The organism is Prevotella sp. HMSC077E09, from assembly GCF_001814685.1.
Taxonomy (GTDB): Bacteria; Bacteroidota; Bacteroidia; order Bacteroidales; family Bacteroidaceae; genus Prevotella; species Prevotella oris.
The window spans coordinates 64,345-106,309 of sequence record NZ_KV817576.1 but is presented as its reverse complement, the minus strand read 5'-3'; the positions used below and the strand labels follow the sequence as shown (position 1 = coordinate 106,309).

Annotated in this window: 28 protein-coding genes; 7 read left to right on the top strand and 21 right to left on the bottom strand. The window is 43.8% G+C overall.

Translation table 11 applies throughout. From position 1 onward, the window contains the following. Nucleotides 1–583: 583 nt before the first annotated feature. The 3 genes from rnc to HMPREF2983_RS09570 all read right to left on the bottom strand — a co-directional run bounded on the left by rnc (nucleotide 584) and on the right by HMPREF2983_RS09570 (nucleotide 3,282). A complete protein-coding gene (rnc, locus tag HMPREF2983_RS09580; protein ID WP_018921126.1) occupies nucleotides 584–1,675 on the bottom strand; it encodes a ribonuclease III in 1,092 nt (363 codons plus the stop codon). Continuing rightward, nucleotides 1,665–2,927, bottom strand: a complete 1,263-nt coding sequence (gene fabF, locus HMPREF2983_RS09575) for a beta-ketoacyl-ACP synthase II (protein ID WP_070667910.1) — start codon at nucleotides 2,925–2,927, stop codon at nucleotides 1,665–1,667. The genes rnc and fabF overlap by 11 nt, the downstream gene beginning before the upstream one ends. A 118-nt stretch (nucleotides 2,928–3,045) precedes the next feature. After that, the gene (locus HMPREF2983_RS09570) at nucleotides 3,046–3,282 is read right to left on the bottom strand and encodes an acyl carrier protein (RefSeq protein ID WP_004373076.1); all 237 of its coding nucleotides are present in this window, start codon (nucleotides 3,280–3,282) and stop codon (nucleotides 3,046–3,048) included. 367 nt (nucleotides 3,283–3,649) lie between these two features. Here HMPREF2983_RS09570 and HMPREF2983_RS09565 point away from each other — a divergent pair, with 367 nt between their 5' ends. Continuing rightward, nucleotides 3,650–4,246 (top strand): hypothetical protein, encoded by a 597-nt coding sequence (locus tag HMPREF2983_RS09565; RefSeq protein WP_070667908.1) that lies wholly within the window; start codon nucleotides 3,650–3,652, stop codon nucleotides 4,244–4,246. A gap of 6 nt (nucleotides 4,247–4,252) precedes the next feature. Here HMPREF2983_RS09565 and HMPREF2983_RS09560 read toward each other — a convergent pair whose 3' ends face one another. Further along, the gene (locus HMPREF2983_RS09560; protein WP_070667907.1) at nucleotides 4,253–5,293 is read right to left on the bottom strand and encodes a glycosyltransferase family 9 protein; all 1,041 of its coding nucleotides are present in this window, start codon (nucleotides 5,291–5,293) and stop codon (nucleotides 4,253–4,255) included. Between the two features lie 80 nt (nucleotides 5,294–5,373). Beyond that, complete coding sequence (locus HMPREF2983_RS09555; RefSeq protein WP_004377945.1) at nucleotides 5,374–5,976, bottom strand: DUF4254 domain-containing protein; 603 nt, start codon at nucleotides 5,974–5,976, stop codon at nucleotides 5,374–5,376. Between the two features lie 1,116 nt (nucleotides 5,977–7,092). On the opposite strand from HMPREF2983_RS09555, the gene HMPREF2983_RS09550 reads away from it, so the two are divergent. Next, entirely contained in the window at nucleotides 7,093–8,583 is a 1,491-nt protein-coding gene (locus HMPREF2983_RS09550) for a butyryl-CoA:acetate CoA transferase (protein ID WP_070667906.1), read from the top strand. A 64-nt stretch (nucleotides 8,584–8,647) separates the two neighbouring features. Here HMPREF2983_RS09550 and HMPREF2983_RS09545 read toward each other — a convergent pair whose 3' ends face one another. Together HMPREF2983_RS09545 and HMPREF2983_RS09540 are read right to left on the bottom strand one after the other, a co-directional pair. After that, on the bottom strand, nucleotides 8,648–9,964 hold the full coding sequence (locus tag HMPREF2983_RS09545; protein ID WP_070667904.1) for a Gfo/Idh/MocA family oxidoreductase: 1,317 nt from the start codon (nucleotides 9,962–9,964) through the stop codon (nucleotides 8,648–8,650). A 9-nt stretch (nucleotides 9,965–9,973) separates the two neighbouring features. Beyond that, entirely contained in the window at nucleotides 9,974–11,068 is a 1,095-nt protein-coding gene (locus tag HMPREF2983_RS09540) for a pyridoxal-phosphate-dependent aminotransferase family protein (RefSeq protein ID WP_070667902.1), read from the bottom strand. Between the two features lie 110 nt (nucleotides 11,069–11,178). Between HMPREF2983_RS09540 and HMPREF2983_RS09535 the strand changes: the two genes are divergently transcribed. After that, nucleotides 11,179–12,234 carry a CDP-glycerol glycerophosphotransferase family protein gene (locus tag HMPREF2983_RS09535; protein ID WP_070667900.1) on the top strand — a complete coding sequence of 352 codons (1,056 nt, stop codon included), beginning with the start codon at nucleotides 11,179–11,181 and terminating at the stop codon, nucleotides 12,232–12,234. Between the two features lie 657 nt (nucleotides 12,235–12,891). Here the strand turns inward: HMPREF2983_RS09535 and HMPREF2983_RS09530 are convergent. From HMPREF2983_RS09530 to HMPREF2983_RS09490, 9 genes are all read right to left on the bottom strand, one after another. Next, nucleotides 12,892–13,755: a LicD family protein gene (locus HMPREF2983_RS09530; protein ID WP_070667898.1), complete on the bottom strand. Its 864-nt coding sequence runs from the start codon at nucleotides 13,753–13,755 to the stop codon at nucleotides 12,892–12,894. Nucleotides 13,756–13,844: 89 nt separating this feature from the next. Further along, the gene (locus HMPREF2983_RS09525; RefSeq protein ID WP_070667896.1) at nucleotides 13,845–14,837 is read right to left on the bottom strand and encodes a glycosyl transferase family 90; all 993 of its coding nucleotides are present in this window, start codon (nucleotides 14,835–14,837) and stop codon (nucleotides 13,845–13,847) included. Nucleotides 14,838–14,924: 87 nt separating this feature from the next. Continuing rightward, entirely contained in the window at nucleotides 14,925–15,869 is a 945-nt protein-coding gene (locus HMPREF2983_RS09520) for a lysophospholipid acyltransferase family protein (RefSeq protein WP_070667895.1), read from the bottom strand. Nucleotides 15,870–15,886: 17 nt separating this feature from the next. Beyond that, a complete protein-coding gene (locus tag HMPREF2983_RS09515) occupies nucleotides 15,887–17,842 on the bottom strand; it encodes an LTA synthase family protein (protein WP_070667893.1) in 1,956 nt (651 codons plus the stop codon). Nucleotides 17,843–17,864: 22 nt separating this feature from the next. Then, nucleotides 17,865–19,706: an ABC transporter ATP-binding protein gene (locus HMPREF2983_RS09510; RefSeq protein WP_070667891.1), complete on the bottom strand. Its 1,842-nt coding sequence runs from the start codon at nucleotides 19,704–19,706 to the stop codon at nucleotides 17,865–17,867. A 17-nt stretch (nucleotides 19,707–19,723) separates the two neighbouring features. Next, a complete protein-coding gene (miaB, locus tag HMPREF2983_RS09505) occupies nucleotides 19,724–21,058 on the bottom strand; it encodes a tRNA (N6-isopentenyl adenosine(37)-C2)-methylthiotransferase MiaB (RefSeq protein WP_018921141.1) in 1,335 nt (444 codons plus the stop codon). Between the two features lie 249 nt (nucleotides 21,059–21,307). Then, on the bottom strand, nucleotides 21,308–22,321 hold the full coding sequence (locus HMPREF2983_RS09500) for a phosphatase PAP2 family protein (RefSeq protein ID WP_070667888.1): 1,014 nt from the start codon (nucleotides 22,319–22,321) through the stop codon (nucleotides 21,308–21,310). Next, on the bottom strand, nucleotides 22,322–23,317 hold the full coding sequence (locus HMPREF2983_RS09495) for an NAD-dependent epimerase/dehydratase family protein (protein ID WP_070667887.1): 996 nt from the start codon (nucleotides 23,315–23,317) through the stop codon (nucleotides 22,322–22,324). A 641-nt stretch (nucleotides 23,318–23,958) separates the two neighbouring features. Then, on the bottom strand, nucleotides 23,959–24,234 hold the full coding sequence (locus HMPREF2983_RS09490) for an HU family DNA-binding protein (protein WP_004373131.1): 276 nt from the start codon (nucleotides 24,232–24,234) through the stop codon (nucleotides 23,959–23,961). A gap of 216 nt (nucleotides 24,235–24,450) precedes the next feature. Here HMPREF2983_RS09490 and HMPREF2983_RS09485 point away from each other — a divergent pair, with 216 nt between their 5' ends. From HMPREF2983_RS09485 to secDF, 3 genes are all read left to right on the top strand, one after another. Next, a complete protein-coding gene (locus HMPREF2983_RS09485; RefSeq protein ID WP_070667885.1) occupies nucleotides 24,451–25,410 on the top strand; it encodes a rhomboid family intramembrane serine protease in 960 nt (319 codons plus the stop codon). 11 nt (nucleotides 25,411–25,421) lie between these two features. After that, nucleotides 25,422–26,513: an endonuclease/exonuclease/phosphatase family protein gene (locus tag HMPREF2983_RS09480; RefSeq protein ID WP_070667883.1), complete on the top strand. Its 1,092-nt coding sequence runs from the start codon at nucleotides 25,422–25,424 to the stop codon at nucleotides 26,511–26,513. 129 nt (nucleotides 26,514–26,642) lie between these two features. Next, nucleotides 26,643–29,633 (top strand): protein translocase subunit SecDF, encoded by a 2,991-nt coding sequence (secDF, locus tag HMPREF2983_RS09475; protein WP_070667881.1) that lies wholly within the window; start codon nucleotides 26,643–26,645, stop codon nucleotides 29,631–29,633. Nucleotides 29,634–30,857: 1,224 nt separating this feature from the next. Here the strand turns inward: secDF and HMPREF2983_RS09470 are convergent. The 5 genes from HMPREF2983_RS09470 to HMPREF2983_RS09450 all read right to left on the bottom strand — a co-directional run bounded on the left by HMPREF2983_RS09470 (nucleotide 30,858) and on the right by HMPREF2983_RS09450 (nucleotide 39,897). Further along, entirely contained in the window at nucleotides 30,858–31,739 is an 882-nt protein-coding gene (locus HMPREF2983_RS09470) for a carbohydrate kinase family protein (protein ID WP_070667879.1), read from the bottom strand. Nucleotides 31,740–31,948: 209 nt separating this feature from the next. Continuing rightward, nucleotides 31,949–33,127, bottom strand: coding sequence for an MFS transporter (locus tag HMPREF2983_RS09465; protein WP_070667878.1), 1,179 nt, complete (start codon nucleotides 33,125–33,127; stop codon nucleotides 31,949–31,951). Between the two features lie 145 nt (nucleotides 33,128–33,272). Beyond that, on the bottom strand, nucleotides 33,273–34,982 hold the full coding sequence (locus HMPREF2983_RS09460) for a glycoside hydrolase family 32 protein (RefSeq protein WP_070667877.1): 1,710 nt from the start codon (nucleotides 34,980–34,982) through the stop codon (nucleotides 33,273–33,275). Between the two features lie 46 nt (nucleotides 34,983–35,028). Next, the gene (locus HMPREF2983_RS09455) at nucleotides 35,029–36,765 is read right to left on the bottom strand and encodes a RagB/SusD family nutrient uptake outer membrane protein (protein ID WP_070667876.1); all 1,737 of its coding nucleotides are present in this window, start codon (nucleotides 36,763–36,765) and stop codon (nucleotides 35,029–35,031) included. Between the two features lie 21 nt (nucleotides 36,766–36,786). Then, a complete protein-coding gene (locus tag HMPREF2983_RS09450; RefSeq protein WP_070667875.1) occupies nucleotides 36,787–39,897 on the bottom strand; it encodes a SusC/RagA family TonB-linked outer membrane protein in 3,111 nt (1,036 codons plus the stop codon). 383 nt (nucleotides 39,898–40,280) lie between these two features. On the opposite strand from HMPREF2983_RS09450, the gene HMPREF2983_RS09445 reads away from it, so the two are divergent. After that, nucleotides 40,281–41,849: an AraC family transcriptional regulator gene (locus HMPREF2983_RS09445; RefSeq protein WP_070667874.1), complete on the top strand. Its 1,569-nt coding sequence runs from the start codon at nucleotides 40,281–40,283 to the stop codon at nucleotides 41,847–41,849. The last annotated feature ends 116 nt before the right edge of the window (nucleotides 41,850–41,965 follow it).

Here is a 41,965-nt window from a genome sequence, read left to right as displayed (position 1 = left end):
CATTGAAGAATATCGGAGAATATATCAGAATATATCAGGTTATTGCTTAGTAAACAATATTTATTTTTACAGATATTCTCCTATATTCTAAGATATACTGCGAAGCAGGTAGAACGCAAGTTGCAGGCTCATCTCTCGCCTGCTATTTTACCACATAGTCATTATGATGAAACAATAAGGTGGAAATTACCACGTAACTTGACGCTAATCACACTGTAACTTGAGTCACTTCAGCACGTAACTTGACGCAAATCACAATACGTTTTGACGCAAGTTACAAATCAGCGATACATGTAGTTAATAACTATTTGATTATCAGTTTATTATAAACTATCATGAAGATACTCAGATTACTGACTAAAGGATAATGACTACCCAATTCTTCAGCCCTAAGAAAGGAATGATAAAGAGAAGTCAAACACTAAGAAACTATAATAAGAACAGGATTGAGTTAAGAGAAGAAAGATAATATTTTGGAATTTCAGCTATAATAAAAAATGCAGTGAAACAAGAGTTGTTTCACTGCATTTTCTTTGGTATAGCTTTATCACTAAGTTTTTCAAGCTAAAGAAAAGCAAGGATATCAGTCTGTCTTCTCCTCGAAAGCGGCTGCTTCGGCAGCTGCAATGATTTCCTCATCGGTCTGCCTACGCGCACTGATATCGCTCAAATCAAATTCGTCTTCATGTGTTTCGGTTTTCTTTTCGCCCACTTCCTTGTCAGTGTTATACATCGGAGAACAGCGGCGTTTCTTAGCCGGTCGGTCTTCATAGACCTTTTCCCGGAACACGTTTTCATGCTTTTCTTCTTCCCTGACAACAGGCTGTTCGCCCTGTGGAATAATGAAATTATCGGCAAGTTCAGTGCTCGGCACGTTCTCAACAGGCTCTTCTTCCATCTTCGTGCGGTTGGCCTTGGCAGCAAACACAGCATCAATGAACTGGGGTTTCTTGCGCAGTTGCTCCAACGTTAGCTTGCAGGCAAGCTGCTGACTCTCCTTTTTGCTGTAGCCAACACCGTCACAACCGTCAATACCTTCAATGACAACCTTGTAGTTGAAAATAGGACTTCCATTCTTATCTTTTCCCTGTTCAAGGATTTCAAAGTCGAGTTTAACGCGGTTTTTCTGACTCCATTCAATGAGTTTACTCTTGAAATTCACCTCTTTATAAGCCACCTTGTCGATGTTGATCATCTGGGTCAAGATGCGATGCTGCATGAAGTTCATGCATGCATCATAGCCTCTGTCGAGATAAACAGCACCGACAAGTGCCTCGAAAGCATTTCCTCCCATGTAGCTGTTGTGAGAAGAACTGCGCCCGTTACTAAGTATCAGTTTGCTGATACCCAACTCATTGGCTAACTTGTTGAGTGTGTCACGCTGCACAAGTTTAGAGCGTGTGTTCGTCAAAAAGCCCTCACGCTTGCCCGGAAAGTGCTGATAAACGATGTCACCCACGATAGCATCGAGAATAGCATCGCCCAGAAATTCGAGCCGTTCGTTGTTGACAGGCTTTCCCTTTGCATTGCGTCGCATGATGCTTTTATGCATCAGAGCCAGTTTGTAGTAGCTGATATTGCGCGGATAAAAACCGAGAATAGCGTATAAAGACGAATAAAGCTCCTTCTCCTTACGGAAAGGAAGCTTTATTCTATCAATGATATTATTCAGCATATTTCTTGAAAACAACGCAGCAGTTGTGGCCTCCAAAACCGAAAGTGTTGCTCAATGCCGCACGAACTTCGCGCTTCTGTGCTTTGTTGAAAGTGAAGTTCATCTTGTAATCCAATACTTCATCATCGTCACCCTCAACGTGGTTGATGGTTGGAGGAATGATATCGTTCTTCACACTCAATACACAAACCATTGCTTCTACAGCACCCGCAGCACCCAAAAGGTGTCCGGTCATACTCTTTGTAGAACTGATATTGAGCTTATAAGCATGCTCACCGAAGACATCCTTGATAGCTTTAGCCTCAGAAATATCACCTACCGGAGTAGAGGTTCCATGTACGTTGATATAGTCAATGTCCTCTGTTTTCAGGCCAGCATCCTTGAGTGCATTCATCATGACGAGCTTTGCGCCCAAGCCTTCCGGGTGAGAAGCAGTGATATGATAAGCGTCGGCACTTGCTCCCTCGCCTACCATTTCAGCGTAAATCTTTGCACCACGTGCCTTAGCATGCTCCAACTCTTCGAGGATTAAGCATCCGGATCCCTCGCCCATCACAAAGCCATCGCGACTCGCACTAAAGGGACGACTTGCATGTTCGGGGTCATCATTGCGGGTTGAAAGGGCATGCATGGCGTTGAAACCGCCCACACCACACTCGCAGATGGCTGCTTCAGCACCACCACTGACAATGATGTTCGCCTTACCTAAACGGATAAGATTGAATGCATCGGCCAAAGCGTTGCTTGAAGATGCGCATGCACTCGTCGTCGTATAGTTTGGACCATGGAAGCCATACTGTATACTTATCTGACCGGATGCTATATCTGCAATCATCTTTGGTATGAAGAAAGGATTGAACTTAGGTCCATCAGCACTATGTTGACCATAGTATGTCACCTCATCTTGAAAGGTTTTGATACCGCCAATGCCTACACCGTAGACAACACCAATGCGATTCAAGTCTTCTTTTTCAAGGTCGAGACCTGCATCTTTGATGCCTTGTGCAGCACTGATCATTGCCAGTTGGCAATAACGGTCCATTTTTCGTGCCTCTTTCCGGTCGATATAATCGTTCACATTCAAGCCTTTTACCTCACAGGCAAACTTAGTCTTGAAATTCGTTGTATCGAAATTAGTGATTGGGGCAGCACCACTCTTGCCTTCGAGCAAGTTCTTCCAGGTTTCTTCGGGAGTGTTACCAACGGGTGTAACAGCACCAAGACCTGTTACTACTACTCTCTTTAATTCCATAATATATAAAAAAATGATTAGGGATTAGGGATTAGTGATTGGGCACAACAGGCTGTAACCCAATCCTTAATCACTAATCCCTAATCTTATAATTTGCAAAATAACTTAAACTAAGCTATTACTTTGCGTTCTCTTCGATGTACTTAATAGCGTCACCTACAGTCTGAATAGTCTCTGCCTTATCATCTGGAATAGAGATACCGAACTCTTTTTCGAATTCCATAATCAACTCTACAGTATCCAATGAATCAGCACCAAGATCGTTTGTGAAGCTTGCTTCTGGCTTAACTTCAGCCTCGTCTACACCGAGTTTGTCTACGATAATAGCCTTTACCTTGCTTTCAATTTCTGACATAATAGTTACTTTTTAAAATGTTTATAATTAATTTCTAAATGAAAAACTGGTTGCAAAGGAACTAATTTATTTTCAATTTCCCAAATATTTTACACAAAAAAGCGCCTAACACTGCACAAACACCCCCTAAGTGTGTAATAAATTACTTCAAAAAACCTCTTTTCTTACCTTTTCATTCTCATTTTATTTATCTTTATGAAGAAGCAAAAAATGAGTTTTCTCACTCTTTTTCATATCCTTTTCTTGCTGTTTTCACTATTTTATTCTACCTTTGCAACAATGTATTTTTATGCAATATGCTGCTTGAAAAAATAGATAACGGCAACGAACAGAACATATATCAGAAATTAAACAAAAAGAAAATCAAATGAAGAAATTTGCTATTGTCATCCTTTCTCTTGCTTTTTCAATCATGAATGTGTCTGCACAGACAACCACAGACTCCATAGATAAACCCGTAAGAAACATTTCTGCAGAACTTCTCGGCCCTTCAAACATGCTTGGTGTTCACTATGATTCGCGTTTCAAAGGCAACAAAGGCTGGGGCTATTCGGTGGGATTGGCCTGGGCTTATCTGTCGACCGACAACTTCATTAATGATATCAATCGTTTCAACATCATTTCTTTCGTACCGCGATTGAACTATCTTATCGGGCGTAAAAATAAAAAACTTGAACTCGGTTTAGGTACAAATCTCGGCGTGGTTTTCGGCAGAAACGAGTATGATGCGTATAAGATTGAGCAGCAACCTGACCATTCCTACCAGTTAGTTTTCGACAAACATGTGAAAGAAAACCGTAGTTTTGCCTTCTACTATCTGTTCACCAACATCGGTTATCGCCGTCAGGCACCTCACGGTTTCATGTTCCGCGTGGGCATTTCTACAATGTTCGGATTTGGCGGAGACCACTCCATCAAGAACATTTATCTTAGTCCTTACCTCGGTTTCGGCAAGTCGTTCTGAGCTATTTCAATTGAAAAGCTTAGCTATTTTCTCAATAATCATCTCGGGACTGATATTGTTCATGCAGGCATAATCACCACGCAAGCAGGGCTTGTTGCCATAGACGGAGCATGGACGGCACGGCATATCCAACTGAACAGCATTCTCTTCGCTTTGTTTCCACCCCATGAAACCCGCGTAAGGATGCGTGGCTCCCCAGATGCTTACTACCTTTGTACCCACCAATGAGGCCATATGCATGTTGCCACTGTCCATACTCACCATGACATCCAAATGGCTCATGAGTATCAATTCGTCGCCCATTCCACCGAGAACTGCCGACGCATTCGTGCAATTGGCATAGCGCTTGGCCCATGTGTCAAGCACTTCGCGCTCTTTTCCACCACCTCCAAAGAAGAAAACACGGGATGAAGGATAGGTCTTGATGAGTTTTTCAACCACCTTTTCCATTTTTTCCAAAGGATAAATCTTCCCCTTATGGGCAGCAAACGGGGCTATACCTATCCACTTCTGAAACTTTTTTTTCTCACCAATCACATTTGAAATCCGGCGCAGATTACCGCCGTCAGCGGGGAATATCGACTGAAAATCGAGCTTCACAGGATAGCCCAACCTCGCCAACACAGCTGTATAATTATCGAAAGACGTGGGCTGTTGCACTTTCACCTTATTCTCCTTCCTGCACAGAAGCCGTTTTCCCTTGCGGTTCTTATTGATATGTGCCACCCTGAAACGAGCCATATTGAAACGCAAACGCAGGTATTCCGACCGTAAAACGTTGTGCATGTCGGCCACTTCCGTAAAGTTCTTGGCCAACAATCTGCGATAGAGTGCATTCAAACCCCTGATGCCCCGATATTCATTCTTGATGTCAGCAGACATAAAACTCACGTTGGGTGCCAGATTTTCAAAGAACGAATGAGCAAACGGTCTGCTCAAAACGGTGACATGAACATCAGGATACTGTCGTGCCAACGAAGCCACAACAGGAACCAACATAGCCACATCGCCCATGGCAGAAAAGCGGATAATGAGAATATGTTTCATGGAAACAGGCGGCCACCTACGGCATATCATCGAATAAGCGATCGCATCCTATAAGCAGTTATAATTTAGTTTAAAATATATTATTTCTTATAAAGCACCGGATTTGTATCGACATCGTTATACATCTTCATCTGCCGATACACCTTCATATACTTTCTTCCGGCCGCTATGTCTTCAAGCAATTGGTCGATAGCTGTGCTTAGATCCTTCTGTTGTTCAAGCAACACAGACAGCTTTGCCTTGCATTTGGCCACATGTTCCGGCGTGGCATCCGTGCGCTCTGCCTGCTCTTTCATGTGATAAATCTTCAGTGCAAGAATGCTCAAACGGTCCACAGCCCATGCCGGACTCTCGGTGTTGATGCGTGCATCAGCATCAACTTTCACCTCTTTATATAGTTCGCGGAAATAAGAGTCAATCTGTTCCACGAGGTCAGTGCGGTCTTGATTGCTCTTGTCGATACGTCGTTTGAGCGCCAAAGCCTCAACAGGATCAATCTCCGGATCACGGATAATGTCTTCGAAATGCCATTGCACGGTGTCAATCCAACATTTCAGATAGAGTCTGTTTTCTATTGTTCCCTCATCAAAAGGATTACAGATAGGCGTGTCGATGTTATCTTTAACATGGTAATCATGGATTGCCTGATTGAATATTCTATTGGAATCTTGTGTGAAAGACATACGATTTAATTTATAGGTTTGTTATGCAAAAGTAAATATTAATTTTCAAAATGACAAATAATTGTCCACAATAAGTGTTGATAAGTCTGTTGAAAAGCTGCTCATAACCCATGGAATAACTCTGCCGTTATCCACAGTCTGTGCCTCAGTCTGCCTCGGTTGTGGATATCCACAGCTTTATGCTATCGTTTTACTTCATTTTTCAACGCTTTTCAAACCATGAAAGATATCAACTTATTAAATATCTCCTGATTTCATGTTTTGTGGATAACTCTCTATCTTCATGATATCCAACAGATAGATATAAAACGAGCAGTTGATAAATAAGAACTAAATGTTGATAATGGAAAAACAAACTTTTTATCTCTTTACTTATCAACATATCCACATCAATTCTTCTTATTCTTAATTATTTTCTTTTAAAATTTAAAGATATAGAAATAAGAAATAAAAGTGGAAAAAGCAGGATATCATAAAACCATATTGTAAAGATTATTACCTATAAAAACCCACTTCCCGACACCACCAAATAGAAAATGAAATGCAGTTTTCATGGCGTTGTTTTTCATTTTGGCGCTCCTTGTTGCTGCATTTCAATCCTTTTGAAGTGCCATCTGCGTCATATCATCGTTTCATTTGATGCAGATGACGCTGTGTTTTGATTGAGATTGCTGTGTCATCTGATGCTGATTACCATGCAATATGCCTCAAATCATGACGCTTTTTGAATGAATATAGCCCATGATTTGCTGTTTATCTATATAATATATTGATACTCAATGCGTTGCTTATAACGTCCATAACTCGCGTATTTGCAGCCAATGCTTTTCTTTTTTCAAATGAGGCTGTTCCTGAAAGGGTGTTTGTAAAGAAAATTAGTAGTCGTTCATGAGGCGGGAATGGAGCTGTTGATACATGGTGTTTTTAGTGGTGTGATGCTGAAGAAAAACAGTATGTTTCAGAGGTTTATCATCAACCTGTAGGACAGTTGCAGTAAAAAAGGCTTTTTTTACGTATTTTGTACAATAATATATATGGTTTTGTGTTATACAGATATAGCGTGAAATACGCTCCATGAAGACGAAATGAAAACACGGATTTAACTTTAATAGCGCTATGATATATACGAGAATATCAGCTGAAGAAGCTGCGGCGATGATCCAGAATGACGAGACTGTTGCCCTTTCGGGGTTCACTCCTAACGGCGTTGCAAAGGCAGTTTTCCGCGAACTCTCCAAGAGAGCCCGCCGAGAACACGAGGCAGGACATCCTTTCAAGGTAGGAATCATCACCGGAGCCTCTACGGGTCAGAGCGTGGAAGGCGACATGGCAGCTGCCAATGCCATTAAGTTTCGCACGCCGTTCTCTACGAACAAGGACTTTCGTGAGCATGTAAACGCTGGCGAAATAGACTTCGAGGACATGCATCTTGGCCATGTTGCCGAGCGACTTCGCCGTGGTTTTTATGGCGAAATCGATTGGGCTATCATCGAAGTGAGCGGTTTCATGCAGGCCGGAAGCAAGTATAGAGGTTATCTGACGAGTGCAGGCGGCGTGGTTCCTACAATCGTTCGTATGGCCAAACACGTGATATTAGAGCTTAACACCTTTCACAGTCCGCAGTCACGCCTGTTGCATGATGTCTATGAACCTGCGCGTTGTCCGCATCGTCTGCCTATCATGATCAATCATGTATGCGACAGAATAGGGCGGGAATTCGTTGAAATTGACGGTGATAAGATTGTGGGTGTCGTGGAATGTTGCATTTCTGAAGAAGCAAGGTCGTTCAAACCGGTTGATGAAGTGACCCAGAAAATGGGGAATTTTGTAGCTGATTTCTTGGTCTCCGACCTCAAGAGAGGACTTCTTCCCAAGGAGTTCCTGCCTGTTCAGAGTGGCGTTGGTGTCATCAGTAATGCCGTTTTGGAGGCGTTGGGCAATCATCCTGCCATTCCTGATTTCTCAGTTTACACGGAAGTTGTGCAGGATGCAGTCATCAATCACATGAAAAAGGGCAAGATTATTGATGCGAGTTGTTCCTCTTTGACAGTGACAAACGAGACTCTCTTGGATATTTATGCCAACATGGACTTCTTTTCTCGCCACGTAGTTATACGCCCGAGTGAGATCAGTAACTCGCCCGAAGTGATCAGAAGGCTTGGAGTTATCGCTATGAACACAGCCATGGAGTGCGACATCTACGGTCATGAGAACTCCAGTCATGTGTGTGGCAGTCAGCTGATGAACGGTATTGGCGGGTCGTGTGACTATGAACGGAATGGCTATTTGAGTATTTTCACGATGCCGAGTACCATAAAAGGCGGTTGCATCAGTACGATTGTGCCGATGTGCAGCCATGTAGATTCAACCGAACATGATGTAGATGTGATTGTAACCGAGCAGGGAGTGGCCGACTTGCGAGGTAAAGGACCGTTGAGAAGAGCCCAGGAAATCATTGAAAACTGCGCTCATCCCGACTATCGTCCGTTGCTGCGCGACTACCTACGCATAGCAGGTGGCGGGCATGAACCACAGAGTTTGCGCTCAGCTTTCGCTTTCCATGACGCTTATCTTACAAAAGGTGACATGCGATTGGCAGCGTTTTGAAATCAAAACGCCTGACTATTCACATATAGAATAATCAGGCGTTTCTATTGAATGTCAACTGTCATTAGATGATAATCAGGTCTTTTTGTGCATAAAAGTCCTCTATTGTTTTCACGATAGCCTCTGAAACGGCGGTGTCGATATAGTTGTAAGGGCGTTGGGTTTGAATGACTTTGACAAAAGAAACGAGTTCATAGCGTATGCCTTCTCCGTCGAGTTGATAGAAATATCGCTTGTTGTTGGCAGGATTTTCTTTTCTTATTTCAAAGTAATCTGTTTTCCACCACGGTGAAGGTACATAGATATAACCCTCTGTTCCCGAGATAATGAGTTCACCTTCCGACTTCACTCCCTGTCCCACTTTGATAGAAGCTACGGCGTGAGGATAGATGAATGAAATCTTCGTAAAGGCATCGAAGAAGTTTTTGTCATCATCAAGTCGGCTGATCATCTGGCGCTGACAGTAGTCTGTTCCAAGCAGTTGGAAGATGGGAAGCAAGGCAGTTGGTCCCCATGCACAGATGCTGTTCCATTCTTTCTGCACGTTGGAAAGACTGGTACATGTGGCATCTATCGACACAATATCGCCGATAACGCCTGTCTTGGCCAGCAGAATGAGGCGATAATAAGCCATAGAATAGGCTGTTTTCAGTGCATCTGAAAGGATACATCCCTGTTTTTCGGCCAATTCATGGAGTTCTTTATATTGTGCCATGTCAATGGTTATAGGCGATTCGCAAAGCACATTCCGCCCATGACTCAAAGCTTTTTTGATGTCTTCATAATGCGAAACCGGACTTGATATGATATATACGGCATTGCAATTGTCGAGCAAGGCGTCGATATTGTCATAGGAAGGAATGTCTTTAAGGTCGCTGCTGAGCTTGAAATCTGTCCGCGAAAAGATGCCGCTAATGGTCAATCCGTTTACATAGTTGGCTTCTCTCACGATTTTATTCAGTATCGCTGACTCTCCAATGAGTCCCAAATGAACATCGCATTTTTCTGCTCTCAGTTCAGAACTTGATATTCCTTGTGTCCTGTCTAAATAGACAACTTTGCAGTATTCGTTGAGATAATCGAAGTGACCTTTCCAGTCTGAGCCCACCGTGAAGATGTCTATATCTAACCGTTTGATGTCATCAATCTTCTGTCCTTCATATTCTTCAACAATGATTTCATCGGCAAGGCCCGTTTGTTTTACGTTTTCAATGCGTTCAATGAGCGACTGTTGTACGTTGATTTTACCTCGGGCACGGTCGAAGTTGTCGGCTGTAACGCCCACAACAAGATAATCTCCTAAGGCTTTTGCACGTTCCAACAGTCGGATATGTCCCTTGTGTATCAGGTCATAAGTACCGTAGGTGATGACTTTCTTCATGTTTTTTGTTTATAGAAGTCCTCGTTTTTGCATGTCTTTCATTGCCTCAATGAGTCGCGTGTTGTCGTCAATGGTGAGTGAACCGATATGACCTACGCGGAAAACTCGGTCGCGCATATCACCTCCGTTAGGGCAAATCCAGATGTGATATTCGTCTTTCAGCGTCGTAAAGATGTCATAAGCCGACACATTTCGAGGGTGAAGCGGAGTCACTGCATTGCCCGGTGAATGAGAAACAAAGTCGAATGGCAGTTCTTTCACGCGCTGGCGGAAGTCGTCTGCAAGTGCTTTTATCTTACGTCTTTCGGCTTCTTCGCCTCCAGCTTCATCTATTTCGTGCAGTCGCATGTTGATTTGTCGAAGAATTCCAACGGCAGGAGTGAAGGGCGTTTGACCGCGTTCGCCATTTTTCAAGGCGTCTTTCAAGTCGAAATACATACAGCCGGCATCGTGGTTGTAAACGCGTTCTACGCCACGAGGTGACAGTGTAATAATTGAAATACCCGGTGGACAGGCCAATGCTTTCTGTGAACCTGTAATCATAACATCGGCACCTAAAGCTTTCATGTCAAACTCGTCAGCCAAGAAAGAGCTTATCGCATCAACGACAAGGAACAGATGATTGCGTTTACAAAAGGCGCTGATGCGTTCTGCATCGTAATGAACACCCGTGGAAGTCTCGTTGATATTGACCAAGAAACCCGTGTAACCTTGCTGTTCATAAGGTGCAAGCATCTCATCAGTGATATCATATCCAAACTCAGGAATAAGCTCTGTACAGGGTATATGATGTACTCCACAGAGCTGAACAAAGCGCTGTCCGAAGCTACCTCCATTGATAACAAGAAGTTTGTCGTTAGGGGTAAAGGTATTCATGATAGTTGCTTCCATAGAAGCTGTACCCGAACCGGTGATGAATACCACTCTTGATGCCTCGTCAGCCTTAGCAAATTTCTTGATAAGGGCTTCGTTTTCAAACATCACTTGTGAGAATTCAGGAGTTCGAAAGTATGGAACTTGCTCACTACCTATGGCTCTTACGCCCTCACTTGACATCACCGGACCAACGGTGAAGTTTAACATTATGTCCTGATCTTGCATCATTAACAATACTATTATAACCTATTTACATACAAAAATAATAAAAATAATTCGTTATAAAGGCAGAAATTCGTTATTTATCCTTACCTTTACTCAAAATTATTACATTCAATATGAGAATCGTTTTGTTTTGCGAGAATAAGTATGCCATAGATATTTTGCATCCCATTCAATTGGAAGCAGACCGCGAAGGAGGGAATGAGGTGCTGTGGTATGTGTATGAAAAGAAGATTCCTGACTTTCCTTTGAAGCATGAAGTGCGTTGGACGGCGAGCATGCAAGAGACTTATGACTTTATGCCCGAAGCCATCTTCGTGCCTGGAAACATTGTTCCCTACTACCTTTCTGGTGTGAAAATACAAATCTTTCATGGCTATGCAGCTGAGAAAAAAGACCACTGGATTATCCGAAGATACTTTGATTGTTACTTCACGCAAGGCCCTTACTTCACTAAAAAGTTTAAGGAGTTGTCGTTGAAATACGGAGATTTTGAAGTGTTGGAAACGGGTTGGCCACGCCAAGACTGGATAGCTGAACACCGAAATGACTTTAATCAGGAGCGCGAACAGCTGTTAAAGCAGTATGGAAAGCAGCAAATTGTGCTCTATGCACCTACGTTCTCGCCAAAACTCACGTCACTTCCGCTCATCAAAGATAACTTAGTGAAACTCAGTAAGCAAAAGGATGTGTTGTTGTTGATGAAGTTTCATCCGCTGACACGCCAGGAATGGGTGGATGAATACAAGGCTTTGGCGGCACAATATGACAATATTGTGTATGTCGATGACTACAGTGTGACGAAATATATGCTAATGGCTGATGTGATGATCAGCGATACTTCGTCAACGATTTATGAGTTCTTGTTGCTCGATAAGCCTGTAGTGACGCTCAATGCCATATCGAAGGACATCTATTGGAAGAACATAACAGACCCTAATCTCCTATGCGATGCCGTGGAAGATGTCGTGGAAAATGAGGACTATGTGCGTCTTCGCAGGTGGGTGATTGACAATTACGACCCCTATACCGATGGCAAAGTAGCCCATAGAATGCTTGAAGGTGCACGCGATTTTATCCGCAGAAAGGGTGTGCCCAAGAAGAGAAAACTCAATCTGTGGCGTCAATACACGAGCATCAATACCTTTGGACGCATCAAGAAAAAGAAATAAACGGGAAAAGACCAAAGTGTTTTGAAATGGCGAAGAAAGGTATTAGAGTTGACAGGAAATGAATAGTTGATTGTAAATTAAAATTAAACTCAATTTGGAAACGCCTTTAAAAAACATTACCTTTGTGTCGGGGAGAGCAGATATCTGCTTTCCCCTTTTTCATGTTTACTTGGAAATAGGCTTGTAATATGGTTCAAATCATCGTGTAATATGACTCAAATTAGCGTGTAATTAGACTCATATTACTAACTAATATGCATCAAAAAGTAAGGTGAAATGACTCAATTTGGAGTCTAAAGTGTTGATAATAGCCTTTCAATCTTTAATGTTTCTATTTATCAACACCCTCTAACTGTAATTAATTTTGATTATTTTCTTAAATAAATATAATTAAGATTTGATGTTATTTTGCAGGTTGTAAACGCATTATCTGTATGTAGTTATTGCATAAATTGTTAGGTATCATAAAAAATGTTGTATGGCATTCTGTGTTATTCAATTCTTCTTTGAGAGTCGATTAGCCCATGCATCAGGAAGTATTAAAAATAAGAAAGACAGACAAACAGAAGAAATTTTGCTGTAATACAGCGTTATTCTTTTCTTTATCTGTCTTTTCTTGAGTTTAGTATTAACGCCTTTTATGGTTGTGTTATTCAGCTAATGCTGTTCTTTTTTGCTTTTTATATTCTGCTGTTTCAAATAAGAGCGATAGGGAAGTTGCAAGTCGAGAAACCTGAAGTTCTGCGGAGGGAGTTCGCTTGGCATTTCCATATAGTTGCCATAGCAGTATTTCAGATATTCATCGGGCTTGGCAACACCCATGAAAGTGTGGCCTTCAAAGGTGATAGGAGTAGGCTCTCCATAAACCTCACGCGCCAGAATTCCGCGGTCAGGTGCGTTGTCATGGTCGGCAACGAGCGTTGAACTGTCGAAGTCATACTCGCTTTGTATCTTGTCAAGTTTGCGGTGTAGCCATGCAGAAGAAAACAACTTATGGCACATCTTGATGAAAAGACAGTCAATGCCACGACCATGTTTATAAGGATCGCGCAGGTTATAATACATCAGTCGCACGAAGAAATCATATCTCATGTAGTGCCATCTGCGTTTCAATGGATTTTCGGTCATGCCATCAAGTGGGAAGATATCCACTGGAAGTCCACCAATGAAGTTGAAGCTTCGGCGCAGGATATAGGTGGTTTCTGCATTTTGAATGCGTGCGAAAGCATAGGGATAATAGGGGTTTTGAATGCCGCTGACGAGTTCTATATGCTTGGGAAGCCATTCGTTGGCGTGTGCAATGAGAATGTTATAATCCTTTCGTGGCAGTGCTATGTCGGCATCGTCATCCCATGGAACGAAGCCTTTATGCCTCACGGCTCCCAGCATTGTGCCGGCTAAAAGATAGTAGCGCAGGTGGTGTTCACGGCATACACGGTCGATATTGACCATGATGTCAAGGATATAAGCCTGAAGTTTCTTCGTCTCTTCGTCTGAAATCCTTGTCTTTTGTTCTGTCATTTTATTATTGTTTTTATAATGTTTTAAGAAATATTCTGTACAAAATGGGGTGTTAAGATGCTTATAATTAAAGGGGATGAAGTATTTTTTTACTGCGTAGTTCTGAAATATTTATCTAACACAAGCATGGAGATGATGCATTCACGCCGGGGATTTCTGAACTTGTCTACATATTCATGCGCATGGTTGATGATGCTTTGTGCTTCGTCGGGATGACTGATATAATAGTCGATTTTAGCTTCCAAATCAGAGTAATCGGCCTTTACCTCGATATAATGATAATCGGGAATGAGCGTTCCTTCCATAAACCATGTTTCATAAGTCGGGCGTGGCATGACGGCAATTGAATTTGATGACATAATCCATTTGAGGTTGCTCGCCACGTCGTTGCCTTCTAAAGCCATGATAAACTTATAGGAGAGATGCTCGCGAATGGTCATTTTCTCAGTGTACCATTCATTGAAACCTTTGTCGATAACTCCTATATTAAAGCGTGGATTGCCAAAGAATTTCTTGACGAAATCATATCGGTTTTGCTTTAAGGTGTTGCTGTCAAACTGTCCGATAAGCCCTCTGAAAACCACTTTGTCGGCTTTCTCCGTGAATTTGAGTCGGTCGTTTACGAAAAGGAAATGACGCACTCTGTCGAGCTTCAGCAGTACGGAATTGGCATTGTTACCCTTGATAGGTCGGCTTTTCACTATAGCAGGTATGTCGGGAACCCAGGTGACATCGCCCGGTTGGAGGTACCATTTTCGGTGTAAGGGAAAGGACTTTGCATAGCGGAAAGCATCAAGATAATAAACCGATTGGCCTGTTTTCTTCTGTTCAGAGAGTTTTATGGCTTTCTGTCGGAATGCAGGAAGGTCTATTTCTGAACGATGAAGTTTGTTGTAATATTCCACACGTTTCGTAATCTCATCCCAGTCATTGCGTTGTCGTGCCTTTGAGATAATGGCTTTACGAAACCATGAGAGCAGACAGTGAGGCATTGAAATCCAAAGGTAAGAGGTAATATAATATCTCAATTTTGAATTTTTCCCACTGTGTAGAATATAGTAGAGTTTACGATTCATCTTCATCTTCTTTGCCCATTAGAAAGTAGGTTTCTTGTCTTTTTCTCATTGAAATTGAGCCAGGATAAGCAATAGTTCAATGTCTGATAGATGTTATTCTTCCTTGCGTCTTACGACCTTTCCATTCTTCACTTCCCAGTTTTTATTAAATTCTTCACGTGTTCTTTTCCAGCGATTATGGCTCCATAGGTAAAGTTCGGGCTGGTTTCGAATGGATTTTTCCAGTTCTTTATAGTATAAATCTGTGATTTCAAAGTCGGCCATCTCTTTGGTATTACGGCTGATAAGACGCATTTCACAGTTATAGTGGCCTCTTTTCACGCGTGTAACATGGCCATAAAAGAAGGCTTGTCCAGTGTGTTTGACAATTCGTTCAGCTCCCGTGAGCACCGGAGTATCGTGGTGTAGGAAGTCAACCCAATGATGTATGTTCCACCAGAGAGGTACTTGATCGGATATATAGCCTACAACGAGAGGCTTCCCTTCGTGTGTAAACTGGATAATCTTACGCAAAGACTCCTGCATGGGAATGCAATATGCTCCCTGACGCTCGCGAACAAACTTGAAAAGACGGTCGAAGTATTCGTTTTCAAGCGGGTGATAAAGCTGACAACAAAGGGAATTTGGTGCCCAATAAGGCATGGAGGTAATCCATTCCCAATTGCCAATGTGACCCAGATAAACGCCTATAGACTGTCCTTCGAACAATATTTGATTGAATGTCTCCATGCCCGTGAAAGTCATTCTCTTCATGATTTGCTGCTTGCTTATAGTCATCAGCTTCATCGTTTCGACGAGATAATCACAGAACCAATGGTAGAATTTGTGTTCAATCTCATGCAGTTCAGCCTCTGTTTTCTCAGGGAAAGAGCTGGTTAGATTGCTCCATATCACGGCATGACGATAGCGAACAACGTATGCCATGAGCAGATAGAGCAGGTCGGAAAAGCAATAAAGCAGCCATAAGGGGAGCAAAGACATTGCCCACCAAAAGCCATAAGCGATGGTATAAGCTATATATAACAGTGCTTTTTTCATATTGTTTCGGACAGAACTTAGAGTTTATTCTTCACCATTCGGTACATATATTGATAGATGATGGCCTTGAGTTCGGTCTCCATCTGGTGCTGTTCTTTCACTTTTCCTACGAGGTTATGTTCCATGAGCAGGTCAGTGAGACGATAAATGGCCTTGGTTTGTTTGCCATCCCATTGCAGAACATAACCATATTTCACGTATTGATAGATGCCGTTGAGATAGTTCACGGCCCATGTTTCGCTTGCAGGCGTGCCGAGAAGGTTGCTTCCAAAGGCTATATATGGCCGGTGATAACCTATATAATCAAGTAGTGTTGGCATGATATCTATCTGCTGTGCGATGCCATCTACACGTTGAGGCTTGATGTCACCCGACGGGTCATATATAATAATAGGTGAGCAGAAACCTCCTATGTCGGTTTTATATTGTGCATGATCACTTTGGTTGGTGTGGTCACTGGTAAGCACAAAGATAGTGTTCTTGAACCATTTCTGCTTGCTTGCCGAGGCAAAGAATTTGCCAATGGCCATGTCGGTGTAGCGTATGCACTTTTGAATGGGCAGGTGTTCTTCCTTATAAACGTTCTTATATTTATTGGGAACAACGAATGGGTCGTGGCTTGATACAGTGAAAAGTGCCGTCATGAAAGGCTCTTTCATCTCTCCCATCTTCGTGCAATAGTATTGAAGGAAAGGCTCATCCCATATTCCCCAGTTGCCGTCAAAGTCCTTATCGCCACCAAAGCGAGGGTCTTCATCATAGTCTTGGCGGCCATAATAGTTTTGAAAACCAATCTTTTTGGAGAATGCCAGAAAGCCCATTGAACCGCGGTTTGCCCCATGGAAGAATGCCGTCTGATAGCCCCAATGACTTAAAAGACCAGGTATACCTGTATAATCATTCATCGAAGCGGGCGTAAGAATAAAGGGCTCACCGAAGCGGGGAATGCTGCAAAGAATGGAAGGCATGCCGTCAATGCTCTTTCGTCCATTGCAGAATGAATAGCGATAGACAAGACTTTTCTCAATCAATCGGTCTACATTGGGCGTATATCCCTTGTATTTACCGTCGAAAAAGTCTTTGTTAAAGCCACCGATATATTCTCTTCCAAAGCTTTCAACAATAAGAATAACAATGTTTTTCTTCTTGATTTGTCCCTTCGGAATAGTGATGTAAACAGGCGAATAGACCTTTTCGGCCTCATAGAGTGATGTGTAATAAGGAGGTATTTCGAAGTCGGATTTGCCAATAGTACGTATTAATGCGAACGGCGTATTAAGTACAACAGCGCAGTCGGTGGGTCGTTCTACAAACTGATTTGCATTGCTTATGGTGATAGGACGCACGCCCGACTGCAGTCCTCCACGGCATCCTGCTACAGTAGCAATACCTGCAAGCGCAAGGCAAACAAAGAGTTTGACCGTATAAAGCCACCGATTTTTTGCTGAAACAAAGTCGCGATAGTCGGTGCGGGGCATGGCATAGAGTTTCCATACGGCCCAAATGATTACGCCAAACACAAGGAGAAGATACCAATGAGTCAGCGTGTTATGAAGGATGATGCCTGTAATGTTGTTCTCATTGCTAAATTCACGGAATACGCTTGTGGTCGTTCGGCGTAATGTGAAAGGGAAGTAAACGGCATCGGCAAGGTTGATAGCTAATGCAATGGCATTCACAACAACAAACAGCCACTTACAAATGCGATGATATATCGACGTTTCTTTCAGCCAAAGGGGAAAGAGCATGAGGATGATATAGGGGATATGTGTGTAGAGAATGGCTGTGGTGTCAAACATCAAACTGCCCTTTATCCATTGACCGATAGCATCATTCCTGATCCCTTCTGCAAAGTAACTGTAGTTTACCAGCACATAGGTGAGGCGTGCAAAAAAATAGATAAGATAGGCCAACAGCAGGTTGATAATCAATGCTATCGGCGAGGCGAATGTTGATTTTAATAGGCGTTTCATTCTGTTTAATCCTTTCTTTATCTTACACTTGCTGCATATCGTGTAGCTTTTTGTAGTATCCGTTGTTGCGAATGAGTTCTTCATGCGTGCCACGTTCTATGATACGGCCCTCATGGAGCACGCAGATTTCGTCGGCATTCCTGATTGTTGAGAGGCGATGGGCTACGGCAATAGTGGTTCTGGTCTTCATTAAATGCGTCAAAGCATCCTGTACAAGACGTTCACTCTCTGTGTCGAGAGCTGATGTTGCTTCATCAAGTATGAGGATAGGTGGGTTCTTCAAGATAGCGCGGGCAATGCTCACACGCTGCCGTTGACCACCCGAAAGGCGTCCACCACGGTCGCCTATGTTCGTGTCGAAGCCGTTTTCGCTTTGCATGATGAAGTCGTATGCGTTGGCTATTCGGGCTGCATTGGCAATTTGTTCATCGGTAGCTTCGACCGTTCCAAACTTGATGTTATTCTTGAAAGTATCGTTAAAGAGAATGGCTTCTTGGTTGACATTGCCGATGAGTCGGCGCAAATCATGAATGCCAAGGTCTTTAACGTTGATGCCATCTATGAGTACTTCGCCCTTCTGTACATCGTAGTAACGTGGAATAAGATCAACAAGTGTAGACTTTCCAGAGCCACTCTGTCCCACCAAAGCAATCATCTTGCCTTTTGGAATAACAAGGTTGATGTCTTTCAACACCCACTGTTGGTCGTATTTGAACGACACATTGCGGAATTCAATCTCGTGTTCAAAGGCCATGATAGGATGTGGATTGCTCTTTTCCTTGATGCTGATTTCAGCCTTGAGGATTTTATCTACGCGCTCCATACTGGCCAAACCTTTCGGAATGTTGTAGCCGGCTTTCGAGAATTCTTTCAGCGGATTGATGATGGAATAAAGCATCACGAGGTAGTAGATGAACTTAGGACCGGTCAAAGTGTGGTTGTTCAGCACAAGCATACCACCCACCCAAAGCACGATAATAATCATAACGGTGCCGAGAAACTCACTCATTGGATGCGCCAGTTGCTGTCGGATATTCACTCGCATGACATTTTTACGGTAGTTACTGTTTACTTTATCAAAGCGTTCATTCATCAGTTTCTCTGCACAGAAGGCCTTGATGATGCGTAAACCTCCGAGTGTTTCCTCCACCTGACTCATCGTATCGCTCCACAATCCCTGTGCTTCGATACTCTGTGCCTTAAGTTTTCGGCCCACAAAGCCCATGAACCAACCGAATATAGGCACAAAGATAATCGTGAAAAGTGTAAGTTGCCACGAGGTAACAATCAATGCTATGAAATAGCTGATGATGAGAATGGGGTTCTTGAAAAGCATGTCAAGACTCGCCATGATAGAGTTCTCAATCTCCTGAACATCACCACTCATGCGGGCGATGATGTCACCTTTGCGCTCTTCACTGAAGAAACCAAGCGACAAGGCATTGATTTTCTGATAGAGTTGATTGCGGATATCGCGCACAACTCCTGTTCTAATAGGGATTATCGTGGCTGAAGAAAGGAAGTAGGCTCCGGTTTTCAGCATGGTCATGAAAGCCAGAAGTATGCCGATAATAAGCAATGTATTGGCCTCTCCTGTCGTTACTATGAAGTGCTGAATGTAGTAGTTGGCATTGTTGGTCAACATTTCTACCATGCTTTCTACACCATGCACATTGTCCCAAGTGATGAGTTTCGTGACAGGTTTTACATCACTTGTCTTAAACAAGATCTGCAAAATAGGAATCAATGTCATGAACGAAAAGATATTCAGCACCGCTGAAAGGATGTTGAATATGACGCTCCAAACCAGATATTTCTTATAAGGTGGAACGAAACGGCGCAGCACTTGCAGGAACTCTTTCATACGTCTTCAACCTTTGTTTATTTGATTTCTTCACCAAAGAGCGTAGCACTGGTTGAACCCGTGATGCGTACTTTGATGAATTCGCCTATATGGTGATTGCCTTTTTCAATGATAACGGCCTTGTTTTGTTCGGTTCTTCCCATGAGATGATTACGGTCTTTCTTACTGAATCTCTCTGTAAGAATAACGAATTCTGAGCCTTCATCCTTCTTGTTTTGCTCGCCACTGATAGCGGTCTGCAAATGAATAAGCTCATTCAATCGGGCAATCTTCACTTCCTCGGATACGTTGTCAGGCAGATGTTTGGCTGCATACGTACCGGGACGTTCACTATATTTGAACATGAAAGCACTGTCGAAGCCCACTTCTTTCACTAAGGAGAGCGTCAATTGCTGGTCTTCTTCGGTTTCATCATGATAGCCTACGAAGATATCGGTGGTCAAACCGCAACCCGGGATGATGCGTTTGATGGCTGCAACCTTGTCAAGATACTCCTCACGGGTGTACTTTCTGTTCATCAGTTTCAGTATCTTGTTGCTTCCGCTCTGTGCAGGGAAGTGAATATGCTTACACAGATTGGGTTCTTCGGCAATGGCATGCAGGATGTCTTCTGTCATGTCTTCAGGGTTTGAAGTGGTGAAGCGCACGCGCATATCAGGCACACTCTGGGCCACTTTCCTCAGCAGTTCGGCAAATGAAGTGCCGTTTTCCGGACGCTTTCCATTAGGCAACAGACCATAGGAATTGACGTTTTGTCCGAGCAGGGTAACTTCTTTAAACCCTTTATCATGCAGGTCTTTCACTTCTGCCAAGATGCTTTCTACATCGCGACTGCGTTCTCTTCCGCGTGTGTAAGGCACAATACAGTAGTGGCAGAAGTTATTACAACCGCGCATGATACTTACAAAACCACTCACACGATTGCCTCCAATGCGCTGTGGAAGCACGTTGCGATAGGTTTCGGTTGTAGAGAGATTGGTGTCTACAGTGGCATGTCCGAGTTCGCATTCTGCAATCATTGTCGGCAGATTAAGATAGGAATCGGGACCGCATACGAGGCTTGCATGATGGTTCTTTATTAAGTCATCCTTCACGCGTTCAGCCATACAACCGAGCACACCAAGAATGAGTTGGCGTCCTTTCTTCTGTTCTGCATGAAGCGTATCAAGTCGATTATAAATCTTGTTCTCTGCATTTTCGCGTATACTGCAAGTGTTCAGAAAGATAGCATCAGCCTCTTCTTCGTTCTCACAGACGTCATAACCTGCCATCTTCATTACTGAGGCGACCACCTCACTATCGGCTACATTCATCTGACAGCCATAGGTTTCAATGTATAATTTCTTGTTCATAAGTGGAAAGATAGCCTAAAACCCACCCTCATTTCCCTCTCCAAGGGAGGGGAGAAAAAGCTTGAGAGGATCGTTATGGGCTATCTGTTGTTTGCTTTATTGTCTTTATATTTATATCAATTGTATGTCATCATTATTGAAAAATCAATCGTAGTTTCCGCTTTTTACAGCTTCCTTTCCTTTGAAAGTCAATGGTCTCTGTTCTTTTAATGCGTTAAACAGGGGGATGCAAGAGGCTTTGAGCAAATGTTATCTCCCATCCCTTCGGGAGGGGCCGGGGGTGAGTTTGAGGTTTGAGGAAAGACTCAATACCGCATAAAACACTACTCCTGTAATCAATCCTGCTATGGCATCAATGACATAATGTGCCTGGATGTAAACGGTTGCCATGCAGAGAAACACGTAGAAAGGCAATAGAGAGAACAGCAGTTTGCGGTTACCACTGTGCCAAGCCAACAGTATACAGATAGTGCTCACGCCCACATGACTGCTCGGGAAGGCCGCCGTGGGACGCTCACCTGCTGCCTTTGCATCCTCCACAAGGTCGTAGAAGAAGCCTTGCGCATAGCCCGGACTTGGCAGACAGTCCTGATGTAAGTTGAAATAGTTGCCCACATTGGGGAATATTCCCTGTGCTGCGTTGTGCAAACCGATAGCCTTATAATAAAAGGTGGGACCCACAACAGGCAGCAAGTCATAGATAACATAGTAGAGAAAGAACGAACCCAAGATGATGAAAGCTGTCTTTTCAAATTCTCCGTAGCGTTTGAAGAAGTAGAAAAGCAACACGACTGCAATCATCGGATAATAGGCCGCATAACCGCAATCCATAAGTTCGCTCACGATTGGCGACGGGAAAGCACGCGCAAAATCAAGTGCCGGCTGGAAGCCGAAAAGCTGTTGTTCCCACGTAGCAAAAAGGTGATCGAGGTTTGGAAACATGCGGTTGATCTCGTAGGTATCGGGATACCACCATGCCAACATGCCCATTTGGGCAGCTACGCGGGCAAACATCGTGAGCTTGCAAGGCATCATTCGATAGACCGCCCATAAAGCAATGGTCATCGCTCCCACGCGAACACGTCCCCAGATCATAGCGTCGGGATTGACTAATTTGGTAGAAGTGAACAGCACAATCAGCAGTGTAAACGCCATATAAGCTAACACTACCCACTCAAAAGGCAGCAGTCCCTTGTGCTCGGCTGTCCACCCTTTACCCTGCCAAGGCCATGTAAAAGTATTGTTTTTCCTTTTGTTTGCCATTTACAACCAATTGTTCTCGCGATACCAGGCAATAGTTCTCCGCGTGCCTTCTGCAAGGTCTACCTGCGGATGAAAGCCCAATTCGTCTACTGTAGGCTCTATGTTGCAACGCCAGTTGCGCTGTTTCAGAATGTTGTATTTGTCGTTGTTGAGGGCTGAAATCTTACCCGTCATGCGACCGATATGCTCACCAAAGAACGTCACGAGGCGCAAAACCCACACCGGTGCCTTAATCCTGATCCACCAAGGGCGGCCCAGACAGTCGTGAATGAGGTTGCTGAAATCGGACGATTGATAGACGTTGCCGTCGCTGAGAAAGTATTTCCGGCCGTCACGTCCATGGTCGAGTGCCAGGAAAACGGCTTGAACCACATCGGTGACATAGACAAACGTAATGTCCTGGCGCTTGAAACCAACCGAAAAGTCGGTGTGTCCCTTGATGCTTTTTGCCATGAGAAAATAGTCTTTCTCGCGTGGGCCATAGACTCCCGTGGGGCGCAGAATGATGTAGGGAAAGTCATTTCCGATGCTGTCTAAGTATTGCTCGGCCATCAATTTGCTTTTACCATAGGCCGTGTTTGGCCGCGGATGGTCGTGTTCGCTTATCTCCTGATAGGGCTGTTGCTCCTTGATTGCACCGAAAACGCTGAGACTACTCAAGTAAACGAAACGGCGGATAGGCATCTTCAAGGCCAATAAAGCCTGCACAAGATGGCGTGTTCCGTCGGTGTTGACTTTGAAGAAGTCGTCTGTATGCAGGCACTTTGTGGCACCTGCAGCATGCACAACATAGTCGAACTCATGTCCGGCCAATTGCTTTTCCAATTCTTTCTGTGAGGATAGATTAAGTTCAATGAAATTGATTCGCTTGTCGGTGAGATACTTCTTCGAACTACTTTTCCTCACAGCAGCCCACACTTCCATCTCCCGACGCAGCGCTTCCTCCACAATAAAGCTGCCAATGAAACCACTGGCACCCGTTACTAATATTTTCATCAAATAGCTATTTACGGGGCAAAATTAATGGATTTTCCATGAATGGCAAAGGATTTTAGGGAATATTTAGCTTTGTGTCGGACTGTCATGTGCCCACAATTATGCATTATAAATTATGAATTATGTATTCATGAAATAGGAAATGAGCTTTTATTCTGCCTGACCTTACAAGGGTTCGGTGGCTTTCTGAGCCAGCGTAGGCTATCCAACTGAATGGCGACTATATACCCGTAAACTTCACATTCATTTAAGGTCATTTCATGTTTTCGACCCCCTTGCCTTGCAACTTGCATCAAATGACCTCGCCATCTGCGTCAAGTTACGCTGCGATTTGCGTCAAGTTACGTGGTCATCTGATGCAAGTTGCAAGACGATTTGACATGAGTTGTCCCATTATCTGTTTTAGATTTTGTAATCTTTTGATAGCCAATGGATTGCTGACCGTTTGAAGTTGAGGATTGATTGAAGCAAGGAAATTTTATATTTTGAAAAGAAAAGCGCAGAAAAGTGCTTGATGAAGAAAATCAACGCCTAAGCAATCACCTTTTAACTGATGTTCGAAATGATGAAATAAAAAGTGGGCTTGCCAATGAAAATCATTGACAAGCCCATGTAATCTGTATTACGATAAATCTTTACAATTATGCGTTTACAGCGTCAGCGAGTTCAGCACCTGCCTTGAACTTAGCCACCTTCTTGGCTGCGATCTTGATTTTAGCCTTTGTAGCTGGGTTGATACCCTCACGAGCCGGACGCTCGTTAACACTGAATGTGCCGAAACCTACGAGCTGAATCTTGTCACCAGCAACGAGAGCTTCTTTGATTGCAGCTGTTGTTGCGTCCAATGCTTTCTTTGCATCTGCCTTGCTCAGACCTGCGCCTGCAGCGATCTTGTCGATCAATTCTGTTTTGTTCATAATTCTGTTTAATTAAGATGATTATTTAATGAATAATTTTCTGTTTATTTGGCAAATATAGATTATTCCTTTCATAAAACAAACAAAAAAGGGAAAAAAGTGGGATAAAAAGTGAAAAATAAGGCTAATTGGCCTGTTTCGGCGCTGATTAAGGGATATTTTTAGTAATTTTGCAGCTGATAACTGCAAATAGATAATTTCTTAAAAACAACGGATATGATGCGTATTCCAACGATAACCAAGAACCTTCTCATTGTCAACGTAGTGGCATTCTTGATGATGTGGATATTTCAAGGAATGAATTTCATGGGCGGAGGACCGATAGATTTGAACAACATCTTTGGTCTTCATTTCTTTCTTGCCTCTGATTTTCATTTTTATCAACTTGTCACTTACATGTTCATGCATGCCAACTTGGAGCATATCTTCTTTAATATGTTTGCCCTTTGGATGTTTGGTATGGTCGTGGAGAATGTGTGGGGACCGCGCAAGTTCTTGTTTTATTACATTTTATGTGGTATCGGAGCCGGTGTTTTTCAAGAGGCAGCACAGTTTGTTTCGTTTTATATGACGGTGTCTTCTCAGGTTCCTTCGTTCGCTTTGAGCCAGTTCCCTGAGATTGCACATCAGTTAAGTCCGATGCTCAACAACTGGACAACAGTGGGTGCTTCGGGTGCCGTTTATGCCATTTTGTTAGCTTTCGGCATGATATTTCCCAATGAGAAACTTTTCATTATCCCCATTCCTGTGCCCATTAAAGCCAAGTGGTTTGTGATGATCTATGCGGGAATAGAACTCTTTGCGGCTATGGCAACGACGGGTGACAACGTGGCTCATCTGGCTCATTTGGGTGGAATGGTCGTGGGTTTCTTCCTGATTCGCTATTGGAGAAGACATCCGGGAGCACATTACAACCGCTCCCAAGGACAGCAGTTCTTCAACAACATGAAACGTAAATGGGATAACCGTGGCAGGCAACAAGACTTGGGAAGCACCAATACTCGTGCCAATGGCAATGTTTATAACAGTCATCAGAGCGATTGGGATTATAATCGTCGTGAGCGCGAAGACCAGAAAGAAGTAGACCGAATACTTGATAAAATCCGTAAAAGTGGCTACGATAGTCTGTCAGCCGATGAGAAGCGAAAGCTCTTCGACAGTAGTAAAAAGAACTGATAGCAGGACTTATGTTGCGCAATTTCAAACGTTTTACCCTGCAGGTAGTAGCCGGAGCTAATCTGGCTACTATCTTTATGATGCTCTTTGTGGGCTTCTCCGACCGCTTCAATCCTGTCAATCATCAAGTGTTGGCCAATGCCGGATTGGTGTTTCCCGTGTTTCTTGCCATTAATTTTGGCTTTCTCATCTTCTGGCTTTGCTTCAAGAAGAAGGGAGCTTTGCTTTCTCTTGCGGGCTATCTTGTGTGCTATGTGCCCGTAAGAACCTATATTCCGTTCAATATTCCGCATAGCATTCCTGCCCATGCTATCAAGGTAATGTCCTACAATGTGTGGAGTTTTGCAGGTTGGGAACGCCATGCCGACGGCAAGTTTCCTATCTTGGAATACATCCGAGAGCAGCAACCTGACATTCTTTGTCTGCAGGAAGCCATGACAAATGAGATTGGACAGGCTCGGGTAGACTCGGTTCTTAACAAGATTTATGCCTATAAAGACACGATGAAGTTCTCTCCGTCGAGCGATTGTATAGCGCTTTACAGCCGCTATCCTATCGTTTCCCATGAGCGCATTGTCTATCCTTCGCGTGGTAATCTCAGTGGTGCTTTCGAAATAAAGATAGGCAACGACACGGTGATTGTGGTCAACAACCACCTTGAAACCACGGGACTTTCGAATGAGGATAAACGTGAGTTTAAGTCGATGGTCAAAGGAAATCTGCTTACGTCGGATGCCAAACAAGCCTCTTACCGCTTGATAGATAAACTCGGAGAAGCCTCTGCAAAGCGGGCTGTTCAGGCCGATGCTGTGGCACGATATATCAGTAAGCATTCTGATAGGAGCATGATTGTGTGTGGCGATTTCAATGACAGTCCGATTTCATATGCCCGACATACCATTGCAAAAGGTCTCACCGATTGCTTCATTGCGACTGGAAATGGCCTTGGAGTGAGCTATCATAATGGGGGAATGTATGTGAGGATTGACCATATCATGTGTTCAAAAGATTGGCAACCCTATGGTTGTAAAGTCGACAGAAGCATCGGTGAATCCGACCACTACCCTATCCTTTGCTGGCTTAAAAAGCAAGGAAAACATTGAAAAACATACATTTCATGTGCATAAATTTTACAGACTGCAAGAAAATTTGTATTTTTGCACGTCTGCATACGATAGGTGACACTATTGTGTTGAGCATAGAAAAACAATAAATCAATAACAAATAAAAAGATGCAAAACAAAGGAATTGTAATTTGTACAGCCGTCCTTCTGACGCTTGCAAGCATTTTCTATCTTTCATTCTCGGTTGCCACAAGCTATTACGACAGCCAAGCTGCGAAGCTTAAAGACCCAATTGCGCAGCAGGATTACAAGGATTCTGTGAAGTATCTGGGCATTTACTCTTATCAGAAGTGCTTGGAAACCCAGATTGGATTAGGACTTGACCTGAAGGGTGGTATGAATGTGATCCTTGAGATCTCTGTACCTGACGTGCTTGAAACGTTGGCTGATCACAAGACTGACCCCGCTTTCACTAAGTCTATGAAGCAAGCTCGTGCTGAAGAGGAAACGAGTCAGAGTGATTTTATCTCGCTTTTCTTGAAGTATTATCGTCAGAATGCACCGGGACATCGCCTTGCCGAAATCTTTGCTACACAGCAATTGCAGGGTAAGATCAATCCACAGAGCTCTGACTCAGAAGTAGAGAAAGTGCTTCGTGAGGAAGTTCAGGCTGCCATTGACAACTCTTTCAACGTTGTTCGCACTCGTATTGACAAGTTTGGTGTCGTACAACCCAACATCCAGAAACTCGAAGGACAGACCGGCCGCATTATGGTTGAGATGCCAGGTATCAAAGAACCCGAGCGCATGCGTAAGCTTTTGCAGGGTAGTGCGAACCTCGAATTCTGGGAAACCTACAATGCTGAAGAGGTAATTCCTTACTTGCAACAGCTTGACAGCCGTCTTGCCAACGATGCTTCCAACGATACAACCACTGCACAACAAGCTCAGAAAAAGGCTGTTGTCAAGGGAGTTAAATTCCAAGTGAAGAATGCTGATAAGGAAACTGTAGCTCAGAAGAGCAATGCCCAAATGGAAGCTGCAAAGAAACAGCATCCATTGTTGGCTATGCTTCAGCCTACGGGACAGAATTCTTTGGCACTCGTTGGCTACGCAAGTGTGCGTGATACGGCAGCCATTGATAAGCTCATCTATGGTCAGACTGCTAAACAAGTGTTGCCTTCTGACATCAAACTGCTCTGGAGTGCTACTCCGGAAGACGGCATCAAGGCCAAGAATATCTTCGGACTCTATGCAATCAAGGTTACTTCAAACAACGGACAAGCTCCTCTTCAGGGTGATGTTGTCGTTGATGCAAAGGACGAATTCAATCACGTAACGGGTCAACCTGAGGTTAACATGACCATGAATACCGAGGGTGCACGACGTTGGGCTGCCTTGACAAAAGCCAATGTAGGCAAGGCTATTGCTATCGTTCTCGATGATGCCGTATATTCAGCTCCGCGCGTAAATGGTGAGATTGACGGCGGTTCAAGTGCTATCTCCGGTAACTTCACGGTTGAAATGACCAAAGACCTTGCCAATACTTTGAAGTCAGGTCGTATGCCGGCACCTGCCCGTATCGTTCAGGAAGAAGTCGTAGGACCTACACTTGGTGCTGCATCTATCCAGCAGGGAATTGTTTCTTTCGCTATAGCTTTCGTGCTGTTGATTATCTATATGGTGATGATGTATAACTTCATCCCAGGTATGATCGCTAATACGGCGTTGGTTATCAACGTATTCTTCACGCTCGGTATACTTACTTCGTTCCAGGCTGCACTGACAATGTCGGGTATTGCAGGTATGGTTCTGTCGTTAGGTACGGCTGTCGATGCCAACGTTCTTATCTATGAGCGCATCAAAGAAGAACTACGTGCGGGCAAAGGTATGAAGCAAGCCGTTGCAGCGGGATATAGTAATGCCTTCTCTGCTATCTTCGATTCCAACTTGACTTCACTCATCACGGGTGTCATTCTCTATGTATTTGGAACGGGACCTATTCAAGGTTTCGCCACAACATGGATTATCGGTATTGTTTGTTCGTTCTTCAGTGCAGTGTTCCTGACACGTCTTGTTTACGAACATCAGCTGAAGAAAGACCGTTGGCAGAACCTTAAATACTGGACAGGTATCAGTAAGAACCTCATGCAGGGCAAGAACTTCAAGTTCATGTCAATGTATAAAGGCACCTTTACTGTTGCTATTATCGCTGCAATCGTCTTCATTGGAAGCTTCTTCGTGCGTGGTCTTGCACAGAGCATTGACTTCACCGGAGGTCGCAACTACGTTGTTCAGTTCGAGAAATCTACCGAGCCTGAAGAGGTTCGTGAGGTGCTTACTCACATCTTCCCGGGCTGCACTACCGGTGCACTTTCATTGGGAACAGACAACAAGACCATTCGAATTTCTACCAACTATAAGATTGAATCCAACAGTCCTACGATTGATGATGAGGCTGAAACCAAGCTTTATCAAGGCTTGAAGAAGGCCGGACTCATCAGCCAGAAGAGTGTAGAGGCATTCAAGAACCCGGATGTTCGTGCCGGCGGTTCTATCATCAGCAGTTCTAAGGTGGGCCCATCTGTGGCCAAGGATGTAACTTATGGTGCTATCATCAGCGTCATCATCGCTCTTGTTGCCATATTCCTCTACATCCTTATACGCTTCCGCAACGTGGCTTTCTCTGCCGGTTCAACGATTGCATTGGTATTGGATGCACTGACCGTTATCGGCTTATTCTCGCTCTTGCAAGGCCTGTTGCCATTCTCACTCGAGGTAGATCAGACCTTCATCGGTGCTGTTCTGACCGTCATCGGTTACTCTATCAACGATAAAGTGGTTGTGTTCGACCGTATACGTGAGAACTTAAAGCTTCATCCGAAGCAGGATATACAGGTGCTTTTCAATGACTCTATCAACCAGACACTGGCACGTACTATCAACACCTCATTCTCAACGTTGATTGTGTTGTTGGTAATTCTGCTGTTGGGTGGTAAGAGTATCCAACCATTTGCTTTCGCAATGACTATCGGTGTCATATTCGGTACGCTCTCTTCTATCTTCATCGCTTCTCCGATTGCTTATCTCTTAATGGGTAAGAGCATCAAGGATCGTCGCACGGAAGATACTGCAACCGAGGCTGTTGAAGTGAAATAAGCTTATATATAATAAGGTGTAACGCCGTAAGGTGGCGTTGCATGTAAAATAAAAAGTCCGTAAATGTACAGGCATTTACGGACTTTTTTGTTGCTTCCTCATAGCTTATAAGAAGTAATCCCTATTCTGAAACATCTTTACAAAACGCTTTCGTATTCTTCATGAAACTTTCCTCTGTGCTGAAAATGCCTGAAATTTGAATAGTTTATAACTCGTTATGTATCAATAGTTTATACAAAAAGCAGAATGATATCTATGAATGAACCTCGCCATTTGCGTCAGATTACCTTGTCATTTGCGTCAAATCACGTGCTAATCAGCATCAAGTTGTGCGTCAATCTGCCTCAAAAAGCAATGTGTTTTGCGTCAAAATGCGTCACAACTTCTCTTTTCCGGTGTTGCAATCTCTTTCTTTTGGTCCTTATTCCTCTGTTTTCTCGTTCTTGATTTCTCTATTTCCCGTTTTAAAATCTCCGTTTTTTTCAGATGTTTTTTGACAAAGTCTGTTTTTAGAAACAATATCTCTTTAGTTTTTATTCGCGGGTCTTTATAGGTTGAAATATGCCTTGGTATTTCGTTATTCTTTTGAAGCCGTAGTTTAATATCATCCAGTCACTATTGTGAAACGAAGTTAGGCGTTAAGTCAATGGCGTGTCGTGAATTGCGTAAGGCCTCCTAACTGCTTCGCAGTATATCTTAGAATATTCGAGAATATCTACGAATATGTATATCGTTTATTTTGAAGTAACGTTGTATATTCTAAGATATTCTCCGATATTCTTCGATGTTGCTTGCAACGAGGAGGCTTAAAATTCAAGGTTTAGTCCTCCTACCCGCTTCGCAGTATATCATAGAATATTCGAGAATATCAAAGAATATGTATATCGTTTATTTTGAAGTAACGTTATATATTCTAAGATATTTTCCGATATTCTCCAATGTCGCTTGCGACGAGGAGGCCTGAAATTCAAAGTTAAGTCCTCCTACCCGCTTTGCAGTATATCTTAGAATATTGAAGAATATCTGTAATAATAGATGTCATTTGCTTAGGAATAACGTTGTATATTCTAAGATATTCTCCGATATTCTTCGATGTCGCTTGCGACGAGGAGGCCTGAAACCTAAGGGAAGGAGCTATTCATTTAATGGCAATCAACAACCGTTCGGTGGCTTTCTAAGCCACCGAAAACAGCTGAGTATCATGTGGAGTTATCTCGTTGTTTCCTACAACAGCTTCGTGAACTTCTCGGGAAGCACGGGCATTGCACCCACCTGTGTACACACATAGGCACTCACATCAACAGCGAGTTTATGCGCTTCTTTGATAGACTTTCCTGCAAGTGTGGCTGCACAGAAAGTCGCGGTGAAGCTGTCTCCGGCTCCAACGGTATCGGCAATCTCTACAGTTGGCGTCTCCTGGAACGACTTTGTAGCCGGTGCAAAGACATAACTTCCGTTGACACCACAGGTCAATACGAGCATCTTCAGATTGTACTTACCGAGGATGAGCCAGCATTTGTTCTCCATGTCCAAGCCTGGATAGCCGAAAAGTCGACCGATAGTAACCAGTTCTTCGTCGTTGATTTTCAGAATGTCGCAGGCAGCAATCGACTCTTGTATAATCTCTTTGGTGTAGAAATTCTGTCGAAGATTGATGTCGAAAATCTTCAGACAGTCCTTTGGAGTGGCCGCAAGGAAGCGCTTAATGGTGTCGCGTGAGACGCTGTTGCGCTGTGCCAATGAGCCAAAGCATACGGAACGGGCATTCTTTGCCACGGCTTCAATCTCATCGTTGAACGGAATATTGTCCCACGCCACATTCTCCTTGATGTCGTAAGTGGGTACTCCCTCTTCGTCGAGCGTCACTTGTACGGTGCCTGTGGGATAGTTCACGATAGGCATAATGTAGTTAAGTCCGGCCTGATCGAGTTCCTTTCGTGTCTGATCCCCCAGGATGTCATTGCCTAAAGCGCTGATAGCGATAGCGTCAAAACCGAACTGATGGGTGTGATAAGCAAAGTTGGCAGGTGCTCCGCCAAGCTTTGAACCTTCGGGTAAGCAGTCCCATAATGCTTCACCGAGACCGACAATAAATCTTTTCTGCATAAGGTAATAATTACTAAAAAATGCCCCATAACACCCACCCTAACCCTCCCAAAGGGAGGGAACGCTTGATAGCGTGGGTCTGTTTGAGTTCGTTTTCAGGAGTTCAGAGCACTTGGTTATAATGTTATTGGTTGTTTTATATCTTATTTTCAGCATGTGAAAGCTTTCTCAAAGAAGTGCTCCCTCCCTTGGGGAGGGTAGGGGTGGGTTTATGAAAGGCTCCTTATATACGTGAACAAATACACTACTCCCACTGCCATTACAGCCACTGCGCCGGCTTGCCCCACGGCATCGCTGGCCAATCCCATGAATAATGGGAAGACAGTTCCACCGAAAAGACCCATAATCATGAGTCCACTTACCTCGTTTTTCTTTGTGGGAACGCATTCCAAAGCCTGTGCAAAGACCATGGAGAAGACATTGGAATTGCCGTAGCCTACAAGGGCTATAGCCGTGTAGAGCATCCATTTCGTTGTGCCGAAATAAAGTCCTAACATGCTCAAAGCCATCATCACGACACTGATAATGAAGAAAGTTCGTGTCTTCATGAAACGCAGAATGATGCTTCCGGTGAGGCATCCTAAGGTACGAAAGAGGAAGTAGAAGCTCGTTGCGGGGGCTGCGGCACTGAGTGTAAGGCCGAGTTTCTCCTGCAATATCTTTGGTGCTGTGGCATTAACGCCTACGTCGATACCCACATGACACATGATACCGATGAAGCTTAACAGTACAATCGGTGTGCCCAGAAGCTTGAAACAGGCAATATATTCATCGGTAATATTGCGCGAAGGAAGTTCATTTTCAACGATAACAGCTTCCTCTTCAATCGGTGTTCCTGACAGAAGTAAGGTGGCAATAACGCCAATGACCATGTAGATAGGGAAGAGAATGCGCCATCCCAAGCCAAAACTTGGCAGGGCTGCAGTGGCACCCCATGTGGCAAGATAAGGCGCAAGGAATGATGCTATGGCCTTGATAAACTGGCCGAATGTAAGTGTACTGGCCAGATTTCCACCCTTGATGACGGTTGAAACCAATGGATTGAGCGAAGTTTGCATGAGTGCATTGCCGATGCCGAGCAGTGAGAAAGCAATCAACATCAGTATGAAACTCTCGCCAAAGAGAGGCAACAGCAGTGAAATAAAGGTGATGATGAGTGACAGCAGCACGGTTTTCTTGCGGCCAATCTTGTTCATCAGCATGCCCGTAGGCACTGAAAAGATGAGAAACCAGAAGAAAACAAGAGAGGGAAATATGTTTGCCTGTGCGTCATTTAGCCCCAGGTCGGCCTTTACAAAGTTGGATGCTGTGCCTACAAGATCAACGAATCCCATGGCAAAGAAACATAGCATCACGGGAATAATGGCAAGTTTGTTGGTTTTATCCATAATGTTAAAAGGTTTAATGATTAATGATTGCTTGTTGCAAATATACCGTTTATATAGGAATTTACATAAGAAAAATCGTTCAAAATGTGTCAAATAGTTGACGATGTAACTATATTACACGATGTTGAACGATTTTTCTCAGGATTTATTTTAATGTGTAAATAACTGTCCGAGCAGTCCCTTTGACAGTCAGTTTGTCGTAGGGATTGGTAGGGAATACAAGGTTGGTCATGGCCATTTTGCCTGTAGCGTCGAATGCTTCAATGCTGCATTTGTCGATGAAGACACGCAACTGGCTGATTGTTCCGTGGGTGGGAGCAACGGTTGTGGCCTTGAACATGTCGCTGAAAGCAGTGTTTCCACTTTGTGCTCTGTCCATACTGAAAGTGCGTTCCTTGGGATTGTAGGTCATCACCACCTGTTCGTGCTTGTCATTGCTGAGCGTGATTACCGTAGGTTTCGACTGCGATTTAATATTAATGACAAGCTCACAGGCCTCTGTAGGCTTGCCGGTCTTTGCACCGCGCAAGGCAAGAAGCTCCTTGGAAGGCACTACGCTGACATAGGTTTCGCCACCATCGGTGAAGAGACCAAGGTCGCGTGGCACGGAGTTGGCACTGCGAAACTGCATCGTGGGTACTTGATTGGCATACTGCCAGTTGCTCATCCAAGCTATCGCCACATGCCGGTTGTCGGGTGCATTGTCGAAAGTGACGGTGGCATAATGGTCTTTTCCATAGTCCATCCATTTCGTTGTTTCGGGCTTGCTCTCGCAAGTGAACTTATGACCGTCAAAAGATCCCACGAAATACTGCGTTGCACTGCCGCCGAAAGGCCCACCAGGATTGATGTTACAGATAAGCAACCACTTCTCTTTCCCTGTTCCGTTGACAGGTAGTTTCATGAGGTCAGGGCATTCCCATACACCGTCGTGATTGCCGTATCCATGTCCGAATGAACTCTCAAGTGTCCAGTGTTTCAGGTCTTTTGAACTGTAGATGTTCATTTCCTGACCTGCTGCAAGGATAAGATTCCATGCCTTGATATCTTCATTCCAGAACATGTGAGGGTCGCGAAAGTCGGGAATATCCGCCGTGAGCACAGGGTTGTTGGCATGCTTCGTGAATGTCTTTCCGTTGTTAGTGCTGTAAGCTATACTCTGCATCTGACTTGCTCCGGCTGATGTGTACATGGCAACAACGGCGCCATTTCCAAAGCCGGCAGTGTTGTTTTTGTCGACAACTGCCGAGCCACTGAAGATAGTTCCCAATGCATCGGGACGGATAGCATCGCCTTCAAACGTCCAATGTACGAGGTCTTTCGATGTGGAGTGACCCCATGTCATGTTCTCCCATTGCGAACCATAGGGGTTGTGCTGGAAGTAGAGATGCCACACCCCATCCTTATAGAACATGCCGTTGGGATCGTTCATCCAGCCCCATAAGGGGGTATGATGATAGATGGGGCGATACTTTTCGCGGTTGGTCGTGTCGAAACTGTCGCTGGTCTTGAGTTCTTTCCAAGCCACAAAGTCTTTGATAGAACCGGTGGAACGCCTGTTGTTTGAGAATGTGATATCGATAAGAATCTCGCTGTCTTGGTTTTCATCCAGTTTAAGCGGAACGCTATAATCAGTCTTGTCTATCGCCAATCTGCAGTTGAGTTCTTTCACCACTTGGTTATTTTTGATGATGCGCAAGTGGGCATTTTCCTCCTTTTCCTCTATGGGTAAGAGCAGGAATTTGTGCTTCTGCTGGAGACGGTAAAAGGCATGGTTGTCGCTAAGCACATGCAAAGCTCCAGGTGTTTGCGCTTGGACAGTGAATGATGAAGCAACACAAACAACTGTTATCATTATTTTATGGATAGTTCTCATCATAGTTCCTTATTTACTTCAATCATTAGTTATAACCCTTATTCTGCGTGTACAGTCCAGGAATATAATAGAGTTGGTTGTAGGGAACGGGGAAGAATTCATTCTTTTCAGGTGTGAAGTGTGCATCTTTATAATATTGTGCAAACTTCATTCCCTCGTAATCATCTTTCACTTCTGTCTCGAAATAATGGTTCAAGGTCTTTGAAGCAATACCCCAACGGCGTAGATCAAAGAAGCGTTCATGCTCCATTCCCATCTCTAACCGACGTTCCCAACGTAGACACTTTCGGGCTGTTTCCTTGTCGGCGAAGTATGAACTTGGATAGAGAGCTATTTCACATTGGTCGGCAGCATAGGCAATATGCTTGTTGATAGAATTGGATGCACGCTGCCGAATGGCATTGATAATCGTGCGAGCCTCTGTCAAACGCCCAAGCTCAATGAGTGCTTCAGCACGCATAAGCATTACATCTGAGTAGCGGAAAACGTATTCATTCATGGCAAAAGCCTGCCAAGGTGAGTTGTAGGTTTCGCCCTTACTGCGCTGTGGAACCTCTTTCAAAGAAGTATAATAACCATAGTCATTTGGGTTACGGGAGTTCCTTTTCGTGAGTGTATACTGCTTTTCATACTTGTAAGGGAACGTAGGCATACCCACAGTATGGAACAAACGCGGATCCCATTTCTGTGTGGTTGGGTGACCATTCACAGGGTGCGCTGGTGTCTGATCAAAGTCTTCGAATTCAGGAAGACCATTTTTAGTCTTGAAAGCATCTACGAGATTCTGTGATGGTTTGTGGAAATCCCAGCCGCAAGACCATATTCCCCAGCAGCCATTCAGCGTGTTAGACCAGTTAGCTCTGCCGAACTTAGTGTTGTCATCTTTATAGTCAGAGCATTGTACAGCAAATATAGATTCTTTACTGTTCTTATGTTCTGGTAGGAAAATATCACCATAATCTTCAAGATAACCATAGTGAGAATGGCTCACAACGTCGGTGTAATCAACAACTTTCTGCATGTAGGATGTGTTGATGTGAGATATACCTGTTGTCTGTTCATAGCCGTCACCCCAAGCTAATTGTAGATAGCATTTAGCTAAGTAAGAGGCTGCTGCAATCTTGTTTACACGGCCTCCTTCTGTCTGTGTTTCAGGCAGAACGTCGTATGCAGTCTGGAAATCGGCAATGATTTTCTCAAATAGTTGTTGGTAAGTAAATGCATCGTTGTGCGTCTGTTCCTGTGTGTTATTCTTGAAAACTTCCTCGTCAATCCATGGCACCTTGCGGAAAACGGTAATCAACTTATAATAGAAATGTGCACGCAAGAACTTCACTTCAGCGATGCGTTGCTTTGTTTCTGTTTCCCCTAACTTGCTGTTTCCGTATTTATCGAGAGATACTAAGGCGCGGTTACAGCGTGAAATGGCAGCGAAAAGTCTATACCAGAGTTCGTCTAACGGGCCAATAGTTGAGGTCATGTTTTTCCATATTTCGAAGGGATGATAATCGGTATCATTGACTCCCGAGCCTCCTTTCAGACAATCGTCTGATGTTACATCGCCGTATGTCCAGAGGTTAAATGGATACTGATACCAGCAATCTCCCAGCATAGCATAGGCACTATTGGTCATTGCTTCTGGGTCAGAGAAAGCCTTGTTTTCATCAACTACAGCTGTTGGTTTATAGTCGAGAAAGTCGTTGCAGCCTGAAAGTGTGAAACTGCCTGCAAGCAATAAAATTGCAATATATGATTTTTTCATTTGTCTAAGTATTAAAATAGTTTAGAAACCAACTTGTAAACCAAAAGAAATTGAAGTTGGAATTGGATAGTTCCAGTTTGGATTTTCTGGATCTGAACATGTCAGACTGCTGCTTTTGATTGTCAACAGATTCTGCCCAGAGATATAAATGCGTGCACTTGTCATCATTATTTTAGCGAGTAATTCCTTTGGAAGATTGTAACCAAACTGTAGCGTACGTAACTTCAGATAAGATCCGTTCTCAACAAAGTAAGAAGAAACACGTCCTTCGTCTGCACTATTTCGTGTAGTAAGTGCAGGAATAGTAGCGGAGGTATTATCGGTAGTCCATGCACCAAGCATACGGCTTCCTTTGTTTGATCCAGGGTCGGTTATGCTCCAAAAATCGGTCTGGAACTTCTGATTATTATAGACATCTTGGTTACAAACGCCCTGCCAGAACATGGTTAAATCAAAGTTCTTGTAGTTCAAGCCTACATTTAAGCCATAAGAGAAAGCAGGAACTGGGTCAAAAATCCATGTCTGATCTGCCGATGTTATCTTGTTATCGCCATCGAGATCCCTGTATTTCAAACCGCCTACACGGGCATTGTCCTGACCAGAATGGTTCACTTCATCTTGGTTCTGATAGAGTCCCTCGGCTACGTAACCAACGATTGAACCATAAGATTTGTGTGATTGAACGAGGTTTTCCTTTGTAGTATGCGCATAAGAGCCCGTTGTTGACGCAGGTAAACTGGTTACTCTGTTACGGAAGAAATCAAGACTTCCATTCACATCTACACCCAAGCCATTGGCAAAGGTCTTGCGATAACCGATGGCAAACTCCATACCCCAGTTGCGCAGTGAAGGTCCGTTCGACCACGTTGCACCACCTTCTCCCATTGCGCCGAGATAGGCAGGATTGATTAACATGTCGTTGACATTCTTGATATATGCATCCACATTTCCATATAATGAGCCAGAAAAGAGCATATAGTCTACACCTATATTATATTGTGTTGCAGTCTCCCATTTCAGATTTGGATTGGCTGTTTGGATAGCTCTGTAGCCAGAGGGGAATGTTCCAGAGCCTGCCATGTGAAGGTCGTAGGCAGTAGAAGAGACACGATCTAAACCATAATCGCGTACATAAAGGCCGAATTGGGCATTATTGTCGATAGCTTGATTACCGGTCTTACCCCAAGAAAGGCGAAGTTTCAAGTCGTCAAGCCAATCTTTCTTCAACAGTTGTGAAATACGGAAACCTAATGAAGCGGCAGGGAATGTACCCCAACGGTGATTGGCACCAAAGCGAGAAGAACCGTCATAGCGAATGGTGAATGAAGCTAACAGCAAGTCTTGGAAATTGTAATCCACTTTGCCAAAGAATGAAGCCAGACGGTAACCTACCTTTGCACCGCTGTTGCGCATGGTTCCTGTTGCTGCATTAGGCCACATATAATCTATATCTTCAAGGGCATAGTCTTCTGAATAAGCATTGAAGTCCACTATGCTCTGCTTGTTAATTTCAGAGCCGGCGAGTATCGAGAAGTTATGTTTCTGAAGTGCAAAGTTATAATTCAAAGTGTTCGACCATGTATAGTTTACGTTGTTTGTCTGTCCAAGACTGGTCTTAGCCAAGTTGTTTTTCACAACATCAGATGTGAAAGTGTGGGTCAGCGCATTGATGAATGAGGTTGTGAAATCAAGTCCGAAGTTTGAGCGGAATACCAGGTTCTTCAGTGGTTTAATATCCACAAAGGCATTACCGAATACTCTCCAATAGTCTAAATGGTTATCTTTGTTATGATATTCCTCGCGAACAGGGTTCTGACGGTCACTCATTCCACCTACAGGACCGGCAAAGGTCACGCCGTCAATCTCATATACTGGTACTGTTGGAGCCATTTTCAAAGCATTCTCCATCGGTGCACAATCCACTTGTTTCGTATAGGTAAGGGTGAAGTTCTCACCCACGGTAACCATCTTGTTCAAATTGTATGAGGCATTCATACGTGTCGAGATGTTCTGGAAATCTGTATATTTCAAGATACCATCGTTCTTCTTGTAACCCAAGGAGAACATAGCTGAATGTTTCTCATTGGCATGAGAAAGAGATACATTATAATTGCGGGCAAAACCTGTTCTTGATATTTCATCCACCCAATCAGTATCTGAAAAGCGCATGGTTTTCTTGCTGTTGATGAAGCCGTCATAGCGTCCATTGACTGTATAGTCCACATATTTTGACTGTGCCGGATTCCATACGGTGATAGAAGTTCCATTGGCTGCATTGATGTCAAGGCCATAGTTTTGGGCATAGATTGCAGGATCAAGGCCATCGTTGAGGGCTGCCTGCACCATTGCCGTAGCATATTGGCGCGTGTTGCTAAGCTTCATCTTGGACTGGTTGGTATAGAATTGTGCCGTGAGGTTGGTTGAGAAGTCTACCTTTACCTTGTCACCTTTCTTTCCTTGTTTGGTCGTAATGATGATTACACCATTAGCCGCGCGTGATCCATAGATAGAAGCTGAGGCTGCATCTTTCAGCACCTGCATGCTTTCAATGTCACTGGCATTGAGTGAGTTCAGGGCAGAATTCGTAGGCACACCATCTACAATGTAGAGTGGATCCTGTGAAGTGTTAAACGAACCAATACCGCGTATTCTCACAGTTCCTGCTCCACTTGGTGAGCCATTGACCGTAATGTTCATGCCAGGAACCTTACCTTGAAGCGCACGCATAGGGTCTGTGTCAGGTGAAGTCTTGAGCGCATCGGTTGAAACTACAGCTACAGAACCTGTCAAATCGGCTTTTCTTTGCGTTGTGTAGCCTGTCACTACGACCTCGTTCAACAGTTTTGATTCTTCTTTCAGTGTGATTTTCAGATTTGGAGCTGCTTTAACATCTTGGGTTACGTAGCCGATGTAAGAGATAATAAGGAGTGAACCTTGCTTAACATTCAGTTTGAAATTACCGTCAATGTCAGTGACAATACCGTTTGATGTACCTTTTTCAATCACCGAGGCACCGATAATTGGGTCGCCATTAGCATCGACAATAGTTCCCGAACATTCTGTTTGCGCAAATAAGATTGAGCAACAGAACATGAGCATTGTGCTCAGGATGAGTCGTTTCAGATTGTTCATTGTTATAAAGTTTAGGTTGATAAAATTCTTCGTAGATAATGATTTTCCAATTGGTATGATATTTTCCGACCGGGTTTCGTAGACCTAAGGCCATGCCGGTTGTTACGATGTCGAGAGCAAAGATAGTTGCTAATAAAATTAAAAACGTGCAATAATCGTTCAAAAGCTAAAAAACATGTTACATGAAACAAATCTTTTAGCATTTGTTTTAAATGTTATATAAATGGCATTCAAACAGAAACGGGCTTGTTTTCCGCCACATGAAATCCTGCATTCATCATGGTTTAATCATCGAAGAGGCTTTCCTTTTAATTGCAATATTTCTTTTGATTTTACCAAATTTAATGCTATCTTTGTCACATCCTTACATAGAAAGACAAAGTATGAACAAGATATCGTCTTTTATTCTGACCTTCATGGGTTGCCTTATGATATGCTCTTGCAACAGCAGGAACAGCAAGCAATATGTCATCGGCGTATCACAATGCTCGGAAGACATTTGGCGTGACAAGCTCAATCAGGAACTTCGGACGGCCACTTACATGGAAGACGGTGTGACGATGCGGTTTACTTCGGCCGACGATAACGATAAACGACAGATCCAACAGATAGAACAGTTCATAAAAGACGGTGTCGATTTGCTGATTATCTCGCCCAATCAGGCCCATGCCATTACGCCTGTTGTCGACAAAGCTGTGGAGAAAGGCATTCCGGTTATCCTCTTCGACCGCAAGACTGACGGTAAATATACGGCATTTATCGGGGCTGACAACGTGGAAGTTGGACGTCAGATGGGTGACTATGTGGCCCGACAGCTCGACTATCATGGCCGTGTTATTGAGCTTATGGGACTCAAAGGGTCGTCTCCCGCCATTGAACGTCACCGCGGTTTCATAGAGCGTATCAGCAGATATCCTGGCATCAAGCTCGTTGAAAGTCTGCAAGGTGACTGGACAAAAGCCAGCGGTCGCCGTGCCATTCAAGCTTTCAGCCAACGCCATGGAACAGCTTCATGCGCCACGATAACCTGTGTTTTTGCGCAGAACGACCGTATGGCCATGGGCGCACGTGAGGCAGGTGTGCTGCCGAAGAATACTTTGTTCTGCGGTGTCGACGCTCTTCCCGGCGAACAGGGAGGCATGAAATTAGTGGCCGACAGCGTGCTTTCAGCCTCTTATATCTATCCAACGCGTGGTGATTTGGTGATGAAATTAGCCATGAATATCCTCAATCATCGCCCTTATCAAAAGGAGAACTTGCTGCAATCAGCCCTCGTCACGCCCGATAAAGCACCACTGATGCTCATGCAGGCCGATGAAATGAACATGCAACAGCAGCGCATTCAGGGCCTGCACGAGCGACTTGACACGTTCTTCATGCGCTACAATCATCAGAAAGTCTATCTGTTGCTCACGCTTATCATCCTTGTTCTGTTCGTAGGTATCTTCTTCTATGTCTATCGCATGGCCCTTTATCGCCACCGTATGACCGAGAAAAGCATCACCGAAAAGCTGCATCACTACATGCAACTCCATGAACAGCGTGCACAATTGGAGCGACATCTCAGGTTGGCAAATGTCCCTCAGCCCGATGAAGTGCTTGATAACGACACGGTTTTCATGAATAAACTCTTCGAATGTATCATCAAGAACCTTGCCAACTCAGAGTTCAATGTCGAAATGTTAGCCTCACAGTTGGACATGAGTCGTGTGCAACTCTATCGCAAAGTGAAGAGTGTCACCGACTCTTCTCCCGTTGAAATCATTCGCATCACACGCTTGCAACAGGCCGACCGACTGTTGAAACAGGGCGGAATGAATGTCTCTGAGGTTTCTTATCGGGTGGGTTTCTCTTCGCCCTCCTATTTTTCGAAGTGCTATAAAGAGCAGTTCGGACACGTGCCTACAGCCTCGAATGGACATGCAAAAGCGTTGGACGAACCTAACGCATGACTCATGAAAAGATGGCTGTATGTGCAAATCGTCTTGCAACTTGCGTCATATTAGCGTGTAATCAGCGTCAAATTGCGTGGTAAAGTGACGCAAGTTAGGCTGTAATTCGACTCAAG

Bases quoted from the DNA above. Each gene is read 5' to 3' on its own strand.
- rnc (WP_018921126.1), bottom strand. From the start codon at position 1,675: ATGCTGAATAATATCATTGATAGAATAAAGCTTCCTTTCCGTAAGGAG.
- fabF (WP_070667910.1), bottom strand. From the start codon at position 2,927: ATGGAATTAAAGAGAGTAGTAGTAACAGGTCTTGGTGCTGTTACACCC.
- HMPREF2983_RS09570 (WP_004373076.1), bottom strand. From the start codon at position 3,282: ATGTCAGAAATTGAAAGCAAGGTAAAGGCTATTATCGTAGACAAACTC.
- HMPREF2983_RS09565 (WP_070667908.1), top strand. From the start codon at position 3,650: ATGAAGAAATTTGCTATTGTCATCCTTTCTCTTGCTTTTTCAATCATG.
- HMPREF2983_RS09560 (WP_070667907.1), bottom strand. From the start codon at position 5,293: ATGAAACATATTCTCATTATCCGCTTTTCTGCCATGGGCGATGTGGCT.
- HMPREF2983_RS09555 (WP_004377945.1), bottom strand. From the start codon at position 5,976: ATGTCTTTCACACAAGATTCCAATAGAATATTCAATCAGGCAATCCAT.
- HMPREF2983_RS09550 (WP_070667906.1), top strand. From the start codon at position 7,093: ATGATATATACGAGAATATCAGCTGAAGAAGCTGCGGCGATGATCCAG.
- HMPREF2983_RS09545 (WP_070667904.1), bottom strand. From the start codon at position 9,964: ATGAAGAAAGTCATCACCTACGGTACTTATGACCTGATACACAAGGGA.
- HMPREF2983_RS09540 (WP_070667902.1), bottom strand. From the start codon at position 11,068: ATGATGCAAGATCAGGACATAATGTTAAACTTCACCGTTGGTCCGGTG.
- HMPREF2983_RS09535 (WP_070667900.1), top strand. From the start codon at position 11,179: ATGAGAATCGTTTTGTTTTGCGAGAATAAGTATGCCATAGATATTTTG.
- HMPREF2983_RS09530 (WP_070667898.1), bottom strand. From the start codon at position 13,755: ATGACAGAACAAAAGACAAGGATTTCAGACGAAGAGACGAAGAAACTT.
- HMPREF2983_RS09525 (WP_070667896.1), bottom strand. From the start codon at position 14,837: ATGAAGATGAATCGTAAACTCTACTATATTCTACACAGTGGGAAAAAT.
- HMPREF2983_RS09520 (WP_070667895.1), bottom strand. From the start codon at position 15,869: ATGAAAAAAGCACTGTTATATATAGCTTATACCATCGCTTATGGCTTT.
- HMPREF2983_RS09515 (WP_070667893.1), bottom strand. From the start codon at position 17,842: ATGAAACGCCTATTAAAATCAACATTCGCCTCGCCGATAGCATTGATT.
- HMPREF2983_RS09510 (WP_070667891.1), bottom strand. From the start codon at position 19,706: ATGAAAGAGTTCCTGCAAGTGCTGCGCCGTTTCGTTCCACCTTATAAG.
- miaB (WP_018921141.1), bottom strand. From the start codon at position 21,058: ATGAACAAGAAATTATACATTGAAACCTATGGCTGTCAGATGAATGTA.
- HMPREF2983_RS09500 (WP_070667888.1), bottom strand. From the start codon at position 22,321: ATGGCAAACAAAAGGAAAAACAATACTTTTACATGGCCTTGGCAGGGT.
- HMPREF2983_RS09495 (WP_070667887.1), bottom strand. From the start codon at position 23,317: ATGAAAATATTAGTAACGGGTGCCAGTGGTTTCATTGGCAGCTTTATT.
- HMPREF2983_RS09490 (WP_004373131.1), bottom strand. From the start codon at position 24,234: ATGAACAAAACAGAATTGATCGACAAGATCGCTGCAGGCGCAGGTCTG.
- HMPREF2983_RS09485 (WP_070667885.1), top strand. From the start codon at position 24,451: ATGATGCGTATTCCAACGATAACCAAGAACCTTCTCATTGTCAACGTA.
- HMPREF2983_RS09480 (WP_070667883.1), top strand. From the start codon at position 25,422: ATGTTGCGCAATTTCAAACGTTTTACCCTGCAGGTAGTAGCCGGAGCT.
- secDF (WP_070667881.1), top strand. From the start codon at position 26,643: ATGCAAAACAAAGGAATTGTAATTTGTACAGCCGTCCTTCTGACGCTT.
- HMPREF2983_RS09470 (WP_070667879.1), bottom strand. From the start codon at position 31,739: ATGCAGAAAAGATTTATTGTCGGTCTCGGTGAAGCATTATGGGACTGC.
- HMPREF2983_RS09465 (WP_070667878.1), bottom strand. From the start codon at position 33,127: ATGGATAAAACCAACAAACTTGCCATTATTCCCGTGATGCTATGTTTC.
- HMPREF2983_RS09460 (WP_070667877.1), bottom strand. From the start codon at position 34,982: ATGATAACAGTTGTTTGTGTTGCTTCATCATTCACTGTCCAAGCGCAA.
- HMPREF2983_RS09455 (WP_070667876.1), bottom strand. From the start codon at position 36,765: ATGAAAAAATCATATATTGCAATTTTATTGCTTGCAGGCAGTTTCACA.
- HMPREF2983_RS09450 (WP_070667875.1), bottom strand. From the start codon at position 39,897: ATGAACAATCTGAAACGACTCATCCTGAGCACAATGCTCATGTTCTGT.
- HMPREF2983_RS09445 (WP_070667874.1), top strand. From the start codon at position 40,281: ATGAACAAGATATCGTCTTTTATTCTGACCTTCATGGGTTGCCTTATG.